Source organism: Bartonella sp. AU18XJBT (assembly GCF_028618595.1).
Lineage (GTDB): Bacteria > Pseudomonadota > Alphaproteobacteria > Rhizobiales > Rhizobiaceae > Bartonella.
Genome location: NZ_JAQITE010000016.1, coordinates 1 through 46,811, shown reverse-complemented (window position 1 = coordinate 46,811; position 46,811 = coordinate 1). Strand labels below are relative to the sequence as shown.

Below are 46,811 nucleotides of genomic sequence, written 5' to 3'. Positions count from 1 at the left end.
TGCCTTTTGCTTCTGTGAAAGGGGAACGCCCCGCCCCCGCAAATTGTGCAATCGGTTGAATGGTTGTTTTGCCTCCCAAAAAACTTGGCAAAAAACCTCTTACATCAATGGACCCAATCCACCCCTTTATGCGGTGAGGTAAAGATTTACAAAAATCTGTCAATTGTGAGATGGTGCCCATAAAACCATCAACAATCCAACCCGCTAAATCTTCTCCAGCTTGTTCCATACAGCCTTAGCACACTCAGAGAGCTTTTCGCGGACAAAAAAGCTCTTCAACCATTGCCAAAAATTGGAAAGGCTTTGTTTAAACCCCTCCCACACGTTGCCAAACCACCTGCCAACAGCGCTAAGCCCTTGTTTGAACTTTTGCCAATGAGCAGAACAATCAAAAGCAGCAGCAATGATATTCTTCCAACGGGTGATGGTGATGGTATCTGCACCAAAAACAAACCAAGACGTGTGCCAGCTATGGTAAATCGCAACACCCGTAGAGCAATATTAAAAGCCATCAGGGCAGCAATGGTGTTGATGATGACGCCCGTTAAAACGGGATGGGCATTGCCCCATGCCATTTTACAATTTTAGCTGAAAAATCCAATTTGACAAAATTGCGCATTTAATGGTAAGAGGCGGTCATAAAAATAATAAAGCACCATGTATTTCCATATCTTCACACTTAGTACGAAACCTAATGTCAGGCTACATCCAACGGGGTTTTGTGTAATATGTAGCCTTTCGGAAATTGTGGCTTATCAGCAGATTCTGTATATTTTATGTGTTCAAAGAGAACACTGAGCACTCAAAGAATCTTCAAAGCTCTGTCAAAGTCTTTTCTCATTTTTGCTGTCAAAAACTCATTTGATATACATTGTAGACAACAACAATTAATTATCGCATATCTACCCTAATTTCACCTTTTCCCACTCAGTATAAAATATAAAGTCAAATTACACACAAAAATATTTATTCTTTATTGACTTTAAAAATTTAAAACCTCTTCTTTTTTGAAAATATAAAACTGTAAAAGCACTGCTCTTCTCTTTTACATTACGTTTTTTACTGTCTTTTTTATTCCTGTATTTCTTTACTCATACACCAGTGAATATTGGTATAAAAGAATATCTACAATCAATAAAAATATTATTAATGCAACTCATAATATTTTCATGAATATGAAAAACTTATTTTTAAAATATAATTAGATAAAAATACATTACGAAATAAATTTAGTTATTATATAATTAAATATAAATGCAACTTTAATTTTGACAAAAAAAGCAAAATAAAATATCCAAGTGCTGTGTTATTAAAATAAAAGCAATATCTATTTTCACTTCTTCTTATGAAGTTGCGGGGAAATGAATGTTAGGGGCTTTAAAAGGAGCAGACTGATGCCTAAAAAATTTCTTCTATCCTGCACAGCAATTGTGGCAGTTGTACTGTCTGGTATCCATCTTAATGCACAAGCTAAAAATCTTGAAATTTCAGAAAGTAAAAAAGAAGTTTCCAACGAAACCTATGAAATTATTCACGCAAAAAAAAGCGGCCAAATTATCGGCAAGCATTTGACGATAATCGGAAACAAAAAAACAAACACCAATATAAGCACAAATACGCATGCTATAACAGCTGAAGGTTCTAACACTGCGATTGAATTACTGGATGGTACAACCATTAAAGGAACTGGTTCTAGCATTTTCTTCGGTCTTGTAGCAAAAGATGGTGCTACACTAAAAATGACTGGGGGAACTATTACAGTTTCCAACACTGGCGCTAAGTTCTTGAACAGTAAGAATGCTGAAAACAAGCTAAAAGATATAATAATATCAAGTGGCAAAGGCAAAGCACCACTAAATTTTGCAATAGTTGCAGACAAAAACAGTGAAGTCACTTTAGAAAATCTAAAGGTGAGTAAGGCAATGAATAGCGTTACTGCAAATAATAAATCTGAAATCACGATATTGGGAGGATCATTTGATGCCACAAAGGCAGCAATATCTGCTTACAATGGTAGTCGTGTAACTCTAACCAATAATGTTCAAACTACATCATCTCATGGCACTGGACTCCATGCAACAGATTCAAAAACCACAATCGAAATGACGGGTGGAAGCGTAATCACAGAAAAAATGGCGTTGGTTGCAGAAAACGGTGGACATATCAAAGTCACGGATGTTGCGTTAACAGCGACGAATGATAAAATCGGAACAGTTGTCGCCGGCGGTCCGAACAGCATGATTGAATTGCATGGGAATACAACAATTAAGAATGCTGTAATCGGTCTTCATGCACAAAACAGTGGAATGATTAAAATGATCGGAGGGACCATTACAGCTTCTGCAACCGGTGCTGGTTTCTATAATAGCAAGAGCAATGGAAACAAGCTAGAAAATGTGAAAATATCGAGCAGTAACGATAAAGCCCCTGAAATCACAGGAATAGGTGCTGACAAGGAAAGTAACGTCACTTTAGAAAATGTAACAGTTACGCATGCAAAAAGTGGCATAGTTGCAAATAATCATTCTAAAGTAACGGTTTCTGGAGGATCATTTGAGGGAAAAAACGTAGGGGTATACGCTGGAAACGGCAGCAACATTACTTTAACTAGTAGTAAAAAAGGCAACGTTCAAGTTACATCAACATCATCAAATAGCACAGGACTCTATACAAATGGTGTACATTCTACCATCACAATGACTGGAGGAACAGTAACCGGAGAATTAGCGTTGATCGCAGAAAACGGTGGACATATTAAGGTCACAGATGTTGCTCTAACAACAAATGAACATGGGGGCAAGGTCTCTGATGTTCCTACAATAGGCGCAGGAGTTGATAGCGCTAATAGTATGATTGAATTATATGGCAATACAACGATTAAGAATGCTGCTGTTGGGCTTGTGGCAAGTAACGGTGGCGTAATTAAAATGATTGGGGGGACTATTACAACTTCTAAAACTGGTGTTGGCTTCGTGAACAGTAAGAGCCCCGAAAGTAAACTAGAAAATGTAATAATATCAACCGGTAAAGATAAAAATTCAGGCAAAGGAATACTTCTAGAGAAAGAAAGTGGACTCACTTTAAAAAATGTAAAAGTGACTCAAACAGGCAACAGCGTAATTGCAAATAATCGTTCTAACATAACAATCTCTGGAGGATCATTTGATTCAAGCTATGCAACAATATGTGCTCAAAATGGCAGCAGCATCACCTTAACGGACAATGCTCAAATTACGTCACATGATGAAGCAGGCCTCTATGCACAAGACTCAAAATCCACGATTACAATGACAACAGGAAGCGTGACAGGAAAATATACCGCCTTAGAAGCAGACATAGGTGGCCATATTACGGTTACGAATGTTGCTTTAAAAGCAACTAATAATGGCAGTGGTGTAGCTGCTGGTGCAGCTTCCTCTGGCTCTAACAGTGTGATCGAATTGCTTGGAAATACAACGATCAGTGACGTTAAAATCGGAATTGATGCGCAAAACGATAGCACAATCAAAATGATAGGAGGAACTATTACTGCTTCCGAAACAGGCGTTCACTTGTTAAAAAACAAGAGCAATAACAAACTGAAAGATGTAACGATATTAAATAGTAAGGGCGATGCACTACTAATCAATGCAATAAATGCAAGAAGAAGTGCCATTACTTTAGAAAATGTAACCGTTCCGCAAGCAATCAATAGCATAATTTCAGATAATGGTTCTCAAATAACCGTTTCTGGAGGATCATTTAACGCAAAAGGTGCAGCAATATCTGCTATAAACGGCAGTACCATTACTTTAACTGACAATGCTCAAATTACATCATCTGACAACGCTGGACTCTATGCAAAAGACTTAAAATCCATCGTTACCGTAACGGGAGGAACAGTACAAGGTAAAACTACTGCATTATCTGCTGAAAATGGTGGGCGTATTAAAGCCACGAATGTTACTCTAATAACAGCAGATAGCAACGGATTCGGTGCGGAAAGCCAAGATGTTGGCAGTTTAGTTGAATTATATGGCAATACAACGATTAAAAATGCTGAGGTCGGACTTTATTCAGAAAATGGCGGGATGATTAAAATGATCGGAGGAACAGTGATTGCCGAAAATAGTGCATTTGTTGTAAATAATAATGGACATATTGATGTAACAAATGTTTCTGCAACAGCAGAAGATAGAGGTATGATATTTGGAAAATCTAAGAACAATAAAACATCAGAAATCAATTTAACCAATACAAAACTTCACATTAAAAACGGTACTGGAATTAATGCAAATGAATCAATTGGTAAAGCCAATCTCAAAAATTCAGAAATCCGCGCCAATGTTTTATTAGTAACCGAAGCTTCAACGAAAAAAAATGATTTCACTTTTACACTAAACGCCAATCACTCCATCTTAGACGGCAAAGTGAACACCGAAAAAAAATTCAAAACAATCTTTGATTTACAAAACAATACGAAATGGACATTGAAAACAAGCACAAATAAAAAAAGCCATAACGAAAAACTTCTTGATATTGCTCAAAGATCTCGTTCTGATGTTTCTGTCCTTAACATCAATGACAGCTCTATTGTTTTTGGAGAGCCAACAGAAGATCATTACCACACGTTGCACATAGGATCTGGCAGACCAAATACTAAAAAAGTCTACAATGCTAAAGGAAAAGCAGAAATTCATTTCAACGTCGAATGGAGTGATCGCACTGCCATAAACAAACAAAAAGCTGACCATCTTCTGATTGATGGTGATGTTTCAGGGACTACACTGGTTTATATTACTGGACATTTAGAAAAGAACAATATTAAAGCAGATACTTCTGCTCTTACCAGTGTGCGTGGTCTTTCACTCATTCAAGTTTCTGGGAAAGTAAATCAAAACTCTTTCAAACTTGCACAGGACTATATCACAATAAGTGGTTCACCTTATAAATATATACTGAAAGCTTATGGACCAAAATCAAACCACAGTAAAACAAATACTGAACAAAACCTTTTAGGAAAAAATAAAAATTTCTGGGATTTTCGCTTACAACCAGTACTGCTTGATAGCGACTCAAAAGTAAAAACTATCGTGCCATAAATACAAACTCTTTGATTATGCCCAGTGCTCTCTTGTATGCTGGATTGACCGATATGGCTAAGCAAAGTGCAACTGTTAGCCAATATGCGAACATCTGTCTTGGAGAAAGAATAAGACAAACGGAATGGCTGCTTCTTATACGCCTATGAAGAAATAGGAGCCTTATTTTTTGATAAGTAGTGCTCCTAGTAAATATGGTTATAGCAGTGCTAATCTTCGCTATGCTGCTCTACCAAGGAGCTGTTAATTTTGTCGCGCTAGAAGGGCAAAATATCTACAACACATTTTGATCTTGTAGGAACCTATAGACAACTTCTTTCACTCCAAAGGATATGCAAGACAGCAAGTAAGAGCATATTGAATAAATGTCACTTTACTCACCACCTATGGCAGTATACAGCGTGACAGTAGTTTTTATCTTGATACTCTTTTATCTTACGAAATCCAAAAGGAGATATCACCAATTCCATCATTGACAAAACCGCAAAATTGAAATCAGCTATAGCTTTTTAAAAACTGGTATATATCCGGAGCACGTTTTTCAGATAGAATACGCTATTCGTTTTAAGACAAGACTGTAACAACAGACATATTGTTATCTGTATACACTTTATCAAAAATGGCAACACAATATGCTGCCTTTTGTATTCATAAAATCTGTTTTTCTTTCAAATAACCTATTTTTAAGAATTGAATCATTCTCATGTACCATTGAAAAATTTTCATAACAGCTTCTTCTTTTGCAAAGAATAAAACTTAGCATTTTCTGATAAATAAGAGCTAACACTGTAAAAAACAATAAAAATCAAACTATACTCTAAAGAATAAATTTTCCTAGAAAACATAGCATTATTAATCACCTATTATTTTTTACAAGCTTAATGCTCATCTACAATGAAAACTTCTAAACATAAATTTATAATCAACAAACTGTACAACAGATATATAATGCGCGTTATGAGTCATGCAGATGACTCATAACGTTGTACGCCTAATAAAGTGAAAAATATGAGAGCTAAAATTTCTTTCAGTAAATTATACTAGAAAAATTTCACACTATAGAAAATACAAAAACTCTCTATTACAACAAAGATACTAAATACTTCTCGAAACCTAAAACAGAAAAATGCATTTTTTCTTTTGAAAAATCGATCATACTCTTTGCTCTCTATGGACAATAGGCTCAATACTGGCTTCAAAAAACTCCTTTGTATAATCGTGTTGCGCATGTAGATTACGTAATTCATCATTGCTAAGCTCTTCAAGAATAATTCCTTTATGCATAATTCCAACACGTTCACAAATATGTGCAACAACAGCAAGATCATGGGATACCATCAAATAAGTAAGCTTTTTTCTCGCTCGCAACGATTTCAACAAGTTTAAAATTTCAGCCTGCACCGACACATCCAATGCAGATGTTGGCTCATCAAGCAATAAAACTTCTGGCTCGATAATTAAAGCACGTGCAAGAGCAATACGCTGACGCTGCCCTCCAGACAACTCATGAGGATAACGATAAAGAAATGAAGAATCTAAACCAACAGAATCTAAAGCATCCTCCACCCGCTCTCTTTGATTATCTATCCCATGGATTTTGAGCGATTCAGAAAGAACCGTATGGACCATTTTTCTTGGATGCAGCGAAGCATACGGATCTTGAAAAACCATTTGAATACAGCGTAAAAAATCCTTACTCCTTTTCTTTTCAACTTCTTGTCCAGCAAAAAGGAACTTTCCACTATAATCTGGAATAAGCCCCACCAATGTATTCAAAATAGTTGACTTTCCACATCCGGATTCACCAATCAAACCATAAGCTTCACCACGCTTAATATGAAAATTAACATTTTTAACAACTGTTACGGCCTTATGCCTGTGACCAAAAGTTACAGATAAATTAGAAACATCAATAATATTCTCATAATTTGTCATGAGGAACCTCCTCAACACCATTAACAATCGTAGGATTATATAACCAATCAGGATCACGCTCAGGAACAGCCAAAATATCAACAGGATTATCAAGCCGTGGCAAACTCGCGAGCAATGCCTTTGTATAAGGATGACAAGCGTGAGACAAATCAGAAGCAGGCAACTCTTCCAACACACGGCCCGCATACATCACCAAAATACGATCACAAAAATCAGCAATCATATTCAAATCATGACTAATGAAAATAAGCCCCGTTCCAGATTTTGTCACAAGTTCATCTAATACAGATAAAACTTGTCGTCTGACCGTAATATCAAGTGCAGATGTTGGCTCATCAGCAATAATTAAATCAGGTTTTGGAATGAGCATCATTGCAATCATTACACGCTGCCCCATCCCCCCAGATATTTCATGAGGAAAGAGGCGCATCACATGTTCAGGATCACGAATATGAACGGATTCTAACATAGATATGGTGCGTTCCCGCGCTTCAGCTTTTGAAACACGATAATGAATACGGTAAGCCTCCATAATCTGTTCCCCAATCCTTATTAATGGATTAAGTGAATATTTTGGGTCCTGTAAAATCATTGAAATACGCTTCCCGCGGATTTTTCGCATCTGAGGTTCACTTGCGGCCAATAAATCAACATCCTCAAAGCGCATTTTTTTAGCTTTAACAATGGCTGCTCTTGGACTCAACCTTAGTATTGCGCGCCCAGTCATCGATTTTCCAGATCCGGATTCACCAACAATTCCAATTTTTTCTTTTCCAACAGAAAAACTAACGCCACGCACAACTTCTGAAATGCCGCGCGTTGTAGGAAAAGAAATACGTAAATCTTCTACTTCTAATAATTTATTATCCATTGCGTGGATCCAATACATCACGAAGACCATCACCTAAAAGGTTGAAAGCAAGACTTGCAAATAATATTGCACAGCCTGGTATTGCCGCCAACCACCAATTTGTCATCATAAATTCCCGCCCTGAAGAAAGCATGGCACCCCATTCAGGACTTGGAAGTTGAGCTCCCAACCCTAAAAAACCAAGTCCAGCAGCCGTTAAAATAATTCCAGACATATCTAAAGTTAATCTTACAATCACTGAAGGAATACACATGGGCGCAACGTGAAACAAAATTATTCTCCAAGCAGAAGCCCCTTGCAAGCGAACGACAGAAACATAATCAGAAGAACGTATTGTCAAAGTCTCAGCACGTGCTAAACGTGCAATTGGGGGCCATGCTGCAATTGAAATTGCAATAGAAGCATTTTCAATCCCGGGTCCCAATGCAGCTGAAAATGCAAGAGCTAAAATCAAACCTGGAAAAGCAAGAAAAATATCGACAATGCGCATGAGAACAGTATCAACCCATCCGCCCATATAACCAGATACAGTTCCAACAATAAGCCCTATTGGACCTACAATAATGGTTGTAAGAAAAACAACATAAAGAGTAATACGGGAACCAAAAACAAGGCGACTAAAAATGTCACGTCCTAATTCATCTGTTCCAAAATAATGCGCCATAGAGGGTGGCTGCAACCGATGCCCTAGATCATTGCTAAGAAAATCATGCGTAGCAATCCAAGGAGCAAAAAATGCACATATGATAATAATACAAATAATAAGCAGACCAAATACAGCCGAAAAGTTATGAAAAAACTTAACTAGTGCGTGATAAATTCTTTGTATGTTCGCTTGAATTATGGAGTTTGGAACAGGATCGTTTAACCAACTACCCAAAGAAGATGATGATTGCGATTTATGATGATTACTTACTGTCATATTCAACGTGTCCTTGGATCAAAAATGCGATAAAGCAAATCAGAAAATAAATTAATGGCGACAAAGATAAATCCTACAAGTAAAGTACATCCTACAACTGCATTCATATCCCCGGCTAAAAGAGCATTTGTCAAGTAATGTCCAAAACCAGGCCAAGCAAAAACTGTCTCCGTTAAAACAGCCCCTTCTAATAAAAAAGCATAAGAAAGCGCAACAACGGTAATAACCTGAACAGCAGCATTCTTAAAGGCATGTCCCCATACCGTTCGCGCCCACGATAACCCCTTTACACGTGCAGTAATGATATATTCCTGATTAAGCTGCTCAATCATAAACCCACGAGTCATACGGCTAATATAAGCCATAGCACCGAAAGCTAAGATCAAAGCAGGCATAATAATGTGACTAAAAACATTACCAAAAGCCTCCCATTGTCCTTGGCTTGCAGTATCCCAAAGGAAAAATCCTGTTTTTGGTTCGAAAGAATATTCATAAAGAAAATCAATACGTCCTGGACCACCAACCCAGCCAAGCTTGGCGTAAAATATTAACAAAGCCATTAAACCGAGCCAAAACGTTGGAGTAGAATAACTTACAAGTGTAAAAACACGAACAATATAATCAATAAATGAATCGCGATACATTGCTGCAAAAACACCAAATGGAATTCCAAGACTTGTGCCAATAACAATAGCAACGGTTGCAAGCTCTAATGTTGCAGGAAATACACGCATAATATCAGCTAGAACAGGACGCCCAGAAGTTAAAGCATCTCCAAAGTCAAACAAAAATACATTATGAAGATACCTCCAATATTGAACAATCAACGGCTTATCAAGACCAAGCTTATAATACATTGCATCATAAGCTTCCTGACTGATATTATCACCAAGAATAGACAGAACTGGATCTAGAGGAAGAAGATGACCAAGAAAAAAAGTGATCGTCACCAACCCAAGCAATGTGATAAAAACTGAAATAAGAAGTTTCAATCCTTTGCATAAAAAATCCCATAAAAATAATCTTTTCTGCTTTTCTGATACAGCTCTTTCAGTCTCTGAAAGTGGCAAAACCATTATAAAAATCCCCTCTGTAGCGACAAAACATAAAGCAAATACCTTTTTTTATATAACGAAACAACCTCTTATTAAGCATGTTCTACAATCCTTCTCTATAACATGCTTCTTTTTATTTTTCTGCTTCATTGTAATAAAGTCTATAACTGTTCCAAATCCATTTTTTGACATCAGGTCCCATACCAACGGTATAATATGTCTGAAATAAATAAACCATAGGACCATGCTCTAGCACATAATGCTGTAAAGTACGATATTGCATGATACGCTTATTGGGGTCTTTCTCAAACAAAGCATCCATCACCATGTTATTAATATTTTCATCATAATACCCAGCGCGCCAAGCCAAATACATATTGTGCTTTTTTGTAAATGTTGGATCAGGATTAAACACGTGATTTAATGAGGCAGGATGTCCATCAGGATCGGCACTCCCCCACCCCATAATAGCAGTATCGTAATTTCCACCACGTACACGGCTCAACAATTGATTTTGTGCCATTTTTTCAATTGTCAGCTCAACACCAATTTTACGTGCATTGGCTTGAATAGACTGTGCAACAGACGACATATAACTAAGGCTTCCAACTAAAAGATTAGCTTTAAAACCGTTCGGATAACCAGCCTCAGTAATCAACTGTTTTGCTTTTTTCAAATCCAACTTAAAAGGCAGCCCTTCTTTTTCATCCAAAGCACCAGGAACACCCAAGGACATATAAGTTGCCCGCGGAATAGCAATCCCCTTCAAAACAGTTTTTCCAAGACCTTCATAATCAACCAAATAACGAAGTGCCAATCTGACCTTTTCATTCGCAAAAATTGCATTCTTATTATTTAATGATAGGTAAATAATCTGGGGACGCAAAACACGACTAATTTTGACTAGGCCTCCTTTTTTTTCAAGATCTAAAATATCCTCTGAAGAAAGATCACGCACTATATCCACATCACCTTTTTCCAAAAGAAGTCTCTGACTTGATGAATCCGCTACATGTTGCACAACAATCTGCTTAATTTTAGGCACATCGCCCCAATAATGCTGTGTCGCCTCTAACACAACTTTATCTCCTGGAGACCAGCTCAACAATTTATAAGGTCCAACACAAGCTGAATGTGTTGCTAAATATTTGTTCCCCATATCACCGTTAATGATCTGTTCTTCAATTGTTTTCCGATCAAGCAAAGCAGAAGCATAAGATTGTCCAATAACAGTCAAGATGAGCTGAATAGGATAGGGTTTATCTAATTTTAATTGTAAAGTCTTATCATCAAGAGCCTGAATATTTGTTTCAACATTGTTTTTGGTAAACCCATAATCCATTAAAGATTGAGCATAGCTTAATCCTAATTTAATAATCCGTCGCATCGACCATACCAGATCTTGCGCCGTAGCCGTCCTTCCATCATTAAACTTTAAATCATCACGAAGATGAAAAACTATTCTTTTGCCATTATCTAAAACGTCCCAGGATTTTGCCATAGCAGGGCGAATTTTTGTAGGATCATGCTCATCATATTGCACTAACGCGCTGCAAATATTCGTCAATAACTCACTCGTCACAACCTCAACAGTTTGCGCTGGATCAAAACTACTAATTGAATCAATATTCCATGCCATTACCAATATATCTTTAGATGAGGCACTGAATGCCGATGTTATAGCCCCATTTAAAAAAGCGATTGAGCTTAATAAAATAGAAAATTTTTTCAATATTCTTTGTTTTCCCATTTTATCTCTTCCATTTGTATTCTTCTACCTTTTCACACATAGCGGTTAGAATTTTGCTCTTTCATCTTTTAAACAGCATAATACCAAACATCAACTTCATTTAATCAAGCTAAGCATCTATAAAATAATTCTCTCATACCTCAATCTATATTCGGGATGCAGAGAATCTGTAGTCATAAACAAAGATCCTCCCTAATACAACTTTCTATATCCATCCCTCTTAATAAACAATCTCAACCATATACTGCACAAATATCCCTCACAATTTCATCCTTTAAAAAACTGAAGAGTTTTTATGTGGGAGAATATTTTCATCATGCAATTATGATTAAAGCTCTTTTTAGCTTTGATAACGCTAAAAAGACACACTATTTTTCAATTGCACTATAAAAAATACGCGGTGCACTATTCCAAACCCATTTTTTGACATCAGGGGTCATCGCGACAACGCTATATTGTTGAAAGATAAATGCATAAGGCCCTTTTTGCATCAATTCACGTTGTAAATCAGCATATATTTGCGACCGTTTTTGCGGATCTTTTTGAAACAGCGCTTCTTCAACTTTTTGATTCATCTTGGCATCAAAATACCCATGCTTCCAACTAGGATAGGCAGTGTTTCTAGCCTCAAACCGATTATCTGGATTATAAACAAGACGTGAAGCCATTGTATGAGGATCCGCAGAATCATTATTCCATCCGACAAAAGCCGTATCAAAAGCCCGTGCATTCACTTTTGAAAACAACTGTGTACCTGCCAATCGTTCAATTTTAAGACGCACACCCGCCTGCGCAGCACTATCTTGAAGTGACTGAGCAAGTAATAAAGCATAAGGAGTGTTTGACACGAGAAAATTTGCCTCAAATCCGTTCGGATAACCTGCCTCTGCTAAAAGTTGCTTGGCTTTTTGAATATCAAGTTTAAAGGGTTGTCCTTCTTTTTCATCTAAAGCCCCAAAATTGCCAAGAGGAATAAAACTTGCCCGTAGAATACCAATCCCTTTGAGAAGTTTCTCGCCAAGACCTTCATAATCTATAAGATAACGCATCGCCAAGCGCACTTTTTCCTTAGCAAAAATGGGATTCGTCGTATTGAATCCCCAATACATCATGGTTGGCACCAACACTTTTTCAACTTTAACATCTGTTGTTTTTTGCAGATCTGCAAGATCTTCAGGTGTCAAATTACGAGCAACATCAATATCATGTTTTTGCAATAACAAGCGCTGTGTTCCGGGCTCCGCAACATGGCGAATTAAAGTCTGCTTTAGTTTAGGTGCTTGTCCCCAATAGTGAGAGCTTGCACGCAACAAAATCGCTTCTCCAGGGCGCCAACGTTTTAACTGATAAGGACCAATACAAGCAGCATGAGTTTTCAAATACTGATTTCCCAAATCACCATTTTTTTCGTGTTTCATAATCGTCTTACGATCAAGCAAAGCTGTTGCACGACTCGCAACAATATTATTAAGAATGAGCTGTGCTGGATAAGGCTTATCAAATTTCATCACTACCGTTTTCTCATCAACAGCTTGCAAAGCATCATCAACATTTTGTTCTGTAATTCCATATTCATTAAAAATTGCTGCATTACTCATCTTCAATTTGACAATCCGCTTCATACCCCAAACAAGATCATTGGCATTGGCTGATCTGCCATCATTAAACTTTAAACCATCACGCAAATGGAAGGTAATCACCGTACTGTGATCATCACCTGAAACATCCCAATGCGTTGCTAAAGACGGAACTATTTTCGTTGGATCATCTGTCGCAGTACTGACCAAATTATCACAAACATTTCCAATAATTTCACTTGCATAAACATCATTGCTTTGGGCAGGATCAAACGTACTGATTGCATCCAGATTCCAAGCCATCACAAGGGTATCAGCTGGTGTTTTTGCTGAAACCTGTTGTACAACTACTCCCAGTGCCATAAGAGCAGCAACAATAGAGCTGCTACTTTTCAATATTATTTTCTTCAAGTTCATAAACGTTTCCCTTTATTTATTTTTTATTAATTAATGACGCTGAAATAACATGGCAAATTTATAATTATACACATTGAACAAATACATTCTAATCGCCTATACAGAGTCATCTACTTTATAAATTCACTGACTACATCTCAATCAAACCATAGCGAACATGCAATATATGTTTTGCTAACCAGTATCACATTCTTTCATAACCTTTCTTTGCATACGATAACGCCGTATACCAGCCCCATTAATCATCAAAAGGATAAGCCTTTTAGCCTCCAAAATGGTAAGCTTTTAAAAAAAATCATTGCGCAAAAATTTATGAATTCACCACTCTATTGCTTTAGGCGGTATTTAAAATAAAATACGCAAACTTCAAAAATTGTCATTCTCCTCAAACACTCAATTTCAAGATGCGGCACATCTTTACTACATGATCAAAACTGCACTAAAACAGCAGAAAGGCATAAGAAAAGATCTTTTCTAAAACTCTACCCCCACAAAAATCTGCTTAATCTTTTGAAAACCAAGTGTCAAAAGTTTTACGTTTTTACCAACAAAACCAAACACGTTAATAAAAGTAAAGGAACAGTGAGAAGAATTACCCCTTGCAAGCTTTATCTTTTGAGAGATAAAGCTTGCAATAAAAGAATACACACTAAAATGCACTTCTCCATTGATAGAAACAAAATTCATTAGACACCCCCCAAAGACATAACGAATATAAACCCTTCTAAACTTTAGTGTGCAATTGCTTTACCACTATAAAAATAGAGTAGAAAACAACATACTGCAATAAAACTCTTGCTCCCAGCAGAAACATACAGATATTCAACTAAGCAATGTAGTGGATACAAGCCTGCCTGAGCTTAATCATCTTCCCAAAAATTGGAGCGCACACGCGGCAAGATCACTCTCTAATAGAAAGAAAACTATCAGATAATAAAACGCAACACAAGCAGCTTAAGTCATTTAATTTCATAATTTCAATCTTTCGTCGCTGCATTTCATTTTATATTGCCTAGGTAAATATTGGGCAATCGACCTACATACAAATAAACCAACAGTCATACAGGCGAAGTAAAACAATGCAACAACAGCACCCCATCTAAAAACCACTTTGCATTCGTCAATAAATAGAAATAGAACATTCATTAGTTATAACAGTCATGTCATTAACAGAAATAAAAACACCTCTTCTGAACCATTACAAATGCCAAAAACTTTTGCACAACAGTGGGAGCTAGTAAAGTGTATGATAGTGCCGATTTTCTCCTTCATAAGCATCAAAATGGAGTGCACAATGGATTTACTATCATACCATTCACGAGTTGCGTCGCGAAATGGGCTTGGGTGTACTAAATGTTTCTTTAAAATATACAAGGCATCACTATTATCTAACTTCAGATACATAACAGTGAAGATATCACTCCTTTTTGCACCTGTTTTTCATTCTCAAAATTACACCTTTATTGTTTTTAATGCCAACAACAGTAGAAAATCATTAATTCATTAATATTGTATAGTTTGTATATTTCAATTATCTTATACAGTGGAGTTGTATAATCTATACATTTATTAAATAGTTCAATTATTATCTTATTGATCATTACCCTTACAAAAGAACGTTGGCTAATTTATCGACAAAAACATCCTTCAAGATGGTCATTAACAATCCCTACGGACTGCATAAAAGCATAACAAATCGTAGGGCCAACGAATGTCCAGCCTCGTTTCTTCAAGTCTTGAGAAAGACGAAGGGAAGCAGGAGTTATGGGATGAGCCAACAATGTTTGAAAATCTATCTTTTCATAACGCTCTGATTGTGGTGGCTGAAAAGACCAAAAATAGCGGGACAAGCTCCCCCACTCTGTTATAATTTCCTGTACTCTCAATGCATTATTAAGTACCGATTGAATTTTTCCTTGATGACGAACAATGTTTTTATTCTGCATTAACATTTTCACCTTTGGCTCATCATAATGAGCAATCTTTTCAAAGTCAAAGTGATCAAATGCAATGCGAAAAAAAGAGCGTTTTTTTAAAATTGTAAACCAAGAAAGCCCTGCTTGGAAACCTTCAAGACAAATTTTTTCAAACAAACAGATATCCTTAAAAACAGGTTTTCCCCATTCGTTATCATGATAAGCACAATAAAGTGGATCCGTTCCAGCCCATGCGCAACGAACTTTTCCATCCACTCCCTTAAGAAGACCTTCCGCAAACATGGCATTAACCGTATTAAAAGAGAGTTCCTTGATCATCACTTGGCGACTTTATCTGCTTGTGTTTTGACCGTTTAGACAAAATAGGCTCTTGTGTTGCAATACTAATATCACCATCAAAAAAGCGTAAATTTATTTGTCCTGTTTCAGGAAACTGAACCAACCGTTTAATGGGCTTATGACCTTGCCCCAAAGCCAAAACAAAACCACGCTCTAAAATATTTTGATAAGAAGTGCTTTTTAAAAGCCTAAATGCAAGCTCCATTCGGGCACGTTTTTTTTCCACACTACGCACAAAAGCACGATGAAGGCGCGCCGTATATTCTTTTGTATTGCGGTGTGCTTTTTCATTATTTAACAAACGTAACGAAAGACGTAAACGAAGAGTATGAAAAGAAAAACGTTTTTTATCGTAGCTTACACAAAGAGCACGCTGTAATCGATTTGAAATTTCATCAAAACCACGCCGTGGTAGAGCGAAAAGTTGGTCGACAGTGGGAAGACCACGTCTGACTGCACGCAACTTTTGTTGATGAAAATCAAAAGAACGTACAAGTCCCTTGCGCAAACGTGCCCCAAGAGACGCAACACACACTTCAAGATCAAGCTTAACAGGAACAGCCTTTTCTGCAGCTCCTGTAGGAGTTGGAGCACGCCAATCAGCGACATAATCAATTAAAGTCCAGTCCGTTTCATGCCCAACAGCAGAAATAACGGGAAGAGCAGAGGCATAAACAGCACGAACAACAGCTTCGTCATTAAACCCCCACAAATCTTCTAAACTTCCCCCTCCCCGTGCAACAATAATAAGATCAGGTTTTGGAATAAGTCCTCCTGGAGCAAGAGCATTAAAACCTTCAACAGCAACAGCTACCTCTCTCCCACTTGTTTCCCCCTGAACACGTACAGGCCAAACCAAAATATGTAACGGAAAACGGTCGGATATACGATGAATAATATCACGAATAACAGCACCTGTTGGTGATGTGACAACGCCTATAATTCGAGGCATATAAGGCAAAGGTTTTTTCTTTGCTTCATCAAATAAGCCTTCTTCCACAAACTTTTTCTTACGATTTTCAAGAAGTGTCATCAAAGCACCAACCCCCGTTGGTTCAAGAGCCTCAATGACAATTTGATATTTCGATGACCCTGGATAAGTTGTAAGTTTACCAACAGCAACCACTTCCATCCCTTCTTCAGGAGGAAATTTGAGCTTTTCCATCACTCCACGCCAAATAACAGCTTCCAACCGTGCCTTATCATCCTTTAAAGCAAAATAAGCATGTCCCGAAGCATGAGTACCACGGTAACCTGATATCTCCCCACGCACCCGTACATAACCAAACTTTTCTTCAACAACACGCTTTAGAGCTCCTGCTATTTCGGAAACAGTAAATTCTACCACATTTGTTACACCTGTTTTTTCACTAAACAAACTTACCATTTTTCAATTCTTTACGCCCGTTTCTGTGAATCTTTTTGAAACAACACAATCTTTAAAATTTTTATTTATAGCTTCATCAAAATATCCATAACACCGGCTAGAACAGCTTATATTTCGAATTTCAAACCGATTATCCGAGTTATAAAAAAGCTTGGAGCCGTTGTATGGGGATCTCCAGAGTTATTATTCCATCCTAAAGCTGTATCAATAGAAGTTAAAATATTCAATCTTAACATCCACACAAACACATCTTTCATAAGAATTCCTGAAATAAAATTCTCTACACAACATAGTAATCCATTCCCGATAAAATTCAACGTATTGCAAAGTGTTAAAGAGCCTTGCAATACATCAAATATATCATGATCATGTTTTTTATATTTTATAAACCTGATACCTTCTTATTTTTCAATTGCACTATAAAAAATACGTGGTGCACTATTCCAAACCCATTTTTTAACATCAGGTGTCATAGCTACAGTATGATACGTCTGATAGATAAAAGCATAAGGTCCTTTCTGCATAAATTCACGTTGCAAATCAGCATACATTTGCGCCCGTTTTTTGGGATCTTTTTCAAACAACGCATCTTGAACCTTTTGATTCATAGTTTCATCCAAATACCCATGGCACCAACTCGCATAGCCTGTATTTTTAGCCTCAAGCCGATTATCAGGATTGTAAATAAGGCGTGAAGCCATTGTATGAGGATCCGCAGAATCATTATTCCATCCGAAAAAAATCGTATCAAAAGTACGTGCAGATAGTTTTGAAAATAACTGCGTGCCCACAAAACGTTCAATTTTAAAACGTACCCCAACCTTTTTTGCATTGTCTTGAAGGGACTGAGCAATTGGCAAAGCAAAAGGATAAGGAGATGCCCCTGCAAAAATATTGGCCTCAAAACCATCTGGATAACCGGCTTCCGTTAAAAGTTGCTTTGCTTTTTGAAGATCAAGTTTAAAGGGTTGTCCTTCTTTTTCATCCAAAGCCCCAAGATTACCAAGAGGAATAAAACTTGCACGTGGAACACCAACATCTTTGAGAAGAGTCTTACCGAGTCCTTCATAGTCAATAAGATAGCGCATCGCTAAACGCACTTTTTCATTGGCAAAAATAGGATTTGTCACATTGAACCCCCATATGATCACGGATGGCTCTAACACTCTTTCAACTTTAATATCGGTTGTTGCTTGGAGATCTGCCAAATCCTCTGGCATCAAATTACGTGCAACATCGATATCGTGTTTTTGCAACAATAAACGTTGTGTTCCAGGCTCCGCAACATGGCGAATCAAAATCTTCTTCAATTTAGGCGCCTCACCCCAATAATTGGAGCTTGCACGCAATAAAATCCCTTCTCCAGGGCGCCAACTCTCTAACTGATAAGGACCAACACAAGCAGAATGACTTGCCAAATACCGGTTTCCCATATCACCATTTTTTTCGTGTTTCATGAGTGTCTCACGATCAAGCAAAGCAAGAGTACGACTAGTGGCAAAATGGCTAAGAATAAGCTCTGCTGGATAAGGTTTATCAAATTTCATCACCACCGTTTTCTCATCCGGTGCTTGAAAAGCCTCATCAACATTCTGTTCTGTGATACCATATTCATTAAATGTTGCAGCATTGGACAATTTCAATTTCACAATCCGCTTCATACCCCAAACAAGATCACTGGCATGAGCAGAACGACCATCGTTGAACTTTAAACCATCACGCAAATGAAAAGTAATTACCGTACTGTTATCATCACTTGAAACATCCCCACTCTTCGCTAAAGAAGGAACCATTTTAGCTGCATCATCTGTAGCAGAAACGACTAAATTATCACAAACATTGACAAGAACTTCATTACCATAACGGTCATTGATTTGTGCGGGATCAAATGTACTTATTGTATCAAGATTCCAAGCCATCACAAGCGTATCGCTAGGTGTTTTCGCTGAAACTTGTTGCACAAACATCCCCATTGCAAGAACAACAGAAACAAAAGAACTGCCCTTTTTCAATATTTTTCTTTTCACGTTCATAGAATTTTCCTTTTAAGATTTAAGATTATTGTATAACTTCCCATGTAACAACATGCAAAAATGATAAGATCATGATTAGAAAACACGCCTCCTAGAGGTAAAATATCAAAACCTCCAAGAGCAGTAGCCACTTTTAAAAAGCTCATTTCCCCAAACACGTATAGGACAAACGAACATATGCAACGCAAAACGATCTGATTAAAATGAGGTTATCACGCGACATCACGACACTTACAATTCAGAGCATATCAGGCCAAAACTCTTCTTTGCTTCATCAAAAAGATTTCTTCTTCAAGTTTCTTCTTGCGATTTTCTAAAAAGTATCATCAAAGCGCTACTCTAATTGCTTCAAAAAACTCAAAACAATTTGATATTTTGACGATCCTGAATAAATTTCTTCGTAACCCCATTTTCACCCTTCTTCAGAAGAAAATTGAAACTTTATTATAACTCCGTATCAAATAACAGCTTCAAACCTATAGATTATCATATTTTAAGTCATAAGGAGTGTAACCTGAGGTATGAGAAGAGTAGCTTGATGTTTCCCCACGTACCCGCATACAACAGTTTTTTTTTCACCAAAACATTTTAAAGTCCCCCATTTTTTCAGAAAAACTAAATTTTGCTCTATTCGTTACATCTGTCTTTTGCAACAAACAAATTTATTACTTTTTTATACACATAAATTGAAATATCAAATATTAATATCTATACATGTGGGATTTATCGAGATAAATAACCTCTCTTCCCAATAGAACGTTTTGAAATAAAATTCTCTACACAACATAGTAATCCATTCCCGATAAAATTCAACGTATTGCAAAGTGTTAAAGAGCTTTGCAATACATCAAATATATCATGATCATGTTTTTATATTTTATAAACCTGATACCTGCTTATTTTTCAATTGCACTATAAAAAATACGTGGTGCACTATTCCAAACCCATTTTTTGACATCAGGTGCCATCGCTACAGAAACATATGTCTGATAGACAAAAGCATAAGGTCCTTTCTGCATAAATTCACGTTGCAAATCAGCATACATTTGCACTCGTTTCTTTGGATCTTTTTCAAACAACGCATCCTTAACCTTTTGATTCATAGTTTCATCCAAATACCCATGGCACCAACTTGCATAGCCTGTATTTTTTGCCTCAAGCCGATTATCAGGATTATAAATAAGACGTGAAGCCATTGTATGGGGATCCGCAGAGCCATTATTCCATCCGAAAAAAATCGTATCAAAACCACGTGCATAAAATTTTGAAAACAACTGCGTACCTACAAAACGTTCAATTTTAAAACGTACCCCCACCTTTTTTGCATTGTCTTGGAGAGACTGAGCAATAGGCAAAGCAAAAGGATAAGGAGAGGAACCAGCAAAAATACTAGCCTCAAAACCATCTGGATAACCTGCCTCTGTTAAAAGTTGCTTGGCTTTTTGAAGATCAAGTTTAAAGGGTTGTCCTTCTTTTTCATCCAAAGCTCCAAGATTACCAAGAGGAATAAAACTTGCACGGGGAATACCAACATCTTTGAGAAGCGTCTTACCGAGTCCTTCATAATCAATAAGATAGCGCATCGCTAAACGAACTTTTTCATTGGCAAAAATAGGGTTCGTCGTATTAAAGCCCCATATGATCATGGAGGGCGCCAACACTTTTTCAACTTTAATATCTGTTGTTGCTTGGAGATCTGCCAAATCTTCTGGCATCAGATTACGCGCCACATCGATATCGTGTTTTTCCAATAATAAACGTTGCGTTCCAGGCTCCGCAACATGGCGAATTAAAATCTTCTTCAATTTAGGCGCCTCCCCCCAATAATTGGAGCTTGCTCGCAATAAAAGAGCTTCTCCAGGGCGCCAACTCTCTAACTGATAAGAACCAACACAAGCAGAATGATTGGCCAAATACCGATTTCCCATATCGCCATCTTGTTCATTTTTCATGAGTGTCTCACGATCCAGTAAGGCAGCAGTGCGATTAGTGGAAATATTGCTAAGAATGAGCTCTGCAGGATAAGGCTTATCAAATTTCATCACCACAGTTTTGTCGTCCGGTGCTTGAAAAGCCTCATCAACATTCTGTTCTGTAATCCCATATTCATTAAATGTTGCCGCATTGGACAATTTCAATTTCACAACCCGCTTCATACCCCAAACAAGATCATTGGCATAAGCAGAACGACCATCGTTGAACTTTAAACCATCGCGCAAATGAAAAGTAATTACCGTACTCTGATCATCACTTAAAACATCCCAACTCTTCGCTAACGAGGGAACCATTTTAGCTGCATCATCTGTAGCAGAAACGACTAAATTATCACAAATATTGTTAACCACTTCGATTCCATAACGGTCATTGAGTTGCGCAGGATCAAATGTACTTATTGGATCGAGATTCCAAGCCATCACAAGCGTATCGGCAGGTGTTTTTGCTGAAACTTGTTGCACAAACATCCCCATTGCAAGAACAACAGAAACAAAAGAACTGCTGTTTTTCAATATTTTTCTTTTCACGTTCATAGAATTTTCCTTTTAACGTTTATTGTATAAATTCCCCATGCTGCAAAACGTACTTAATAATTCAGTTTAGACGAACTGTAGGCTCCTAAAGACCAAACTTAAAAACCTTCAAGAACAAGCACCTCTTGCCAATGGCTCCTCCTGCCTACACTTATAAGCCAAACCAAAACATACAAAGAAAAACACTCTGATGTACAATGAACGCTCACCAACAATAGAACTTATTCACGATATCATAACGCCTACTATTGAAGACTGTAAAACCAGTATTTTTTCTCTATCTTGTTAAGCAAGCTGTCTCTTATTTCTCCCGGCGTTTTGTATACCATCAAAGCACTAGCCCTTTCGGCTCAAGTGCCTTAATAACAAAGAGCTTTCATAATAATTTGACGATTTGATAAAACAGGAAAATTCGTTAGTTTGCCAAGTGCGACGACTTTCATTCCTTCTTCAAAAGGAAATTTGATTTTTTCATCACTCCCTGTAAAATAACACCCTCTAATTGGCATATCATTATCTTTCAAAGCAAAAGAAAATATGAACACCATAAAAAACTGATATCCCTTATATATCTCCTCATAACAAAACTTTCCTTCAACATCGCAAAACCTTTGCACCTTTAGCACTACTAAACTCCACGACATTTGTTACACCTAGTTTTTTATGTTATACTTAATTTTTTAACAAATAAATTGACCATTTTTCAATTCAGAGAAATTGAAATGTCGATCTTAATATTCACACAAACACCTCTAATGAGAATGAAAAATCTTCTTAAACGAATGTCTTGAAAAGACATTCAAGAATATATCACGCATTACCTGTGATCTTCGACGTATTGCAAAGCTTAAAAATTTGTACAATACGCCGAATATATCATGACAATGTTCTTTATCTATTGAACAGCATTGAAGACACGCTTATTTTTCAATTTTACTATAAAAAATATGCGGTGCACTATTCCAAACCCACTTTTTGATATCCGGTGTCATCGCGACAACGCCATATTTCTGGTAGATAAACGCATAAGGTCCTTTTTGCATAAGTTCACGTTGTAAATCAGCATATATTTGCGACCGTTTTTGCGGATCTTTTTGAAACAATGCCTCTTCAACTTTTTGATTCATCTTGGCATCAAAATACCCATGCTGCCAACTAGGATAAGCTGTATTTTTTGCCTCAAACCGATTATCTGGATTATAAACAAGACGTGAAGCCATTGTATGAGGATCCGCAGAATCATTATTCCATCCGACAAAAATTGTATCAAAAGCTCGGGCATAAAGTTTAGAAAACAACTGTGTACCTGCCAATCGCTCAATTTTAAGACGCACACCCGCTTGCGCAGCACTATCTTGGATTGACTGAGCAAGTAACAAAGTATAAGGAGTGTTTGACACGAGAAAATTTGCCTCAAATCCGTTCGGATAACCGGACTCTGCTAAAAGTTGCTTGGCTTTTTGAATATCAAGTTTAAAGGGTTGTCCTTCTTTTTCATCCAAAGCCCCAAGATTGCCAAGAGGAATAAAACTGGCCCGTGGAATACCAATCCCTTTAAGAAGCTTCTTGCCAAGACCTTCATAATCTATGAGATAACGCATCGCCAAGCGTACTTTTTCCTTAGCAAAAATGGGATTCGTTGTATTAAATCCCCAGTACATCATGGATGGTTCTAACACTTCTTTGATTTTAACATCTGTTGTTTTTTGCAGATCTGCAAGATCTTCAGGTGTCAAATTACGAGCAACATCAATATCATGTTTTTGCAATAACAAGCGCTGTGTTCCGGGCTCTGCAACATGGCGAATTAAAATCTGCTTTAGTTTAGGTGCTTGTCCCCAATAGTGAGAGCTTGCACGCAACAAAATCGCTTCTCCAGGGCTCCAACGTTTTAACTGATAAGGACCAACGCAAGCAGCATGAGTTTTCAAATACTGATTTCCCAGATCACCATTTTTTTCGTGTTTCATGATCGTCTTACGATCAAGCAAAGCTGTTGCAGGGCTTGCAACAATATTATTCAGAATAAGCTCTGCTGGATAAGGCTTATCAAATTTCATCACCACCGTTTTCTCATCAAAAGCTTGCAAAGCATCATCAACATTTTGTTCTGTAATTCCATATTCATTAAAAATTGCCGCATTACCCATCTTTAATTTGACAACCCGCTTCATACCCCAAACAAGATCATTGGCATTGGCTGGTTTGCCATTATTAAACTTTAAACCATCACGCAAATGGAAGGTAATCACCGTACTGTGATCATCACCTGAAACATCCCAATGCGTTGCTAAAGCAGGAACCATTTTAGCAGGATCATCTGTCGCAGTACTGACCAAGTTATCACAAACATTGCGAACAATTTCACTTCCATAAACATCAGTGAGCTGCGCAGGATCAAACGTACTGATTGCATCCAGATTCCAAGCCATCACAAGGGTATCAGCTGGTGTTTTTGCTGAAACCTGTTGTACAACTCCCCCCAGTACAATAAGAGCAGAAACAAGAGATCCACTACTTTTCAGTATTTTTCTTTTTAAGTTCATAGACTTTTCCTTTTAAAGTTTATTGTATAAATTCTCCACGCAACAAGAATGCGCAAAATAATAAAACTAGACAAACCATAGGCTCTGAGAGATAAAGTATTAAAACTTTCAAACAACACTACTTACCAACCACTTCTCCTGCCCATAGTTATAAACCAACTTCCAATATACACCGAAAAACAATCTAATATATGGTGAATGACATAACCCATCGCAAATCTATTGATAATATTACAATATCTACCATTGAAAGTTATAAAACAAAGATTTTTTCTCTCATATCGAACAAGCGTGCCTCTTCTTTACTCTAGCGTTTTTATGCCGTCAAAGGACTCCTCTGTTAGCTCCAAAACCTTAATAACAAAGAGCCCTCATAATAATTTGATATTTCAACAAAAACAGAAAATTTTCGCACCGACTAACATCAACCGCCTTTACCCCTTCTGCAAAAGAAATTTTGAATTTTTCTATAATTCCCCACTAAATAATGGCTTCTCATTATATATTATTTCCAAATAAAGAAGCACTGGCACCATAAACCTCTGACATTTCCTCACGTGCCCGTACATAACAAAACTTTTTTCAATATTGTATTTTAAATGTCTTTGCTCCTTTAACAACACTCAATTCATTTCTTGCATTTTTTTAGAAAAAATCTTTTCAATGACTAAGGTTGAAATACCTAAATATAATACCTATATAAGCATACCATTATCAGAATAGATAGTCTTTTTTTAAGTAAACTGTCTTGAAATATTATTTCTATACACAACAACAATAAGTCGGTTACAAAATCTTCAACGAACAAAAACTCTCACCCTGACGCGGAATATCGAAACGTTATAAAATTTCTCTACAAATTCTCAGAAACAAAAGGATACCCCTTCATTTCATTAAATGAAGCGCCATGAAAATATCGCGAAAATGCAATAAAATACGCGTATATTTCAAAAAACAGCACTGTTATTACACCAGTACTAAGGTAGTGAACTTAAAAAAGTAAGAAAAAATAAAAAATGTTTTTCTTTTATGATAATAACATCGCTGTACTATGATAATACAATTAAAAAAATGATCTTCGAAAGTATATTAAAATGAACCGAAAGAAAAAATTGTTAGATTCTTCTCATGCGTTTCTTGGAGGAACATTAAGCCGTGTTAGTCTAAAATTGCTTATCCTTTCATTCTTCATTGGCATCGTAATGAATTTTTTGGGATGGACACCTCGAAACCTCACACAAAGAATAGTAGATTTTTTTCAATCACTATGGAAAGCAGGATTTATAACGCTTACAAATTTCTTCCATATAACTATGACGGGAGCTATTATTGTTGTGCCTATTTTTCTTATCTTACGAATTTTTCATAAAAAATAAAAGCCTTAACATTTTCCTTGTGCTAATCTTTTCGAAAAATCAAACGACATAAAAATCCTGTAGTAATAGCAATAATCACTGCAACAATACCATATAAAAAACGATACTTGTGCGCTGCATAAAAAATTGTATAAGCGATATGTGCTTTAACAATTTCAAGAGTCGTTGTTGCACTATCAATAAACTGTCCATCACGAAAAAGATAAGCACGAACTTTATAATGTCCAACCGGGATATTTGCTGGCAACCGAAAATGTGCTGTGAAAAGTGTGTCAGAACCAAAACGAACACCACTTACTTCCTCGTAATAAAGGCTTTTAGCTTTTTGCAATTTTATAAGTTCATCACGAAATCTTTGTATTTTTTTCTGATCTTGTTCATCCGTCTGTAATGGCAAATAGAGTAATCCTAACCCCAAGCGTTTATAATCTTCAATGCTCGTAATATCGTCAATTTCACGTGTTGTGACCATAGAGTAAAAAAGAGGAACCTTTTTAAAAATAAGAGAATCTGTATTAACCCATACACCGGCATTGCGTTTTTTTTCTCGCATCACCATTGTCCGATCTTGTCCCTCCAAGCTTACAACAATATCATAACGGTTTTGTCGAGAATATAACGGATCAATATTTTCCAAAACACCAGCAATATAAAGATTACGACCAGCAAAATTTGCATCCACAGTAATCGTATTCGTTGTTACGATAATTTGGACAGTTTCGTAGTCAACTTGATCAATGAATGTAGCTGGCGTCCCAACATGTGCCCATGTAGAAAAAGAAATAAAATACAAGCAACCTGCAATGATGTATAAAGAAAATAATCTACCCATTTTTATCTCATAAGAATATCCAGAGAGAAAAGATTATCAGGGCGTATAAATAATTGAAAAGCAAGACGCATACACACAATCAATACTAAAAATGCAAGTGCCATACGCAATTGTTCAGCTTTTAACTTCCGTCCAACCCGTGTTCCATATTGCGCACCAATACTTCCGCCAAGCATTAACAAAAAAGCCAAGACAATATCAACGGACTGATTAGTCATACTTTGCAAAACTGTCGTGAAAGAAGACACAAATGTAATCTGAAAAAGTGAAGTCCCAATCACCACACTGGTTGGAACACGTAGAAGATAAATCAATGCTGGTATCATAAAGAACCCCCCACCAATTCCCATAGTAGAAGACAACAACCCCACAATGAGACCAATCCCTAAAACTGGAATGATGCTAACATATATCATAGATGTCCGAAAACGCATTTTAAAAGGTAAGCGATGAATCCAATTATGTCGACCAGCAAGACGAACATTCGTCTTTCCTGCCTTACGCTTGCGCATCATATCATACCAACTTTCAATGATCATCAAGCTTCCTACACTTCCAAGAAGAATCACATAAAGAAGCGAAATCATTAAGTCTAATTGACCTAACTTTTTCAAAACAGAGAAAACCTGAATCCCAATTAAAGAACCACCCCCTCCTCCAATCGCCAAAAGAATACCAAGTTTAATATCGAGCGTACGTCTTCTAAAATGTGTAATCGCCCCTGTCACAGATGATGCAATCATCTGGTTAGCACCAGTTCCAACAGCAATAGCAGGAGGAATATTATAAAAAATCAATAACGGTGTGATGAGAAACCCACCACCAATTCCAAAAAGGCCTGAAAAAAAACCAGCAACGACTCCCATACCAATCAAGATCAGCATATTGAGTGACATTTCAGCAATTGGTAAATAAATACTCACTTACAGAACCTTCAAGATAATTTGAGTTTTTTTAATAATTAGAGAATCCTTCTCCAATTATCCTCTTTTCCAATAATCTCTGTTGCGTGTTTAAAAGGATAATTTTAGTTGCTATAGCTTTCGCACAAACACGAATGCGCAATACATTTCACATCTATTAACATCAACATCATAAAAATTAAAAAAAACGAGCTCCTTTTAAAAAGCTATAAAGACATAACGTTATCGCACCCACAAATACAATGGTTAAAAAACAAAGAACACTTTTTTTTACCAAATAAGATAAAAACGAGACATGTTCCCGAGACTGCGCCTTTAAAGAAGGAAAATCATTCTCACTGCAATGATTAGATGCCTGAGCACCCATCATACCCTTTTCTTCTATCACAGCACGCTTCACTACTCCCTCACCCTTTTTAAAAGAAGATTTCAGAGTATCACTGAACAAAGAGCTTCTATTTTCTTGCTGCAACGTATTTTCAACATTTGCTTGGAGTGGAATTATACCGTTTTGTTTCGAAAAATTTTTCACCTTTTGAAGGAACAAGCGTTCTTGATTTCCCTTACATTCCATATGAGCAAGTTTTTGTACAACAGAATCAGGTGATTTTGAACGAGACACCCGACGTGTTAGCGCTGCTTCTTCTAAACTTTTTTTTTCACTCTGCAAACTTTGAACAATTGTTTTAATCTGTTCTAAAGACTGGAAAAGCTTTTTTTCTCTTTGACGACGTATATAGTGTTCAGCCAAAATGGCCCGACTAATATCATCTAAGTAAGATTTAAAATGCTCTTCTACAGAACTCTGCTGCATTAAAGAACAGGGTGAATGCTTCATTTGCATTTGCGCATAAACGGTGCGTAATTTTTGAGCAATATCCGACATCGTTACTTCTACAGGAGTATCCATTCTCTCTTTTTTTTCAACAAAAGAAAAGACTTTATCGTTCCTAACCTGATTGCTCGCTTGGTCGATCGTATGACCCTTCGTATTCACAAACACCTACCCCTCATTAATCATTTAAAAAAGAATCGCAACAAATGATGAGAAAGTGTGCTCTATTTTAGTAAATAGAGCTTTAAGAACTCCCAAAAACTTTTTTGTTAGAAATATTTTCCCCCAATCTTTATCCAAAATATTTGAAAGAAAGATCTTTAATTTTTCTGTCTTCAAGATTTGAAGAGCAAAATCATCCCCCATTTTTATTTTTTTTACTTAATTTTTCATTGCATAAAGGACCTATTGCTCCATCATAAACAAAGCATAAGAAACTAAAAAAATATTCTTACAAGACAGATTGATTTTTTTACTTTTTATTCAAGCAAATAAGGCTATTATGGCAATGCAAAAATATGAAGATTGAAAATGACGACGAGAAAATACAAGTAAACGTAAAAAAAGCTTATATGAAAGAAAATACAAATTATAAATTGAGACTTCATTCTAAACAATTTGGTTTCTTATGAGTATTGCTATAAAATTGTGACATACAAACAAAGAGGATCATTATGAAAATAATTGTCGCTGTCAAACGTGTTGTTGATTATAATATCAAGATACGCGTCAAACCCGATAATACAGGCGTTGATCTGTCTCACGTAAAAATGTCTATGAATCCTTTTGATGAGATAGCCGTGGAGGAAGCCATTCGCCAAAAAGAATCCGGTAAAATTGCAGAAGTTCTTCTTGTTTCAATTGGTCCAGAAGCAGCTCAAGAAACTCTACGAACAGGACTTGCAATGGGCGCTGATCGCGCACTTCTTGTCACAACGGATCAAACACTTGAACCCTTAGCAATTGCTAAGGTTCTCAAAACCATTGTTGATGAAGAAAAACCCGACATGGTCTTTTTAGGAAAACAAGCAATTGATGACGATAGCAACCAAACAGGACAAATGCTCGCTGCTCTTCTTGGGTGGGGACAAGCAACTTTCGCCTCACATCTTAACATAGAAAATGGGCATGCTACAGTTACCCGTGAAGTTGATAATGGAACACAAACCCTTTGTCTTCCCCTTCCCATGGTTATGACCGCCGATCTACGGCTTAATGAACCGCGTTACACCTCTCTCCCCAATATCATGAAAGCAAAAAAGAAAATCATTGCACAAAAATCTCTTGCTGATCTTGGCATCGATACGAGATCACGCTTAACAATTTTAAGCGTTGAAGAGCCAAAACCCCGTGAATCCGGTATTAAAGTGGCAAATGTAGTAGAGCTTGTCAGAGCCTTAAAACAAAAGAACTGCATTTAATATTCTCATCATTAGAGTAAAAGCAACATTCACATAAAAGGGCAAAAACTTATGGCAATTCTTTTATTGGCTGATCATAATACAGAAGAAACAGCAAAAGCGCTCACCGCTGCACGCACACTCAGTAATGATATCGACATTCTGGTTTGCGGAGAAAAAATTCAAACGATAGCAGAAAATAGCGCTAAACTTAATGGTGTGCGGCAAGTCCTTATTGCAAAAGCAGACTATTTAGCTCATCAACTTGCCGAGCCTATGGCAGATACAATTCTCACGCTAGCAAATGATTATGATGTAATCATGGCAGCATCCAATAGTACTGGAAAAAATGTGATGCCGCGCGTAGCAGCTCTTCTTGACCTTATGCAAATTTCAGATATTACTGCCATTCTTTCACCAGATACCTTCAAACGACCAATTTATGCAGGCAATGCATTTGAAACTGTACGCACCAATGATTATAAAAAGATTATAACAGTTCGCACCGCTTCTTTCACCCCAACGCCTTCCCAAAATAATTCTGCTCCCATTAAAACTATAACACCAGCTCCCAATCCAAATCTTTCTTCTTTCATAAAAGCAGAAACCAATAAAAGTGATCGTCCTACTCTTACCTCTGCACGTGTTATTATATCAGGCGGACGTGGTCTTGGCTCTCAAGAGAAATTTATGACACTTCTTCTTCCCCTTGCAAACAAATTAGATGCTGCTTTAGGTGCCAGCCGCGCAGCAGTTGATGCAGGATACGCTCCCAACGACTGGCAAATTGGACAAACAGGAAAAGTTGTTGCCCCTGAACTTTATATCGCCGTTGGCATTTCCGGTGCAATCCAGCATTTAGCAGGTATAATGGATGCACAAATTATTGTTGCCATTAATAAAGATGAAGAAGCTCCTATCATGCAAATTGCCGATTACACCCTTGTAGGTGATCTCCACCAAATTATTCCAGAATTGGAGAAAGCTTTATAAGCCATGAAAGCACTTCTGCATGACCAACGTGAAAGTATGGAGTTTGATATAGTCATTGTCGGAGCAGGACCCGCGGGGCTTTCTGCCGCAATTCGTTTTAAACAAATTAATCCTGAGCTTTCTGTCACAATTGTTGAAAAAGGAACCGAAGTTGGTGCACATATTCTCTCTGGTGCAGTTGTTGACCCCATTGGTATCGATACACTCTTACCAGAATGGAGAAATGACAACGACCATCCCTTCACAACCCCGGTCACCCAGGACCAATTTTTTTTTCTAAAGCCTCAAAAAGCGACACTATTGCCCAATATTTTGCATCCCAAAATCTTATCAAATAACGGATGTTATATCGTTTCTCTTGGGAGCGTCTGCCGCTGGCTAAGCAAAAAAGCTGAAGCGTTGGGTGTTGAAATCTATCCTGGTTTTGCGGCAACAGAACCCATCATCCAAAAAGATAACGGAGCTATCATTGGTGTTCTCACCAGTGATATGGGGCTTAACAAAGATGGAACCTCTGGAAAAAATTATATGCCTGGTATGGCTTTATTGGCAAAATACACTCTGATTGCGGAAGGCGCCCGCGGCTCAATTGCAAAACAACTGATACAATATTTTAATCTTAGCAAAAATCGTGAACCACAAAAATTTGGTCTTGGTCTCAAAGAGCTCTGGGAAATTGCCCCCCAGAAACACCAACGCGGTTTAGTACAACATTTCACTGGTTGGCCCTTAGACAATAATACCGGTGGCGGTGGCTTTATTTATCACCAAGAAAACAATATTATTTCTGTCGGTTTTGTTGTACACTTAGATTACAAAAATCCTTATCTTTCTCCCTTTGAAGAATTTCAACGTTTTAAGACACATCCAAAGCTCTATGAAATCTTCAAAGGTGCAAAACGTCTTTCCTATGGTGCACGTGTTATCAGCGAAGGAGGTTGGCAATCTGTACCAAAACTCACCTTTCCTGGTGGGGTGCTTATTGGCTGCTCTGCTGGATTTGTCAATGTTCCTCGTATCAAAGGATCACACAATGCCATCTTATCTGGCATATTAGCTGCCGATAAAATCACTACTGCTCTTGCACAAGGACGTGCCCATGATGAGGTTAAAGAAATCGAAGAGCAATGGCGAAAAGGGCTCATTGGCAAAGATCTTTATAAAGTGCGAAATGCCAAACCGCTATGGGCAAAATATGGGACAAAATATGGAATTAAACTTGCCGGTTTTGATATGTGGTGGCAACAACTGTTCGGATTTTCCTTATTTAAAACACTCTCCCATGGAAAGGAAGATTATACATGCCTTGAACCAGCAGAAAAATTTCAACCCATTGCTTACCCAAAACCAGATGGCGTTGTAACCTTTGATCGCCTTTCAAGTGTTGCCCTTTCCAATACGCACCATGAAGAAAATCAACCTTGTCATTTAAAAATAGCTTCATTAGAAAAACAAAAAGACTCCGAATATGCAATCTATGGAGGACCCTCTACACGCTATTGTCCCGCCGCTGTCTACGAGTGGCTAGAGTATAATGATCATCTGACTTATATGATTAACGCTTCAAATTGCATACATTGTAAAACATGCGATATTAAGGATCCGAACCAAAATATCACTTGGATCTGTCCGCAAGGTAATGAGGGGCCCTTCTATCCCAATATGTAATTCCCCAATGTATAATCATTGTTCATTCTTCTAAAATTGAAATATACAAAACGCAATGGATGAAAATATTTCCCTCAAATCAGAAATCTATCAATCACCTTCCTGCATACGTTCTTTCACAATGTAAAAAGGACTCTATTTTCATATAAAACACTCTCCCCACCGCATGACTTTTTTCAATAAAAAAAACATAACATATTTTTATCAAAAATTTTTTATCTCAATAACAAAACAATAATGAATATATCTTGATAATTCTGCGATAAAGAAACAGCTGCCCTTCTCGAAAAACTGAAGGAAAATAAGCCGCTCTACTTTACCCCTTCCCCCACATGATCCAAAATGCTTTTAGCCCCCTCATAAGAAACATCAGTCATTTTAACTAGCTGAGAGCCCCCCCTGAAACTGCGCTTCAAGTTTATTTTTTCTCCTACACTTTGCCAAGTAATGCTCATTAAAGAAAACCCCATAAACATGTAGAAAAACGTTGCGAGATAACGAGATAAAGAGCATGCTTGTTCAAGCCTTTTCAATGTTTCTACTGATAATGATCCGAAAAAATCTTTAATATCACATTAACCTTTTATTTTTTCATCAAGGATAATAGCCTTGCATCTAGCCTTTACCAATATACTGCAATGAATGTGTACAAATACCGTAAGAATAAGCAGATGCCAAGCCATGGAGACTATCGCTATTAGCAAAACAAGCTGATAAAAACCAAAATAGCTTTCATAACCACTCTATGACGCGTTTTATAGAGTGTTTTTTTATAAAGCTTGTGCTTTCGCTGTTTCTTGTAAATCAACATCTAAATTGAACACAAGCGGTTATATTGAAAAGAAAGATTAAGGTAAATGAGAGCTCTGCTCGCCGTCCTAGCTTTTGTAGCTAGAACAAAAATATTGCGTATTCTATTTGAGTAATCTCCGAAATGAAAATACAGCTTCATTCAGCAAGAATATGAAATCTGAAAGGAAGAAACCTGTTTTTCTCTTTACTATCATCTGTCTATTCGGTTGTAGAACTTTCAAAAGCATCACAATATCTTTTAAAAAGAAGAGATCACGGATTGTCCCCGCTTTTATTATTTACGTTTTTTATGGGAGCATATTCTTCAGAAAAAATAAGGCATCCAAAATTAAAGCAGACTTGTGTTGTTCAATCATGGGTTTGTTTTTAAGAGATAGCTCTGAACACATATCGGACAACTATTTTGCGACACTATTCAAAAAAGGTATAACCTACTCCTGTGAACAAAAACTTCCATATTTACGCAATAAAAAGTACAAGCTAACAGCATCATTTTTTCTGCGAGCCCCAATGATGCAATAATCTTTGCTTTGAGACGGTTCCAAAATGCACGAAAATGATTTTGATTAATTGGCTATAAGATGCGTTGAGATGATTTTACGATATTTAAAACTCCTAATCAATATGCAAATGATAAAATCTTCATTAAAAATCAAATATTTAAGATAAAAACCAGCTTTAAACATCTAAGGTGCCCATTATACTGTTAAAGCTGTAGAGAATATGACAAAATAAAGTATTTTTCTGGTAAGGACTTATATTTAATCAATAACAATACAGTTAGCTGCCAGTTAGTTGTTTGTGTTTCAAAAGGAGCTGTTTACATTTGCTCAGAAAAACAATGTTTATATCAATAGAATATTTGAAAGATAGACGTTATGGAAATAATCTAAAAAGCTTAGCTTTTAAAAGAGCACAGCCACGCGTGAAATGGTGGCATGGGTAAAATTGTTTTTTGGTTCTCGAAGGAAAAACTTTATAGAAAATCATGGGACTGCTAGAATATTGGTTACATCTGGAACTTATTTTACTGGAAAAGATAGTGCGGATCAAAATAGATAATAATGTTAGATTAAGACATTAAAGATGAGATTATCTTATTGTAATGTAATAGATTATTCGAGTAAGATAAGCCTTTATAATGATAAAAAATGAGCCAAAATGCCTTATGAGTATGGATAAAAATCTTGTGGAGAGGGAAATTTGATGAAAAGAAAAGAGCATGTGTGAAAAAGCATATTTTATAGGTGCGCATGCTTATTCTGCACCCGCTATAGAATCAGGGCTTTATCTTGTGGCAACACCTATCGGAAATCTTGCAGATATTACGCTTCGTGCTTTGCAAGTGCTTGCAGGAATTGATATTTTAGCGTGTGAGGATACGCGAGTAACTCGTGTTTTGTTGGAACGTTACGGTATTCAAAAAAAACCTTTTCTCTATCATGAATATAATGCGCAAAAAGCGGGTCCGAAGCTTTTAGAGGCTTTAGCAGAAAACAAAACAGTAGCGCTTGTTTCAGATGCGGGAACACCCCTTATTTCTGATCCCGGATTTCGATTGGTGGAAGAAGCCCGTAAAGCTGGTCATAAAATTATTCCTATTCCTGGAGCATCCGCTCTTTTAGCTGCTCTGATACCGACAGGGCTTCCTACTGATAGCTTTTTTTTTGCAGGTTTTTTGAGTGCGCGAAAGCTACAGCGCCGAAAACGGTTGGAACAATTAAAAGAGATTCCAGCAACTTTGATTTTTTATGAATCACCGCATCGTCTTGTTGAAACTTTACAGGATATGGTCACACTTTTTTCAGCTGATCGACCTGCTGCCATTTGTCGTGAATTAACAAAAAAGTTTGAAACAGTAGATGTTTCCAATTTGGGGGACTTATTAGAAAATTACAGAAAACAAACCCATATTCGTGGGGAAATTGTTGTACTTGTTGGAGAATCATCTTCTTCTTTCAATGTGATAAGTGATCAAGAAATTGATGAAATGCTATTAGAACGCGCACGGACACATTCAGCTGCTCAAGCAGCAGCTTTTGTTGCAAAAAAAACCGGTTTTAAAAAGCAGGAACTTTTTCAGCGATTAATCTTTTTAAAAAATGCGTAAAATGATACAAAAAAAACGTAGACAAAAGTCTTTTTATCGAGGGATTCGTGCAGAAAAATTGGCAGCTTGGTGGCTACGTTGCAAAGGGTTTCACATTGCCGAAAGGCGTTTTAAAACAAAATGTGGAGAAATTGATTTAATTGCACGACGCGGAAATCTTGTGTTAATCGTTGAAGTTAAAGCACGTTCAACGTTGGCTGAAGCAATGGAAGCGGTTTCCAGAATGAATGAAAAGCGAATTGAATCCGCTGCCGATATTTGGCTCGCACGGCAAAAAGATTATGCCCTTTTGTCTGTACGCTTTGATTTGATTGCAATTTTACCTTGGCGTTGGCCACAGCATATCCCTGCATTTTTTACATCTGATCAATAAAAGGCAGCCCCCGTTTTAACCATACTCAATAAAAAACATTTCGTTTTTATGTACATATGCGTTAAAAATTGTGTAATAATTGAGCGCTATAAGGAGCAAAATATGGATGATTATGAAAAGTTTGCAACAGGTTTGCTCATTGTTTTTGGAGCGCTGATTATTGGTGGTTTAATGGCAATGCATATTGTACTTATGAATAAACCAGGTTTTTTATTTGCATTAGCCGCAGCTGTTGTTGGTTGGTTTTCTGCTTTTGCCGTTCTCTTTGACAAGCCTAAAATCTATTTGGTCTTGATTATTTTTGCTATGTTATGTGTTGCTTCTTCAATTAGCGTTTATGTTAGTTAAAATACTTGAAATGTTGATTAAGATTCCTTTAAAAATATAAAACTGAGAAATAGAAATGAAACTTGGCTTTTTGGGAACGGGTACAATCAGTGCTTCAATGGTGAATGGCTTAATGACCAGCACCTTTGATGTTTCTTCCATTGTTGTTTCACCTCGCAATGCACAAACAGCAGAGCGCCTTTCAAACACTTATGACAAAGTTATGATTGCTGAAAATAACCAAGCATTGCTCGATGTTAGTGATTGTGTTTTTCTTTGCTTGCCCAACCAAATTGCAGAAGACATTTTGTGCTCTCTTCGTTTTCGTCCAGAACAGCTGGTTATTTCCGTACTTGCTATGGCAAAAGCAGCAGAAATAGAAAAGTGGATTAATCATAAAGTTTATCGTGCTGTTCCATTACCTTTTGTTGCAGAATGCAAAAATTTGACACCAATCTATCCCGATCATCCCTTCTTACGCACTTTATTTGACGCATTGGGGGGCACATTGGTGCTGGATAAGGAAGAGCAGTTTAATCTTTTTATGACAGCTGGTTCACTTATGGGAGTATATTTTAATTTTATAGAAACAGCCCATCAATGGTTTATAACACAGGGGTTAAAAAAACAGCAATCAGCAGAATTTCTTACCATGATGTTTGGAAATCTTACAGATGAAATGCGTAAAATTATAACAACGGATCGTTCTATATCTCTCGATTTTGCACTGCTTGAAAAAGAGTTTTCAACAAAGGGTGGAACAAATGAATTTTTGTCAAATTACTTTTCTCAACAAGGGGGAAGAAATGCTTTAACAACGGCTCTTGAAGCTACTTTGCAAAAAATGAATGCTTCTAAAAAGACTTGACAAATATTTTTATCACCTTAACAAAAAAGAGCTATATATCAAAAAATACTTTTTACATCTGAATAAGATACCATTTTATGAAAATAATTGATTTTTAAAATATTTTTTACAACCTTTTCCAATTTTTCTAAATTATTTTTATTTTCTGTCTTCTTCTTTTTGCCTCAAGTCCAATATTTTTTCTACCTCACTGCTCTAGCTCTTCAATTTGGTTTCCCCTTTAGGTTATCCAAACGCATGAATAATTTTTTGTTTATTTAACCTATATACTCCATTCACACATTAAAACTTCCCCTTATAAAGAAGCAACTATTTTTATGTCTTTCATGGTTGTGTTTTAATAAACTCTCTTAAATACCCCCCATTCAGAAGAGTTGATTTTTTATTTGATCAACAATTTTACGATATAGTTTAGCATGCTCTTCACTAGGCTTAGCAACAAAAATAGGGATTCCCTCATCTGAAGAAAATCGTAAAGCTGCATCAAGCGGTATTTCCGCTAAGAACGGGACTTCTCGACGTTCTGCTTCTGCCCGTGCACCACCATAGCCAAAAATATCATAGCGTTTTCCCGTATCAGGAGCGATAAAATAACTCATATTCTCAATGAGTCCTAAAATAGGAACATTGACTTTCATAAACATTTCTATTGCTTTACGCGCATCCACTAAAGCAAGATCTTGGGGTGTAGAGACAACCAACGCACCTGTTAATTGTACCTGTTGGGCAAGCGTTAATTGTGCATCCCCTGTACCGGGCGGCATATCAACGACTAAAACGTCCAGAGGGCCCCATACAACATCTCGTAACAATTGTGTTACAGCTGCCATAACCATAGGACCACGCCATACTACCGGCTTTTCTTCCTCAACCAAAAATCCCATCGACATCAATTTAAGTCCGAATTTTTCAAGAGGTTGAATCTTTTTTTCTCCAATGAGCTGTGGTTTTTGATTAACAAGTCCTGTCAAACGTGGCAAAGATGGACCATAAATATCAGCATCCATCACCCCCGTCTTGAAACCAGAAGCTTGTAAAGCTAAGGCGATATTTATTGCCATCGTAGATTTTCCGACCCCTCCTTTTCCAGAAGCAACAGCAATCACATGCCGCACACCTTCTATGGGCACTTTGATCGGTAAGAGATTCGCTCTCCGTCTAGGAGCTGCCTTTGTTGTTTTTTCTGCTGTAAGTGTGACAACAACAGATTCCACTCCCTCCAAAGCACATACCACCTTTTCAGCAGAACGGCGCAATGATTCCCATTCTTTCACACCTCCATCAGGAACTGTAATGGAAAAGAAAACCTTACCATCAACAATCAATATTTCTGAAAGAAGATCCAAGGACACAATATCGCTTTCAAGATCTGGTCCTTTGATTGTACGTAATACGTTGCGGACAACCTCACTTGTAATAGGATCCACGTTCTTTCCTCTCTATAAAAATAGCAGCCAATACAAGCATATGAACGAAAAATATTTACAGGTTCATCACCTGATAATTTTCTACTTTACTCAGAATTATAAAGTATAAATTACTTATATCTTATCTCTTTAAAAAGATGAAACCATCCTTAAATAAAGAATCTCAAACATAAAATCTGCTATAAAATCCTATCAATCATGTTTGTGCTACAACCACTTTAATGAATGTTCTGATAAAAATTTTGTAAAAACAAAAACTGAAAAAAACTCTTAATATTAAAGGAAACTTTAAATTGAACATACAGTAATCAGTCACACTTTCTGTAGTTCTTTAACGCCCTAGCCATTTATGTTCTGTAGACTCAATCGTTATTTTCTGACACTCTTACAGTATTGTAAAAAAGTGTCACAGATAGTTATTAAGGTGTTTTGTATTCTTTCAAGAGAGCGAGAAGAACAATCTAAGATTGACTTTTTTTATATTTTTCCTTATGGATTAACAGCCGTATGATAGGATAAAATTGTCCATCTCGCGCATAACTGCTCATAAAACGAAGATTAAGAAGGGCCGCACTCCGCGGTATTTAAATAAATGAAACGTACTTACCAACCCTCTAAACTTGTCCGTAAACGCCGTCATGGGTTTCGTGCACGCATGGCCACAGCTGGAGGACGTAAAGTCATTGCTGCAAGACGTGCTCGTGGACGTAAGCGGCTCTCTGCTTAACCATTTAAATTTTCACAACCGTTGAGGATTGCTCAGCGTTTCTTCGTTGTGAAGCTTTTATTATGAACCTCTAATGCCTGCTTGCAGGCATTTAGTAAAATTGCGAAATGTTCTTTTATGAAGAAAAAACATCCCTGCCGTATTCGCAAAAGAGCAGACTTTTTGGCTGCCCGTACAGGAGAAAAGCGACGTGGTCCTTTATTTTTGCTCGAAATTAAATCTCGTGAACAAACAACAGAAAGAAAAGATTCTCTTTTTGCACGTGTAGGCTTCACTGTTACCCGTAAAAACGGTAATGCTGTGAAACGTAATCGTATTAAAAGGCGCTTGCGTGAAGCCGTAAGAGTTGGTGTATCAAACCACATGGAAGCAGGAACAGATTATGTCATTGTAGCATACCGTGATGTGTTACATGCGCCTTTTACATCCTTGATTAGTGAATTAAATCGGCGAATAAAACCAAAAATAAAACATCAGCAACAACAACAAGGGTGTACGGATGGAATATAACCGCAATTTCTTTATCGCTATTGGCTTATCTTTCGTAGTGCTCATCGCATGGCAGTTTCTTCATGTTGCTCCTAAACAAGCAAAGTTACAAAAACAACAAGTTATCACACAGCAATTGTCAAAACAACAATCAGCCCTTTCGAATACCACGACGAATTTTTCTGACGATACCTCAACGCATCACGCAACATCTATCATCGAACAGCCAATGACCCCTGAAATCCGGAAAGCTGTATTGGCTAAAACAGAGCGTATTGTGATCAAAACCAATGAACTGGAAGGCTCTATTAATCTTGTTGGTGCACAATTTGATGATCTTCACCTCAAAAAATATCGTTTAACAGTCGATAAAAAATCACCGGAAATCGATTTGCTAAATCCTAAAGGTTTCAAAACAACCTACCTTGCTGAATTTGGTTTTGCAAGTGCGTCTTTGCCAGCAAAAGCTTTGCCACAATCGGATACAAAATGGCAAGTAGAGGGAAACAATACAATCCTGACGCCTTCAACACCCATCACTTTAATTTATAATAATGGACAGGGACAAATCTTCCGGCGGACCCTTTCTGTTGATGATCATTTCATGTTTACCATTGAGGATTCTATCAGTAATGAAAGTGATCAACCAATATATCTCTCGTCCTATGCCCGCGTTGCACGTGCAGCACCACCAGAACATACAAATGCAACCTATTTACTTCATGAAGGTATGATAGGTATTGCAGGAGATTCGCTCAAAACTGAAAAATATAAAACCTTAGCAGAGCTTGACCCAAATCCTGATAATGGGCAAAAGAGCATGACTTTCTCCAAAGTAACAGGAGGTTGGATTGGTATTACCGATAAATATTGGGCTGTAGCAGTTATTCCCCCGCAAAATAAAGAGTATACAAGCCGTTTTATTTATTTTGATCGTTTGCAAACGCATTATCAGTCTGACTTGCTAGGATCGCCTTTAACGATTGCCCCAAATGAAACAAAAACTGTTACAAATCATCTTTTTGCTGGTGCAAAACAAGTTGAAATTATTAATAATTATCAAAATGATCTAAAAATTAAAAAGTTTGCTCTTTTAATTGATTGGGGCTGGTTTGATTTCATCACCAAACCAATGTTTTCCCTCATTGATATTCTTTATAAACAAACAGGGAATTTTGGTATCGCCATCCTTCTTGTCACAGTGCTCTTAAAAACTCTTCTTTTTCCTCTAGCCAATAAATCTTATAAATCTATGGCACGCATGAAGCTTCTACAACCGCGGTTGCTAGAAATAAAAGAAAAATATCCCGATGACCAAACCAAACAACAAAAGGCAATAATAGAACTATATAAAACCGAAAAAATTAATCCCCTTGCAGGCTGTTGGCCAATGTTGGTTCAATTCCCAATATTCTTTGCTCTTTATAAAGTTCTTTATATCACCATTGAAATGCGCCATGCCCCTTTCTTTGGCTGGATTAAAGATTTAGCGGCACCTGATCCAACTTCTCTTTTTAACTTGTTTGGTCTCTTGCCATATACAACGCCAACATTTCTTATGATTGGTGCATGGCCTTTGATTATGGGAATAACGATGTTTTTACAAATGCGTATGAATCCCTCTCCTCAAGACCAAACCCAAGCAATGATATTCACATGGATGCCTGTTGTCTTTACTTTTATGCTCGCCTCTTTCCCTGTTGGTCTCGTCATCTATTGGGCATGGAACAATATATTGTCAATCATTCAGCAAGGTATCATGATGAAGCGCCAAGGAGTTAAAATTGAGCTTTTTGATAATCTGAAAGCCATCTGGAGAAAATTACCTAAAAAAGAAGTGCATGAATGACAAGAGATTCTTCCCTTTCTGGAATTTTTTCTCGCAATTGGATTTTTATTCGTGGTGTGCCAACAATACGTTTTCTCCCCCCCGAAGGACCACCAGAAATTGCATTTGCAGGACGTTCCAATGTTGGGAAATCATCTTTAATCAACGCACTCGTTCAACAAAAAAGCTTAGCACGTACCTCAAATACACCAGGACGGACTCAAGAGCTTAATTATTTTGTCCCCGATGGCTTCAGTGGGCAACTAGGAGATCTTCCTCCTCTAGCATTAGTAGATATGCCTGGCTATGGTTTTGCTGCTGCTCCTAAAAATCTTGTTGATGCGTGGACGAATTTGATTTTTAGCTATTTACGGGGTCGCACAACATTAAAACGTGTATATATCTTGATTGATTCACGACATGGAATAAAAAATAATGATGAAGATGTTCTTGCTCTCCTTGATAAAGCAGCCGTTTCTTATCAAATTGTTTTGACAAAAAGCGATAAAATCAAATCAAATGCCTTGGAAAAATTAATTATGAGCACACAAACAAAGCTTCTCAAACGCCCAGCAGCTTATCCTGAGCTTCTTGTAACATCTTCAGAAAAAGCTCTCGGTTTAGAAGAATTACGTGCTGCCATTTTGCAAACCATCGCATAAGAGAACAATTCCTATCATTAACAATTTATTAATTATAATTGCTAGCAAATACTAATGATCTTGTACTTCTAGTCAAGCATCTTTATAAAAATAATTACTTGAAAGAATTCTCATCAACTCTATTTGATAGTGTAAATTATGCTGACACTTTTTCACTCTCCCCTATCCGCTGCCTCACGCTTCATACGCCTCATTCTTGGGGAATATGGTGTAGCCACTCAACTGATTGAAGAATATGAATGGGCAAGAAGACACGAATTTCTAGCCCTCAATCCCGCTGGTCATGTTCCTGTTTTTCTCGATGAACACGAGGTTCCATTATCAGGTCCTCTTGTTATCTGCGAATATTTAGACGAAACACATGGAAGTTTACGACAAGACAATAAGCTCTTTCCGGAAAATCCTTTAGATCGTGCGGAAGTACGCCGTCTCAATGACTGGTTTTTAAATAAATTCGAAAATGAAGCAACGCGCCATATCGTACGAGAACGAATCCATAAACGTGAAATGCCACTTGCCATTGGCGGTGGTGCTCCTAATTCACAAATTTTACGTAATGCACGTGCCAATATTTTACCACATATGAACTATCTCAATTGGCTCTGTGCGTCTCGCGATAGCTTAGTCGGTTCTACCTTGTCCTATGCTGACCTAGCAGCAGCAGCCTCTATTTCTGTCCTTGACTTTCTAGGGGAAGTTGACTGGGAACAATCTCCTGCTGCTAAAGACTGGTATATGAGAATTAAATCACGCCCTTCTTTTCGTTCTCTTTTAACAGATCGCGTCCGCGGAATTGTTGCAAGCGCTCACTATGCAGATCTTGATTTCTAGCCTTTTCTCACAAACAAAGGTAGGAGCGATATTTTATCTAAAGGATATTTATAGGTTTATGAATTTTTATGCGTGCGTATAAACAATATAATAATACATTGATTTATAATCATATTAAACAGAGAATAAGACCCATTACAATTGAATCAAAAAAATCACTTTTTTGTCGTGTCACAAAAAAGAAAGGCTCTCTTTAAATACAAGGGTTGTAGCATCATTGGAAGCTAGACAAATAAAATAACAATAATAAACGCATGTTATACCCCATTCTCCCCAATATATGAAAAAATGCATTGTATAACATATATACTATTTGCTCTATAATAAACAAAGCCTCCTCATGCGTTTTTACAACATAACAATTTTTTCAACTGACTTTCCTAAAAGATGAAGAATCCGACCAACTCTTGTGTGTAAACAATCCAACTTCTTGTTCATCCCTTGCCCCCTTTCACGTGATTTATTTATAACATATTGATATAAAATGATAAATAATTATTTTTACCTTTAATCATCAATTCCAAATACCTTTTTCTCATTACCTTCATCACATTTAAAACAATCAAAATCGCTTTCTTATGCGTCACAAATGAAATTGGTGCGTAAAAAAATATTAAAGAAAAGAATGAAAATGCCTAAGTGCCAAGGATTATTACAACATTAAAGACTAACAAAAAGTATGATAGTGTTGATTTGCTCTTTTATGAAGCATAAAGATAGTAGCGCAGAATAGATTTTATATTATTCATGGATACTCTCATCTAATACCACTCACGAGCACTATCATAAAATAAGTTTAGAGGTATTGAAAAATATTTCTTTAAGACAAGCGCATGAATTGACAACATAGGTGTATTTTGTTTGGAAGGTCTTGTTTTGCATGAAGAATGCTCCCCCTTAAAGAACGAAAGAAACAAAAACGTAAAATAATACACAATCTTCATTAGATTTCATAAGTAAATCTTATTTAGGAATATTCATCACGCACTCTAACGAAAAACATCTCTATTTTAATTTTTAGATCTTATATCACTTGCTCTAAACAACAGTGTTTTACAGCACAACAAGATAAATTAAAGCAGGAAAAAAATTTTTCCTATAAAGAAAAAGAACCATTGGAAAGAAGGCAAGAATTTGCCTATACTGCACAGTAAAGTATCATAAGGAGATAAAAATGCGCCTTACAGTTGTTGGTGCAAATGGAAGAATGGGACGTGAACTCATTACAGCAATCCAGCAGAGGAGAGATGTAGAGCTTTGTGCTGTTCTTGTACGCAAAGGCTCACCGTTTGTAGGAAAAGATGCCTGTGCTTTAATTGGTTCAGATTCTCTTGGGATTGGCATCACTGACGATCCCGAAAATGCCTTTTCTAATACAGAAGGTATTTTAGATTTTTCACAACCAGAAGCCAGTATTCTTTATGCTGACTACGCTGCTCAAAAAAGCCTTGTCCATATTATTGGCACCACAGGATTTAGCAAAACAGAAGAAGAAAAAATTGCAGATTTTGCGAAATATACAACAATTGTCAAATCCGGAAATATGAGCCTTGGAATAAATCTTTTAGCCAACCTTGTAAAGAAAGCCGCTAAAGCATTAGAAGCCGATGATTTTGATATCGAAGTTTATGAAATGCATCACGCTAACAAAGTTGACGCCCCTTCTGGAACAGCCCTTCTTCTTGGGCAAGCAGCAGCTGAAGGGCGCAATGTTATGCTGCAAGATGTGCGTGTCAACGAACGCAATGGTTATATAGGTAAGCGCGAAAAAGGCTCCATTGGCTTTTCTTGTTCACGTGGTGGAACAGTTGTTGGAGAACACAGTGTCATTTTTGCCGGTTCCTATGAGCGCATTGTTTTTTCACATACAGCGCAAGAACGCTCTATCTTTGCCAATGGCGCATTAAAAGCAGCTTTGTGGGCAAAAAATCATGAAAGCGGTCTTTATTCAATGCTCGATGTTTTGGGATTGAACGATGAATTTTAAACAATCAATAGAATAGAGGCAATTCATAATGGGACGCATACTTACACTCATTCGTCATGGACAAAGTGAATGGAATCTCAAAAACCTTTTTACCGGTTGGAAAGATCCCGATTTAACAGAAAAAGGCCATGCAGAAGCGATAGCAGCAGGAAAAAAACTGAAAGAATATGGTTTGAAGTTTGATATCGCTTATACATCTGCCTTACAGCGTGCTCAAAAAACAGCTCAACACATTTTAGAACAAATGGGACAATCTGATTTAGAAGTGATAAAAAATCCCGCATTAAATGAACGTAATTATGGTGATCTTTCTGGTTTAAATAAAGATGAAGTACGCCAACAATGGGGGCAAGAGAAAGTGCAAATGTGGCGCCGCTCCTATACGATTGCGCCCCCGAATGGAGAAAGCCTACGCGACACCGGTGCGCGCATCTGGCCTTATTATCTTTACCATATCCAACCTCATATTTTGCGCTTCCAAACTGTTTTAATCGCAGCGCATGGCAATTCTCTTCGTGCTCTTATTATGGCGCTTGAAGGTCTCTCCGGTGAGGAAATTATATCTCAAGAATTAGCGACCGGCATTCCTATTATTTACACATTTAATCCGGATTCAACAATTTTATCAAAGACAGTCCTCACACCTTAAACTTCTAAAATCATGATCTCCCCCTAAAATTCAATTCAATCGTTTTAAGCTGAAAACATAAATTCTATAATTTTATTGACAGAATTGTTTCATATGCTTAGATGAATTTTATGAGCCCAGATGGCGGAATTGGTAGACGCGCAGGTTTCAGGTACCTGTGCCGTAAGGCGTGGAGGTTCGAGTCCTCTTTTGGGCACCATGTTTTTTTATCAAAAATAATTTATTGATTTTCCATATGTTTTTTTAAGTGAGGGATGCGTAAATAAAAGTTGGGGAATAGAATTTTGTAGCGTGTTCTCAATTATTGCGAATCAAGAGTTCTTTTTGGGGTATTTTTTTAGCCGTACCTGCTGTCCAAAGGGTCTCTAATTCTAAAAAGTCAAAATCCCTAAAAATCTCTCGAACCGCATCACAATCATTCAGACTCAAGACAAATTTACCTTGGATCCCTCTGAGAACTTTTGCCATCTTCACAAAATCATCTTCAACAAAATTTCCAGAACTATAACACTTCTTCTTTACAAGATAAGGCGGGTCTAGATAAAATAAACTGTCTGGTGCATCAAAAAGTTCGACAACCCGATCCCACGATAAATTTAAGATTGTCGTATCAAGAAGCTTCTGTCTAACACGTCTCATCCTTGATAACAGCTTATCGGGTCTGCCGTTCTTTTTCTTCCAAATCTAAAAGAAACATAATCTTCTTTCCCATACATGACACAACGTTGGAGAAACAAAAAGCGTGCGGCTCTTTCAATTTTGGAAAGGCTCTCTGGTTCAATAGCCGCAAGTTCAAAAAACAACTGTCTTGAACAAACAAACCACTCTAGTCGTTTGGCTAAATCTTCAAAGTCATTTTGAACACATTGAAACAGATTCGTGATCTCTCCATTCAAATCATTAATAACGGAATATTTTGCTGGTCTTTTATTGAGGAAAATAACACCAGAGCCTAAAAATGGTTCAACATAGGTTTCATGATCAATATTATTTAAAATCGGTATAATTTTCTTACGTAGATAGTGTTTACCACCCATCCACGCAAACAATGTTTGTGTAAATTCTTGTTTCATCATATTTTAAAGGAGAGGTTTGATATTTAACTTTTTGTTATCCACTTTTTGAGGTGTGAGAAGCTATTCTCTATAGCGTCCACAAAACGGGAAAAATCTATTACAAACATAAAGGCAATAAAGGCTATCAATTTCATGAGGCGTGACATCATCTTTAAGCCTTGATAGGTCTCTATCATCTCGCGAAGGAGTTGTTGTTCTGTTTGTGTGAGATCTTGTTCTTGTTTACTTCGTTTCTTGAC

General features: G+C 37.1%; 35 protein-coding genes, 1 tRNA gene and 2 pseudogenes. 18 read left to right on the top strand and 20 right to left on the bottom strand.

What is annotated here, in order from left to right:
- Window positions 1-229 (bottom strand): annotated as a pseudogene (locus tag PVV60_RS05950) (hypothetical protein); the annotation flags it as partial.
- 74 nt (window positions 230-303) lie between these two features.
- Between PVV60_RS05950 and PVV60_RS05945 the strand changes: the two are divergent.
- Both PVV60_RS05945 and PVV60_RS05940 read left to right on the top strand, forming a co-directional pair.
- The gene (locus PVV60_RS05945; protein WP_273723792.1) at window positions 304-588 is read left to right on the top strand and encodes a hypothetical protein; all 285 of its coding nucleotides are present in this window, start codon (window positions 304-306) and stop codon (window positions 586-588) included.
- An 806-nt stretch (window positions 589-1,394) separates the two neighbouring features.
- Window positions 1,395-5,081: a right-handed parallel beta-helix repeat-containing protein gene (locus tag PVV60_RS05940; protein ID WP_273723791.1), complete on the top strand. Its 3,687-nt coding sequence runs from the start codon at window positions 1,395-1,397 to the stop codon at window positions 5,079-5,081.
- A gap of 1,152 nt (window positions 5,082-6,233) precedes the next feature.
- Here the strand turns inward: PVV60_RS05940 and PVV60_RS05935 are convergent.
- From PVV60_RS05935 to PVV60_RS05875, 13 genes are all read right to left on the bottom strand, one after another.
- Window positions 6,234-7,016 carry an ABC transporter ATP-binding protein gene (locus PVV60_RS05935; protein ID WP_273723790.1) on the bottom strand — a complete coding sequence of 261 codons (783 nt, stop codon included), beginning with the start codon at window positions 7,014-7,016 and terminating at the stop codon, window positions 6,234-6,236.
- Window positions 7,003-7,887: an ABC transporter ATP-binding protein gene (locus tag PVV60_RS05930; protein ID WP_273723789.1), complete on the bottom strand. Its 885-nt coding sequence runs from the start codon at window positions 7,885-7,887 to the stop codon at window positions 7,003-7,005. The genes PVV60_RS05935 and PVV60_RS05930 overlap by 14 nt, the downstream gene beginning before the upstream one ends.
- Window positions 7,880-8,809 carry an ABC transporter permease gene (locus PVV60_RS05925; RefSeq protein ID WP_273723788.1) on the bottom strand — a complete coding sequence of 310 codons (930 nt, stop codon included), beginning with the start codon at window positions 8,807-8,809 and terminating at the stop codon, window positions 7,880-7,882. Before PVV60_RS05925 ends, PVV60_RS05930 begins: the two co-directional genes overlap by 8 nt.
- A 2-nt stretch (window positions 8,810-8,811) precedes the next feature.
- A complete protein-coding gene (locus tag PVV60_RS05920) occupies window positions 8,812-9,885 on the bottom strand; it encodes an ABC transporter permease (RefSeq protein WP_273723787.1) in 1,074 nt (357 codons plus the stop codon).
- 112 nt (window positions 9,886-9,997) lie between these two features.
- Window positions 9,998-11,614 carry an ABC transporter substrate-binding protein gene (locus PVV60_RS05915; protein WP_273723786.1) on the bottom strand — a complete coding sequence of 539 codons (1,617 nt, stop codon included), beginning with the start codon at window positions 11,612-11,614 and terminating at the stop codon, window positions 9,998-10,000.
- 368 nt (window positions 11,615-11,982) lie between these two features.
- The gene (locus PVV60_RS05910; RefSeq protein WP_273723785.1) at window positions 11,983-13,608 is read right to left on the bottom strand and encodes an ABC transporter substrate-binding protein; all 1,626 of its coding nucleotides are present in this window, start codon (window positions 13,606-13,608) and stop codon (window positions 11,983-11,985) included.
- A 474-nt stretch (window positions 13,609-14,082) separates the two neighbouring features.
- On the bottom strand, window positions 14,083-14,295 hold the full coding sequence (locus tag PVV60_RS05905; RefSeq protein ID WP_273723784.1) for a hypothetical protein: 213 nt from the start codon (window positions 14,293-14,295) through the stop codon (window positions 14,083-14,085).
- 941 nt (window positions 14,296-15,236) lie between these two features.
- Window positions 15,237-15,863 (bottom strand): DNA-3-methyladenine glycosylase I, encoded by a 627-nt coding sequence (locus PVV60_RS05900; RefSeq protein ID WP_273723783.1) that lies wholly within the window; start codon window positions 15,861-15,863, stop codon window positions 15,237-15,239.
- Window positions 15,841-17,271 carry an exodeoxyribonuclease VII large subunit gene (gene xseA, locus PVV60_RS05895; protein ID WP_273723782.1) on the bottom strand — a complete coding sequence of 477 codons (1,431 nt, stop codon included), beginning with the start codon at window positions 17,269-17,271 and terminating at the stop codon, window positions 15,841-15,843. Before xseA ends, PVV60_RS05900 begins: the two co-directional genes overlap by 23 nt.
- Before the next feature lie 401 nt (window positions 17,272-17,672).
- Window positions 17,673-19,304 (bottom strand): ABC transporter substrate-binding protein, encoded by a 1,632-nt coding sequence (locus PVV60_RS05890; protein ID WP_273723781.1) that lies wholly within the window; start codon window positions 19,302-19,304, stop codon window positions 17,673-17,675.
- 896 nt (window positions 19,305-20,200) lie between these two features.
- The gene (locus PVV60_RS05885; RefSeq protein WP_273723780.1) at window positions 20,201-21,832 is read right to left on the bottom strand and encodes an ABC transporter substrate-binding protein; all 1,632 of its coding nucleotides are present in this window, start codon (window positions 21,830-21,832) and stop codon (window positions 20,201-20,203) included.
- 359 nt (window positions 21,833-22,191) lie between these two features.
- Window positions 22,192-22,380, bottom strand: coding sequence for an exodeoxyribonuclease VII large subunit (locus tag PVV60_RS05880; protein ID WP_273723779.1), 189 nt, complete (start codon window positions 22,378-22,380; stop codon window positions 22,192-22,194).
- 372 nt (window positions 22,381-22,752) lie between these two features.
- Entirely contained in the window at window positions 22,753-24,378 is a 1,626-nt protein-coding gene (locus PVV60_RS05875; RefSeq protein ID WP_273723778.1) for an ABC transporter substrate-binding protein, read from the bottom strand.
- A 1,094-nt stretch (window positions 24,379-25,472) separates the two neighbouring features.
- Here PVV60_RS05875 and PVV60_RS05870 point away from each other — a divergent pair.
- Window positions 25,473-25,754, top strand: coding sequence for a DUF6460 domain-containing protein (locus PVV60_RS05870; protein ID WP_273723777.1), 282 nt, complete (start codon window positions 25,473-25,475; stop codon window positions 25,752-25,754).
- Between the two features lie 22 nt (window positions 25,755-25,776).
- Here PVV60_RS05870 and PVV60_RS05865 read toward each other — a convergent pair whose 3' ends face one another.
- From PVV60_RS05865 to PVV60_RS05855, 3 genes are all read right to left on the bottom strand, one after another.
- Entirely contained in the window at window positions 25,777-26,586 is an 810-nt protein-coding gene (locus tag PVV60_RS05865; RefSeq protein ID WP_273723776.1) for a TIGR02186 family protein, read from the bottom strand.
- Window positions 26,587-26,588: 2 nt separating this feature from the next.
- On the bottom strand, window positions 26,589-27,509 hold the full coding sequence (locus tag PVV60_RS05860) for a sulfite exporter TauE/SafE family protein (RefSeq protein WP_273723775.1): 921 nt from the start codon (window positions 27,507-27,509) through the stop codon (window positions 26,589-26,591).
- 178 nt (window positions 27,510-27,687) lie between these two features.
- Window positions 27,688-28,506 (bottom strand): hypothetical protein, encoded by an 819-nt coding sequence (locus tag PVV60_RS05855; protein ID WP_273723774.1) that lies wholly within the window; start codon window positions 28,504-28,506, stop codon window positions 27,688-27,690.
- A gap of 512 nt (window positions 28,507-29,018) precedes the next feature.
- On the opposite strand from PVV60_RS05855, the gene PVV60_RS05850 reads away from it, so the two are divergent.
- The 7 genes from PVV60_RS05850 to PVV60_RS05820 all read left to right on the top strand — a co-directional run bounded on the left by PVV60_RS05850 (window position 29,019) and on the right by PVV60_RS05820 (window position 36,896).
- Window positions 29,019-29,765: an electron transfer flavoprotein subunit beta/FixA family protein gene (locus PVV60_RS05850; RefSeq protein WP_273723773.1), complete on the top strand. Its 747-nt coding sequence runs from the start codon at window positions 29,019-29,021 to the stop codon at window positions 29,763-29,765.
- A 51-nt stretch (window positions 29,766-29,816) separates the two neighbouring features.
- Window positions 29,817-30,737, top strand: coding sequence for an electron transfer flavoprotein subunit alpha/FixB family protein (locus tag PVV60_RS05845; RefSeq protein ID WP_273723772.1), 921 nt, complete (start codon window positions 29,817-29,819; stop codon window positions 30,735-30,737).
- Window positions 30,738-30,740: 3 nt separating this feature from the next.
- The gene (locus tag PVV60_RS05840; RefSeq protein WP_273723771.1) at window positions 30,741-32,405 is read left to right on the top strand and encodes an electron transfer flavoprotein-ubiquinone oxidoreductase; all 1,665 of its coding nucleotides are present in this window, start codon (window positions 30,741-30,743) and stop codon (window positions 32,403-32,405) included.
- A 2,035-nt stretch (window positions 32,406-34,440) separates the two neighbouring features.
- Window positions 34,441-35,328, top strand: coding sequence for a 16S rRNA (cytidine(1402)-2'-O)-methyltransferase (gene rsmI, locus PVV60_RS05835; RefSeq protein WP_273723770.1), 888 nt, complete (start codon window positions 34,441-34,443; stop codon window positions 35,326-35,328).
- Between the two features lie 4 nt (window positions 35,329-35,332).
- Entirely contained in the window at window positions 35,333-35,701 is a 369-nt protein-coding gene (locus tag PVV60_RS05830; RefSeq protein WP_273723793.1) for a YraN family protein, read from the top strand.
- A gap of 102 nt (window positions 35,702-35,803) precedes the next feature.
- A complete protein-coding gene (locus PVV60_RS05825; RefSeq protein ID WP_273723769.1) occupies window positions 35,804-36,049 on the top strand; it encodes a hypothetical protein in 246 nt (81 codons plus the stop codon).
- A gap of 55 nt (window positions 36,050-36,104) precedes the next feature.
- Window positions 36,105-36,896 carry a pyrroline-5-carboxylate reductase gene (locus tag PVV60_RS05820; protein ID WP_273723768.1) on the top strand — a complete coding sequence of 264 codons (792 nt, stop codon included), beginning with the start codon at window positions 36,105-36,107 and terminating at the stop codon, window positions 36,894-36,896.
- A 365-nt stretch (window positions 36,897-37,261) separates the two neighbouring features.
- Here the strand turns inward: PVV60_RS05820 and PVV60_RS05815 are convergent, their stop codons facing one another.
- Entirely contained in the window at window positions 37,262-38,323 is a 1,062-nt protein-coding gene (locus tag PVV60_RS05815; protein ID WP_273723767.1) for an Mrp/NBP35 family ATP-binding protein, read from the bottom strand.
- Window positions 38,324-38,915: 592 nt separating this feature from the next.
- On the opposite strand from PVV60_RS05815, the gene rpmH reads away from it, so the two are divergent.
- From rpmH to PVV60_RS05775, 8 genes are all read left to right on the top strand, one after another.
- A complete protein-coding gene (gene rpmH, locus PVV60_RS05810) occupies window positions 38,916-39,050 on the top strand; it encodes a 50S ribosomal protein L34 (protein ID WP_005864709.1) in 135 nt (44 codons plus the stop codon).
- 117 nt (window positions 39,051-39,167) lie between these two features.
- Window positions 39,168-39,560 (top strand): ribonuclease P protein component, encoded by a 393-nt coding sequence (gene rnpA, locus PVV60_RS05805; RefSeq protein WP_273723766.1) that lies wholly within the window; start codon window positions 39,168-39,170, stop codon window positions 39,558-39,560.
- A complete protein-coding gene (gene yidC, locus PVV60_RS05800) occupies window positions 39,550-41,388 on the top strand; it encodes a membrane protein insertase YidC (RefSeq protein WP_273723765.1) in 1,839 nt (612 codons plus the stop codon). The genes rnpA and yidC overlap by 11 nt, the downstream gene beginning before the upstream one ends.
- Window positions 41,385-42,029, top strand: coding sequence for a ribosome biogenesis GTP-binding protein YihA/YsxC (gene yihA / locus PVV60_RS05795; RefSeq protein WP_273723764.1), 645 nt, complete (start codon window positions 41,385-41,387; stop codon window positions 42,027-42,029). Before yidC ends, yihA begins: the two co-directional genes overlap by 4 nt.
- A 138-nt stretch (window positions 42,030-42,167) precedes the next feature.
- Window positions 42,168-42,860: a glutathione S-transferase family protein gene (locus tag PVV60_RS05790; protein ID WP_273723763.1), complete on the top strand. Its 693-nt coding sequence runs from the start codon at window positions 42,168-42,170 to the stop codon at window positions 42,858-42,860.
- Window positions 42,861-44,034: 1,174 nt separating this feature from the next.
- Window positions 44,035-44,847 (top strand): 4-hydroxy-tetrahydrodipicolinate reductase, encoded by an 813-nt coding sequence (gene dapB, locus PVV60_RS05785; RefSeq protein WP_273723762.1) that lies wholly within the window; start codon window positions 44,035-44,037, stop codon window positions 44,845-44,847.
- A gap of 28 nt (window positions 44,848-44,875) precedes the next feature.
- On the top strand, window positions 44,876-45,496 hold the full coding sequence (locus PVV60_RS05780; RefSeq protein WP_273723761.1) for a 2,3-bisphosphoglycerate-dependent phosphoglycerate mutase: 621 nt from the start codon (window positions 44,876-44,878) through the stop codon (window positions 45,494-45,496).
- A gap of 114 nt (window positions 45,497-45,610) precedes the next feature.
- Window positions 45,611-45,695, top strand: a tRNA-Leu gene (locus PVV60_RS05775).
- 98 nt (window positions 45,696-45,793) lie between these two features.
- On the opposite strand, the pseudogene PVV60_RS10765 reads toward PVV60_RS05775, so the two are convergent.
- A pseudogene (locus PVV60_RS10765) lies at window positions 45,794-46,572 on the bottom strand (DNA adenine methylase).
- 23 nt (window positions 46,573-46,595) lie between these two features.
- Window positions 46,596-46,811, bottom strand: a 216-nt coding sequence (locus PVV60_RS05760; RefSeq protein ID WP_273722773.1) for a hypothetical protein, incomplete at its 5' end; no start/stop codon positions are given.

Coding starts and splice junctions, on each gene's coding strand:
- PVV60_RS05875 (WP_273723778.1), bottom strand. CDS start 24,378: ATGAACTTAAAAAGAAAAATACTGAAAAGTAGTGGATCTCTTGTTTCT.
- PVV60_RS05930 (WP_273723789.1), bottom strand. CDS start 7,887: ATGGATAATAAATTATTAGAAGTAGAAGATTTACGTATTTCTTTTCCT.
- PVV60_RS05905 (WP_273723784.1), bottom strand. CDS start 14,295: ATGAATTTTGTTTCTATCAATGGAGAAGTGCATTTTAGTGTGTATTCT.
- PVV60_RS05925 (WP_273723788.1), bottom strand. CDS start 8,809: ATGACAGTAAGTAATCATCATAAATCGCAATCATCATCTTCTTTGGGT.
- PVV60_RS05900 (WP_273723783.1), bottom strand. CDS start 15,863: ATGATCAAGGAACTCTCTTTTAATACGGTTAATGCCATGTTTGCGGAA.
- PVV60_RS05910 (WP_273723785.1), bottom strand. CDS start 13,608: ATGAACTTGAAGAAAATAATATTGAAAAGTAGCAGCTCTATTGTTGCT.
- dapB (WP_273723762.1), top strand. CDS start 44,035: ATGCGCCTTACAGTTGTTGGTGCAAATGGAAGAATGGGACGTGAACTC.
- PVV60_RS05865 (WP_273723776.1), bottom strand. CDS start 26,586: ATGGGTAGATTATTTTCTTTATACATCATTGCAGGTTGCTTGTATTTT.
- xseA (WP_273723782.1), bottom strand. CDS start 17,271: ATGGTAAGTTTGTTTAGTGAAAAAACAGGTGTAACAAATGTGGTAGAA.
- PVV60_RS05845 (WP_273723772.1), top strand. CDS start 29,817: ATGGCAATTCTTTTATTGGCTGATCATAATACAGAAGAAACAGCAAAA.
- PVV60_RS05850 (WP_273723773.1), top strand. CDS start 29,019: ATGAAAATAATTGTCGCTGTCAAACGTGTTGTTGATTATAATATCAAG.
- yihA (WP_273723764.1), top strand. CDS start 41,385: ATGACAAGAGATTCTTCCCTTTCTGGAATTTTTTCTCGCAATTGGATT.
- PVV60_RS05915 (WP_273723786.1), bottom strand. CDS start 11,614: ATGGGAAAACAAAGAATATTGAAAAAATTTTCTATTTTATTAAGCTCA.
- PVV60_RS05825 (WP_273723769.1), top strand. CDS start 35,804: ATGGATGATTATGAAAAGTTTGCAACAGGTTTGCTCATTGTTTTTGGA.
- rsmI (WP_273723770.1), top strand. CDS start 34,441: ATGTGTGAAAAAGCATATTTTATAGGTGCGCATGCTTATTCTGCACCC.
- PVV60_RS05820 (WP_273723768.1), top strand. CDS start 36,105: ATGAAACTTGGCTTTTTGGGAACGGGTACAATCAGTGCTTCAATGGTG.
- PVV60_RS05885 (WP_273723780.1), bottom strand. CDS start 21,832: ATGAACGTGAAAAGAAAAATATTGAAAAACAGCAGTTCTTTTGTTTCT.
- yidC (WP_273723765.1), top strand. CDS start 39,550: ATGGAATATAACCGCAATTTCTTTATCGCTATTGGCTTATCTTTCGTA.
- rnpA (WP_273723766.1), top strand. CDS start 39,168: ATGAAGAAAAAACATCCCTGCCGTATTCGCAAAAGAGCAGACTTTTTG.
- PVV60_RS05880 (WP_273723779.1), bottom strand. CDS start 22,380: ATGGTGTTCATATTTTCTTTTGCTTTGAAAGATAATGATATGCCAATT.
- rpmH (WP_005864709.1), top strand. CDS start 38,916: ATGAAACGTACTTACCAACCCTCTAAACTTGTCCGTAAACGCCGTCAT.
- PVV60_RS05790 (WP_273723763.1), top strand. CDS start 42,168: ATGCTGACACTTTTTCACTCTCCCCTATCCGCTGCCTCACGCTTCATA.
- PVV60_RS05870 (WP_273723777.1), top strand. CDS start 25,473: ATGAACCGAAAGAAAAAATTGTTAGATTCTTCTCATGCGTTTCTTGGA.
- PVV60_RS05840 (WP_273723771.1), top strand. CDS start 30,741: ATGAAAGCACTTCTGCATGACCAACGTGAAAGTATGGAGTTTGATATA.
- PVV60_RS05890 (WP_273723781.1), bottom strand. CDS start 19,304: ATGAACGTGAAAAGAAAAATATTGAAAAAGGGCAGTTCTTTTGTTTCT.
- PVV60_RS05940 (WP_273723791.1), top strand. CDS start 1,395: ATGCCTAAAAAATTTCTTCTATCCTGCACAGCAATTGTGGCAGTTGTA.
- PVV60_RS05920 (WP_273723787.1), bottom strand. CDS start 9,885: ATGGTTTTGCCACTTTCAGAGACTGAAAGAGCTGTATCAGAAAAGCAG.
- PVV60_RS05935 (WP_273723790.1), bottom strand. CDS start 7,016: ATGACAAATTATGAGAATATTATTGATGTTTCTAATTTATCTGTAACT.
- PVV60_RS05780 (WP_273723761.1), top strand. CDS start 44,876: ATGGGACGCATACTTACACTCATTCGTCATGGACAAAGTGAATGGAAT.